General features: G+C 60.8%; 53 protein-coding genes (1 of these 53 running past the window's edge). 50 read left to right on the top strand and 3 right to left on the bottom strand.

The annotated features are described in order from the left end of the window. The 29 genes from WCY17_RS08330 to WCY17_RS08190 all read left to right on the top strand — a co-directional run. A protein-coding gene (locus tag WCY17_RS08330; protein WP_372701718.1) for a glycosyltransferase crosses the window boundary here: on the top strand, positions 1-548 show its 3' end. 718 nt of this gene lie to the left of the window's left edge; 548 of the gene's 1266 nt are visible here — the last part of the coding sequence; the start codon falls outside the window, past its left edge; its stop codon occupies positions 546-548. Beyond that, positions 530-1645 (top strand): hypothetical protein, encoded by a 1116-nt coding sequence (locus tag WCY17_RS08325; RefSeq protein WP_372701717.1) that lies wholly within the window; start codon positions 530-532, stop codon positions 1643-1645. Before WCY17_RS08330 ends, WCY17_RS08325 begins: the two co-directional genes overlap by 19 nt. Positions 1646-2245: 600 nt before the next feature. Further along, positions 2246-3256, top strand: a complete 1011-nt coding sequence (locus tag WCY17_RS08320; RefSeq protein WP_372701716.1) for a TRAP transporter substrate-binding protein — start codon at positions 2246-2248, stop codon at positions 3254-3256. Positions 3257-3301: 45 nt separating this feature from the next. Then, positions 3302-3829, top strand: coding sequence for a TRAP transporter small permease (locus WCY17_RS08315; protein WP_372701715.1), 528 nt, complete (start codon positions 3302-3304; stop codon positions 3827-3829). Between the two features lie 16 nt (positions 3830-3845). Continuing rightward, complete coding sequence (locus tag WCY17_RS08310) at positions 3846-5126, top strand: TRAP transporter large permease (protein ID WP_372701714.1); 1281 nt, start codon at positions 3846-3848, stop codon at positions 5124-5126. Between the two features lie 40 nt (positions 5127-5166). Continuing rightward, a complete protein-coding gene (locus WCY17_RS08305) occupies positions 5167-6132 on the top strand; it encodes an amidohydrolase family protein (protein ID WP_372701713.1) in 966 nt (321 codons plus the stop codon). Between the two features lie 307 nt (positions 6133-6439). Then, positions 6440-7126, top strand: a complete 687-nt coding sequence (locus WCY17_RS08300) for a haloacid dehalogenase type II (RefSeq protein ID WP_372701712.1) — start codon at positions 6440-6442, stop codon at positions 7124-7126. Positions 7127-7139: 13 nt separating this feature from the next. Next, positions 7140-8390, top strand: a complete 1251-nt coding sequence (locus WCY17_RS08295) for an ABC transporter substrate-binding protein (RefSeq protein WP_372701711.1) — start codon at positions 7140-7142, stop codon at positions 8388-8390. 721 nt (positions 8391-9111) lie between these two features. Beyond that, positions 9112-10095: a hypothetical protein gene (locus WCY17_RS08290; RefSeq protein ID WP_372701710.1), complete on the top strand. Its 984-nt coding sequence runs from the start codon at positions 9112-9114 to the stop codon at positions 10093-10095. A gap of 120 nt (positions 10096-10215) precedes the next feature. Further along, positions 10216-11355: a glycosyltransferase family 4 protein gene (locus WCY17_RS08285; protein WP_372701709.1), complete on the top strand. Its 1140-nt coding sequence runs from the start codon at positions 10216-10218 to the stop codon at positions 11353-11355. A gap of 230 nt (positions 11356-11585) precedes the next feature. Next, the gene (locus WCY17_RS08280; protein WP_372701708.1) at positions 11586-12668 is read left to right on the top strand and encodes a hypothetical protein; all 1083 of its coding nucleotides are present in this window, start codon (positions 11586-11588) and stop codon (positions 12666-12668) included. 84 nt (positions 12669-12752) lie between these two features. Then, positions 12753-13823, top strand: a complete 1071-nt coding sequence (locus tag WCY17_RS08275; protein ID WP_372701707.1) for a glycosyltransferase family 4 protein — start codon at positions 12753-12755, stop codon at positions 13821-13823. Then, positions 13820-14890 (top strand): polysaccharide biosynthesis protein, encoded by a 1071-nt coding sequence (locus WCY17_RS08270; RefSeq protein WP_372701706.1) that lies wholly within the window; start codon positions 13820-13822, stop codon positions 14888-14890. Before WCY17_RS08275 ends, WCY17_RS08270 begins: the two co-directional genes overlap by 4 nt. A 2-nt stretch (positions 14891-14892) precedes the next feature. Then, positions 14893-16020, top strand: a complete 1128-nt coding sequence (locus WCY17_RS08265; RefSeq protein ID WP_372701705.1) for an NAD-dependent epimerase/dehydratase family protein — start codon at positions 14893-14895, stop codon at positions 16018-16020. Between the two features lie 8 nt (positions 16021-16028). After that, the gene (wecB, locus tag WCY17_RS08260) at positions 16029-17165 is read left to right on the top strand and encodes a non-hydrolyzing UDP-N-acetylglucosamine 2-epimerase (protein ID WP_372701704.1); all 1137 of its coding nucleotides are present in this window, start codon (positions 16029-16031) and stop codon (positions 17163-17165) included. A gap of 3 nt (positions 17166-17168) precedes the next feature. Continuing rightward, entirely contained in the window at positions 17169-18395 is a 1227-nt protein-coding gene (locus WCY17_RS08255; protein ID WP_372701703.1) for a glycosyltransferase family 4 protein, read from the top strand. A gap of 23 nt (positions 18396-18418) precedes the next feature. Beyond that, positions 18419-19057 (top strand): sugar transferase, encoded by a 639-nt coding sequence (locus WCY17_RS08250; protein ID WP_372701702.1) that lies wholly within the window; start codon positions 18419-18421, stop codon positions 19055-19057. Then, complete coding sequence (locus WCY17_RS08245) at positions 19029-19562, top strand: GNAT family N-acetyltransferase (protein ID WP_372701701.1); 534 nt, start codon at positions 19029-19031, stop codon at positions 19560-19562. The genes WCY17_RS08250 and WCY17_RS08245 overlap by 29 nt, the downstream gene beginning before the upstream one ends. Continuing rightward, on the top strand, positions 19562-20569 hold the full coding sequence (locus WCY17_RS08240) for an ATP-grasp domain-containing protein (RefSeq protein ID WP_372701700.1): 1008 nt from the start codon (positions 19562-19564) through the stop codon (positions 20567-20569). Before WCY17_RS08245 ends, WCY17_RS08240 begins: the two co-directional genes overlap by 1 nt. 91 nt (positions 20570-20660) lie before the next feature. After that, positions 20661-21848 carry a DegT/DnrJ/EryC1/StrS family aminotransferase gene (locus tag WCY17_RS08235; RefSeq protein ID WP_372701699.1) on the top strand — a complete coding sequence of 396 codons (1188 nt, stop codon included), beginning with the start codon at positions 20661-20663 and terminating at the stop codon, positions 21846-21848. Continuing rightward, complete coding sequence (locus WCY17_RS08230) at positions 21838-23793, top strand: SDR family NAD(P)-dependent oxidoreductase (RefSeq protein ID WP_372701698.1); 1956 nt, start codon at positions 21838-21840, stop codon at positions 23791-23793. Before WCY17_RS08235 ends, WCY17_RS08230 begins: the two co-directional genes overlap by 11 nt. 53 nt (positions 23794-23846) lie before the next feature. Continuing rightward, entirely contained in the window at positions 23847-24137 is a 291-nt protein-coding gene (locus WCY17_RS08225; RefSeq protein ID WP_372701697.1) for a hypothetical protein, read from the top strand. A gap of 33 nt (positions 24138-24170) precedes the next feature. Continuing rightward, a complete protein-coding gene (locus WCY17_RS08220; protein ID WP_372701696.1) occupies positions 24171-26369 on the top strand; it encodes a YjbH domain-containing protein in 2199 nt (732 codons plus the stop codon). After that, entirely contained in the window at positions 26366-27187 is an 822-nt protein-coding gene (locus tag WCY17_RS08215) for a hypothetical protein (protein WP_372701695.1), read from the top strand. The genes WCY17_RS08220 and WCY17_RS08215 overlap by 4 nt, the downstream gene beginning before the upstream one ends. Next, the gene (locus WCY17_RS08210) at positions 27187-27702 is read left to right on the top strand and encodes a low molecular weight protein-tyrosine-phosphatase (protein WP_372701694.1); all 516 of its coding nucleotides are present in this window, start codon (positions 27187-27189) and stop codon (positions 27700-27702) included. Before WCY17_RS08215 ends, WCY17_RS08210 begins: the two co-directional genes overlap by 1 nt. Before the next feature lie 41 nt (positions 27703-27743). Next, complete coding sequence (locus tag WCY17_RS08205) at positions 27744-29075, top strand: polysaccharide biosynthesis/export family protein (protein ID WP_372701693.1); 1332 nt, start codon at positions 27744-27746, stop codon at positions 29073-29075. A 30-nt stretch (positions 29076-29105) separates the two neighbouring features. Next, the gene (locus tag WCY17_RS08200) at positions 29106-31376 is read left to right on the top strand and encodes a polysaccharide biosynthesis tyrosine autokinase (protein WP_372701692.1); all 2271 of its coding nucleotides are present in this window, start codon (positions 29106-29108) and stop codon (positions 31374-31376) included. 5 nt (positions 31377-31381) lie between these two features. After that, on the top strand, positions 31382-32551 hold the full coding sequence (locus tag WCY17_RS08195; protein ID WP_372701691.1) for a nucleotide sugar dehydrogenase: 1170 nt from the start codon (positions 31382-31384) through the stop codon (positions 32549-32551). Between the two features lie 33 nt (positions 32552-32584). Continuing rightward, positions 32585-32725: a hypothetical protein gene (locus WCY17_RS08190; protein ID WP_372701690.1), complete on the top strand. Its 141-nt coding sequence runs from the start codon at positions 32585-32587 to the stop codon at positions 32723-32725. Here WCY17_RS08190 and WCY17_RS08185 read toward each other — a convergent pair. Both WCY17_RS08185 and WCY17_RS08180 read right to left on the bottom strand, forming a co-directional pair. Then, positions 32707-33714 carry an HEXXH motif-containing putative peptide modification protein gene (locus WCY17_RS08185; RefSeq protein ID WP_372701689.1) on the bottom strand — a complete coding sequence of 336 codons (1008 nt, stop codon included), beginning with the start codon at positions 33712-33714 and terminating at the stop codon, positions 32707-32709. The two genes, WCY17_RS08190 and WCY17_RS08185, sit on opposite strands and share 19 nt — an antisense overlap. 99 nt (positions 33715-33813) lie before the next feature. Then, entirely contained in the window at positions 33814-34023 is a 210-nt protein-coding gene (locus WCY17_RS08180; RefSeq protein ID WP_372701688.1) for a hypothetical protein, read from the bottom strand. 116 nt (positions 34024-34139) lie between these two features. Between WCY17_RS08180 and WCY17_RS08175 the strand changes: the two genes are divergently transcribed. The 21 genes from WCY17_RS08175 (at position 34140) to WCY17_RS08075 (ending at position 56925) form a co-directional block, all read left to right on the top strand. Continuing rightward, a complete protein-coding gene (locus WCY17_RS08175; RefSeq protein ID WP_372701687.1) occupies positions 34140-35096 on the top strand; it encodes a hypothetical protein in 957 nt (318 codons plus the stop codon). Next, entirely contained in the window at positions 35084-36040 is a 957-nt protein-coding gene (locus tag WCY17_RS08170; protein WP_372701686.1) for a glycosyltransferase family 2 protein, read from the top strand. The genes WCY17_RS08175 and WCY17_RS08170 overlap by 13 nt, the downstream gene beginning before the upstream one ends. 129 nt (positions 36041-36169) lie before the next feature. Then, positions 36170-38032, top strand: coding sequence for a glucosyltransferase domain-containing protein (locus WCY17_RS08165; RefSeq protein WP_372701685.1), 1863 nt, complete (start codon positions 36170-36172; stop codon positions 38030-38032). After that, the gene (locus WCY17_RS08160; protein ID WP_372701684.1) at positions 38029-39312 is read left to right on the top strand and encodes an oligosaccharide flippase family protein; all 1284 of its coding nucleotides are present in this window, start codon (positions 38029-38031) and stop codon (positions 39310-39312) included. The genes WCY17_RS08165 and WCY17_RS08160 overlap by 4 nt, the downstream gene beginning before the upstream one ends. A gap of 51 nt (positions 39313-39363) precedes the next feature. After that, positions 39364-40656 (top strand): glycosyltransferase, encoded by a 1293-nt coding sequence (locus WCY17_RS08155; protein WP_372701683.1) that lies wholly within the window; start codon positions 39364-39366, stop codon positions 40654-40656. Between the two features lie 10 nt (positions 40657-40666). Next, positions 40667-41656, top strand: a complete 990-nt coding sequence (locus tag WCY17_RS08150; RefSeq protein WP_372701682.1) for a hypothetical protein — start codon at positions 40667-40669, stop codon at positions 41654-41656. A 21-nt stretch (positions 41657-41677) separates the two neighbouring features. Beyond that, the gene (locus WCY17_RS08145; protein ID WP_372701681.1) at positions 41678-42748 is read left to right on the top strand and encodes an EpsG family protein; all 1071 of its coding nucleotides are present in this window, start codon (positions 41678-41680) and stop codon (positions 42746-42748) included. A 31-nt stretch (positions 42749-42779) separates the two neighbouring features. Then, positions 42780-43952 (top strand): GDP-mannose 4,6-dehydratase, encoded by a 1173-nt coding sequence (gmd, locus tag WCY17_RS08140; protein WP_372701680.1) that lies wholly within the window; start codon positions 42780-42782, stop codon positions 43950-43952. A 7-nt stretch (positions 43953-43959) separates the two neighbouring features. Beyond that, positions 43960-45036 carry a GDP-L-fucose synthase family protein gene (locus WCY17_RS08135; RefSeq protein WP_372701679.1) on the top strand — a complete coding sequence of 359 codons (1077 nt, stop codon included), beginning with the start codon at positions 43960-43962 and terminating at the stop codon, positions 45034-45036. Beyond that, the gene (locus tag WCY17_RS08130) at positions 45033-46520 is read left to right on the top strand and encodes a mannose-1-phosphate guanylyltransferase/mannose-6-phosphate isomerase (protein ID WP_372701678.1); all 1488 of its coding nucleotides are present in this window, start codon (positions 45033-45035) and stop codon (positions 46518-46520) included. Before WCY17_RS08135 ends, WCY17_RS08130 begins: the two co-directional genes overlap by 4 nt. Next, positions 46507-46749 (top strand): type II toxin-antitoxin system PrlF family antitoxin, encoded by a 243-nt coding sequence (locus WCY17_RS08125; RefSeq protein ID WP_372701677.1) that lies wholly within the window; start codon positions 46507-46509, stop codon positions 46747-46749. The genes WCY17_RS08130 and WCY17_RS08125 overlap by 14 nt, the downstream gene beginning before the upstream one ends. Before the next feature lie 36 nt (positions 46750-46785). Continuing rightward, entirely contained in the window at positions 46786-47547 is a 762-nt protein-coding gene (locus tag WCY17_RS08120) for a glycosyltransferase (RefSeq protein ID WP_372701676.1), read from the top strand. Between the two features lie 6 nt (positions 47548-47553). After that, positions 47554-48735, top strand: coding sequence for a glycosyltransferase family 9 protein (locus WCY17_RS08115; RefSeq protein WP_372701675.1), 1182 nt, complete (start codon positions 47554-47556; stop codon positions 48733-48735). 23 nt (positions 48736-48758) lie between these two features. Beyond that, positions 48759-49877, top strand: a complete 1119-nt coding sequence (locus WCY17_RS08110; RefSeq protein ID WP_372701674.1) for a DegT/DnrJ/EryC1/StrS family aminotransferase — start codon at positions 48759-48761, stop codon at positions 49875-49877. After that, the gene (locus WCY17_RS08105; protein WP_372701673.1) at positions 49877-50632 is read left to right on the top strand and encodes a WbqC family protein; all 756 of its coding nucleotides are present in this window, start codon (positions 49877-49879) and stop codon (positions 50630-50632) included. The genes WCY17_RS08110 and WCY17_RS08105 overlap by 1 nt, the downstream gene beginning before the upstream one ends. Further along, positions 50633-51640 carry a hypothetical protein gene (locus WCY17_RS08100; RefSeq protein WP_372701672.1) on the top strand — a complete coding sequence of 336 codons (1008 nt, stop codon included), beginning with the start codon at positions 50633-50635 and terminating at the stop codon, positions 51638-51640. Positions 51641-51696: 56 nt separating this feature from the next. After that, positions 51697-52419, top strand: a complete 723-nt coding sequence (locus WCY17_RS08095; RefSeq protein WP_372701671.1) for a class I SAM-dependent methyltransferase — start codon at positions 51697-51699, stop codon at positions 52417-52419. Between the two features lie 19 nt (positions 52420-52438). Next, positions 52439-53626, top strand: coding sequence for a glycosyltransferase family 2 protein (locus WCY17_RS08090; protein WP_372701670.1), 1188 nt, complete (start codon positions 52439-52441; stop codon positions 53624-53626). A gap of 128 nt (positions 53627-53754) precedes the next feature. Continuing rightward, entirely contained in the window at positions 53755-54561 is an 807-nt protein-coding gene (locus tag WCY17_RS08085; protein WP_372701669.1) for a glycosyltransferase family 2 protein, read from the top strand. Between the two features lie 13 nt (positions 54562-54574). Then, positions 54575-55861 (top strand): sugar transferase, encoded by a 1287-nt coding sequence (locus WCY17_RS08080; protein ID WP_372701668.1) that lies wholly within the window; start codon positions 54575-54577, stop codon positions 55859-55861. Positions 55862-55950: 89 nt separating this feature from the next. After that, on the top strand, positions 55951-56925 hold the full coding sequence (locus tag WCY17_RS08075) for a glycosyltransferase family 9 protein (protein ID WP_372701730.1): 975 nt from the start codon (positions 55951-55953) through the stop codon (positions 56923-56925). Positions 56926-57002: 77 nt separating this feature from the next. Here WCY17_RS08075 and WCY17_RS08070 read toward each other — a convergent pair whose 3' ends face one another. Further along, positions 57003-57347, bottom strand: coding sequence for a hypothetical protein (locus WCY17_RS08070; RefSeq protein WP_372701667.1), 345 nt, complete (start codon positions 57345-57347; stop codon positions 57003-57005). Between the last annotated feature and the right edge of the window lie 324 nt (positions 57348-57671).

Genomic DNA, 57671 nt, shown 5'->3' with positions numbered 1-57671 from the left:
TTTGTGTGGCAATAAAGAGATTAGATAAAATATTAGCTGCGGTTTCCTTGTTTTCGGACTGGCATCCAGAAATTCAAGTGAAATGGACACATATCGGCGATGGACCGTTGCTCTGTGAACTAAAAAATAAATGTGCCGCGGAGGTTTTTAGTCGTCCACGTTTGAATATAGAGTTGTTGGGGCTTAAGTCAAATTCTTACGTGAAGAATTTTTACTCCATGCAACCTGTTGATGTTTTCATAAACGCAAGTGAATCTGAAGGAATGCCGGTTTCCATAATGGAAGCAATGGCGGCTGGAGTGCCCGCTATCGCACCCAACATTGGTGGCATGGCGAATCTTATTACTCATGAAAACGGCAAATTGTTAACGACTACGCCGTCTATCAAGGAAATGACTTGTGCGTTGGAGGAGATGCTCTTGGGAGATAATCAAGAGGGATTGAGGCTTAAGGCGCGAGAGCATATTTCTTCTAATTTCAATGCTACCAGAAATTATTCGAACTTCGTGTCTAAGTTGAAGGAATTGCCATGTCGGCACGGAATATAATAAAGCAAATCTTCGGCAGGACATTTAGTTTTAATTCTTATGGAGAATATGGTCCGTATCTGGAGGAGTCGCTGCTTCTATATCCTTCGGGGTGTGCAAATGACGTTAGTGTGGTTGTTAATTTCGTTGAACAGAGCTTTCCTGATAATGTTGTCGCGAACAACCCAAAAATATATGAAAAAATAGTTGACGGGTTTCAGGCGAATTTCGGTCCGGCTACGGTTGCCTGGCGTAAAATTACAAATTCTCCGCTACAGGTGGATGTTCATGTAAGGGATTTAAATTATAGTGGGCCTGTTGGATTTGTACGCAAGCTAAGGTCAATGGAGTTTTCTCGAGGTGTTGAGTGGTTTGTGCAAGTTCTGCACGAACTCGTGTTGGTACCTACATCGTATTTTTTCCCTGAACTAGCGACTATGCACGCGGCATCGATTGGGTACGATGGCGGCTGTATTTTGTTAACTGGAACAGGAGGAGTTGGGAAGTCTTCTGCGATGATTGCCGTTGCAGGGATGGATGGATTTTCATTTATTTCTGATGATATTGCCATTGTGAGTGATTCAGGGCTTGTTTATGGGAATATGGCGTGGCCAAAAATCTACGGTTACAATTGCGTCGCGAATGATATGAAAAGCCGGGTTTTAAAGAATCGAGGGATTTTTGATGTTGCTCATTTTTGGCTAAAGAATAAAATTGATCCGTCGAGCGTAAGACGTAAAATCAAACCAAACGCTTTATTTCAAAACTGGCATGCGGGTGGTAATAGTTTGTCTAATATTTGTTTCCTATTCAGGACAAATGTTTCCGATTTTGAGCTTGATGTAGTGTCGCGTGAGACGGCGGTAGATATGGCATGTCATGTCATGCTAGCTGAGTATCAGGTTTTCCATAAATATATTAATTGGGAGGAATATAATTCTCAGGCTGCTGGTTTAGTGCCAGTTCTTAGGATGGCTGATATTCTTAAGAAATGGCGTGGAATATATAAAAATATATTTCCAGATCAAGTGTATGTTCTGCGTATTCCAATGAATGTTGCTCATGCGGCCTATAATAAACAGATTGTGAAATTAATTACTGGCTTCGCAAAAGAATGATGCTCACGTCGTTTGCTTTAATGTGATGGCTATTTCATACTTTGATGATGCTGCTATGGATACTCTGATCAAGTTCTCGTTTCGGTAAAATAGACCCTATTGCTCATTTGTCGCCGTCTTCGGATCGGTACCATACACCGGATCAGTTTCTCCGATGTGGAGTTTGCCAGCCAGCGCAAGCGTACGCGCTGCGAGGTATTTCTCGAAGAGATGGGCAAGGTCGTATCTCGGCGCAGGCTCATGAGGTTGCTCGAACCGGTGTACCCGGTGTCAGTTTGGCTATACCAAGGTACGCTACTGTGGATGGCGCGCCGAGCTCTGATGCGAATGGCAGGATAGGTGCGCCCGAAAATGCACCCAAAGGCTGCCCAGGCAGATGAAATCTAGGTGAAGCGGCTGAGTTTCGGACGTTTTGTTCCATATTGCGAAAATTACGGCAAATTCTGATCGGTCAATCGGCAGCAAGGCCTCGGAACCCTGATGAGGCTTGTGGCATCATGGCGAACGGCTTAATCTGCCATGAATTGACTTATTGCAAGCGCAAGATGGCGTTCCACATCACCACCACAACCAGCTAAAAACACCATACGGAGACATCTCATGTTCCCTTCCCGCATCCCCGCACGCTTTGGGCGTGTACTACCGGCCCTGGCGCTGGGCCTGGCCGTTTCACTGGGCGTTGGCGCCGCGGCCCACGCCGCGCCGCAGGTGATCAAGATCGGCTGGACGACGGCCGACAGCCCGTCGGATCCGTATGCGATCACGGCGCATTATTTTGCCGAAGAGCTGGAAAAGGCAGCACCGGGGCAGTTCAAGGTGCAGTTCTATGGCGGTCACCAGCTGGGTGACGAGATGCAAATGTTGCAGGGCCTGCAGCTGGGTACGCTGGACATGGGCGTGATCACCGGCACGGTGATCGGCAATATCCTGCCGTCGTACCAGCTCAATGACCTGCCGTTCCTGTATGCCTCGAACGAGCAGGCGCACCAGGTGCTGGACGGCAAGGCGGGCGAGATCATGGCCGAGGACCTCAAGGCCAAGAAGGTGACCAACCTGGGCTTTGCCGAGGCGGGCTTCCGGCACGTGATCAACAATACGCGGCCGATTGAAACACCGGATGACCTGAAGGGCATCCGCCTGCGCGTGCAGCCCAGCGACATGTTCATCGACAGCTTTCGCGCGCTGGGGGCCAATCCGGTGCCGCTGCCCTGGGGCGATGCCTTCACTGCGGTGCAGCAGGGCACCATCGATGGCCTGGAGATCCCGCTGGCGGTGATCTACGCCAACAAGTTCCCCGAGGTCACCAAGCATCTGTCGCTTACGCGGCACAGCTACAACGCGCTGGCGCTGCTCATGTCCGACCGCAGCCTGGGCAAGCTGGATGCGGCCACGCAGGACCTGGTGCGCGCGGCGGCGCGGGCGGCGATCGAGCGCCAGCGGGCCACCATGGCGGTCAGTGATGCCGAGATCCTGGACAAGATCCGGGCGGCCGGCATGCAGGTGAACGAGGTACCAGACCTGGGCATCTTCCGCGACAAGGAAGGCGCGGTGTACGACAAGTATCGCGACGCCATCGGCGCGCCGGTGCTGGATGCCGCACTGGGCCAGTAAACGCCGGACCATGCCGCATCGGGTCATGCCGCGCCGGGCCATGTCATGCTGGATCCGTCCACGCCCGCCGAGTTCCGAAGGTCGGCGCGCATGATGGCCACCCTCACGCGCAGGCTGGTGCAGGCAGTCGCGGCGCTCACCGTGCTGGGGGGCGCGGTCATCGTGGCCAGCCTGATCACCGGGGTGTTCTTTCGCTATGTGGTGCAGAGCGCTCTGTCGTGGACGGACGAGGTGGCGATGTTCTGCTTTTCCTGGACGGTGCTGCTGGCGGCCGCGCTGCTGGTGCACGAGTCGGGCCACGTGCGCGTCGAGCTGATCGAGGCCTGCCTGCCGCCGCCCGCCTTGCGTCTGCTGCGCGCGCTGATCCAGGTCCTGATCCTGGTCACGGGCGCGTACATGGTCTGGACAGGCTGGGATTTCATGCAGATGACGGTGGGGCAGACGGCGCCGGCCACGCGCTATCCCATCTGGGTGCGCAACCTGGCGCTGCCGGTGGCCGGGGCGCTGATCGTGGTCTTCAGCCTGCTCAACCTGCGCAGCACCCTGTGGCCGCAGCGGCCATCCACGCCATGAGCGATCGGGCCCCATCGTGAGTTTTCTGGCGCTCTTTCTCGGGCTGGGGCTGGTGATCCTGCTGGTCCTGGGTGTGCCCATCGCCTTCACGCTGTCCATCCTCACGCTGGGCGGGCTGTACATCACCGATACCAACCCGATCATTTTTGCCCAGCAGCTGATGGCCGGCACGGACGTGAACAGCCTGCTGGCCATCCCAGGGTTCATCCTGGCGGGCGACCTGATGGGGGCGGGCGGCCTGTCGCGCCGCCTGGTGCGCTTTGCCTCGGCGCTCTTTGGCCACCTGACCGGCGGGCTGAGCATCGCCACGGTGCTGGCGGGCACGTTCTTTGGCGCCATCTCGGGCTCGGCCCCGGCCACTACGGCGGCGGTGGGCTCGATCATGATCGACGAGCTCGAAAAAGAAGGCTACCGGCGCGACTACGCCGCCGCGCTGTCCACCGCCGTGGGGCCCCTGGGCCAGATGATCCCGCCGTCCATCCCCATGGTCATCTGGGGCGTGCTGGCCGAGCAATCCATCGCCAAACTGTTTCTGGCCGGCGTGGTGCCCGGGCTGATCGCCTCGGCCGGCTTCATCCTGGTCAGTATCCATCATGCCCGGCGCAACGGCATCAAGCCCCACCGGCGCGCCACCGGGCGCGAGCTGCTGCGCGCCACGCGCGACGGCTTCTGGGCCCTGATGGCGCCGGTCATCATCCTGGGCGGCATCTATGGCGGCGTGTTCACCCCCACCGAAGCCTCGATGGTGGGGGTGGTGTACGGCTTGGTGGCCGGGGTCTTCATCTACCGCGAGCTGAACTGGCCTACCCTGTACGAGGCCGTGCTGCGCAGCCTGAAGATGAGCGGCATGATCGTCTTCATCATCGCCACCGCCTACGGCTACGCCTACCTGATCGCCGATGAGCAGATCCCGCAGCAGATCGTCGACAGCCTGCTTGCGCTCACGCACAATCCCATCGTGATCCTGCTGCTCATCAACGTCTTTCTGCTGATCCTGGGCGCCGTGATGGACAACGTGTCGGCCATGGTGATCCTGAGCGGCGTGCTGACCGGCATCGGCCAGATGATCGGCATGGACCCCATCCAGCTGGGCGCCATGGTGGTGATCAACTTCGCCGTGGGCATGGTCACCCCGCCCGTGGGCTATTCCATCTTCGTCGCCTCGGCCATCAGCCACCTGAAGATCGAGGACATCGCCCGGCGGCTCGGGCCCTTCATGCTGGTGTTCGTTGCCGTCATCCTGCTGGTCACGTACGTGCCCGCCGTCACCACCTGGTTGCCCGGCCTCATGGGCTGAGCCGCCAGTTCATCCACCCCGCCACCAAAGAGCGCCGCCCATGTCCACCCCCGACCCAGCCGACGAGCCCGATATCCCCGACCCCGACGACCCTGAATTCGACATCGAATTGCCGGATATCCCCGGCCCGATGGACGAACCCAGCCGCCCCCGACTCCGGCTGCCCGCCGGCAGCTGCGATGCCCACGCGCACATCTTCGGGCCGGCCGGCCGCTTTCCCTACAGCCGCACGCGCGACTACACTCCGCACGATGTCTCGCGCGTGCGCTACGCGAGCCTGCTGCACCACCTGGGCTTCCAGCGCGCCGTGCTGGTGCAGCCCAGCGTGTACGGCACCGACAACCGCTGCATGCTCACCGCCCTGGCGGCCGCGAATGAAGACCCCCTGGGCATCACGTGGCGCGGCATCGCCGTGGCCGATCACTCGGTCACCGATGAAGAACTGCTTACCTGGCACACCCTGGGCGTGCGCGGCCTGCGCCTGAACCTGCTGTTTCGCGGCGCCGACGTGGACTTCGAACAGATCAGCGACCTGGCCGACCGCATCTCGCACCTGGGCTGGCACCTGCAGATCCTGATGGACATCAGCAGTGTCGAACACTTTGCCGACACGCTGGCCGAACTGCCGGTGGACGTGGTGTTCGATCACATGGGGCACTTCGGCGCCTGGCTGGGCGTCGAGCACCCGTCATTTCGTGAACTGCTCGCCCTGATGCAGGAAGGCCGCTGCTGGGTCAAGCTCAGCGGCCCCAAACGCATCTCGGCCTACCCGATGCCGCCCTTCGTGGATGTGGTACCGATCGCGTACCACCTGCTGGCCGTGGCCCCCAACCGCGTGGTGTTCGGCACCGACTGGCCGCATGTCAGGGTGGGCCAGTTCGTACCAGATGACGGAATGCTGGTGGATGAACTGCGCCGCTGGGTGGATGATGACGATGAACTGTGGCACCAGGTGCTGGTGGACAATCCTGCGGAATTGTATGGGTTTGGGGGCAGCACTTCCTGATCTGTAAAGGAGGTGCTTGTGTGCGCCTTCGCATCCGCCCACCCGTGCATATGGCTTGGGGGTCGCAGTTGAAAATGCTGAAAATATACGAAAAAGAAGCACTTCGTATTCAATTCAGAAAAACGCATGGCGCATGTCGGCAGCTCATTTTCCAGTGGCTGGTATAAGATGTTACGGCGTATGGATTTCGGCCCGCTGATGGATAATGAATATATCTGGATGAAACAAAATACATTCGAATATATCAAACCGTTTGGGTGTCGTACCATGCCTCACATCGTTAAATTCGCTGCAGAAGGAAAGCGCCATGTCATTAGATGTTTCAAGAATCAAGACCATTACCATAGACTCGTACAGCACATTGCTGGATGTCGATAGCGCAGCCGGGCCGCTGCGAGAAAAGATCGACAATGCCGACGAGGTTGCAAAGCTGTGGCGGTACGAGTCGCTCGTCTATGGCATGTTGTGCAATTTCTACGGTACGTATGAAAGCTTCTACGAGCTGAATCGCCACGCCCTGAGATATTCGCTCAAGGTGCATCAGATCGACCTGCCAGAAGAGGAAATCAATGACATTCTTTCGATCTACCACGATCTGAAGGTATTCGATGATGTCAGAGATGGCGTGAAGGCGCTGCGGGACCTTGGATACCCGGTGTACGTCCTGTCGAACGGCGACCCGGCCATGCTGAAGTCACTGGTGAAAATTGCCCGCATCGACGACATCATCAACGATTACATCAGCGTAGAAGAAATACATCAATACAAGCCAGCCAAGGAACTCTACCTGCATGGCGCAAAGCGCGCCGCCACGGCACCCGAGAACATCGTGCACATCAGTGCCGGCTGGTTCGATTTCGCCGGGGCGCAACAGGCCGGCATGCAGGGCATCTGGATGAACCGGAAAGATGAAATACCGAGAATCTTCGGACCAAAGCCGGATCTGGTCGTCAGAGGGTTTGCGGAAGTCGTCGAACTTCTGAAAAAAGCCTGAATTCTCAGGCGTCATGCAAGATTCATGGAGTGAGATGATGAACAAATTGATTACAGCGGGCATGCTGAGCAGCCTGCTTCTGGCCACTGGCTTGGCACATGCTGCCAATGAATCAGAAAACGGCGCGCAGGCCGTTGCACCCGAAGTCATCACCATCGGGGTGATGGCTGAAATGTCCGGCATCTACAAGGATTTTGAAGGCCCGGGCACCGTTGTTGCGGCGCAAATGGCCATTGATGACTTTGGCGGCAAGGTTCTGGATGTACCGATCAAGCTGATTTCTGCCGATTATCAGAACAAGCCCGAAGTTGCATTATCCATCGCCCGGAGATGGATAGACCTGGACAAGGTCGACATGATGACCTCGCTCAGTAACTCGGCGGTCGGCATCGGCGTGCAGAAGCTCGCATCTGATAAGGACACGATTACCATCAATGTGGGCTCGGGTACCACCAAGCTTGCCGAGATCGACTGCACCAAATACGGTATTCAGTATGCCTACAATACCTACGCCATCGCCTCCGGCCTGGCATCCGGGGTCATGAAGACAGGTGGCGATACGTGGTTTTTCATTACGGCAGATTATGCGTACGGAAAATCGATGGAGCAGGACGCCCGCAACATCATCGAAAAATCCGGTGGCCATGTCGTGGGAAGCGTCAAGGTGCCATTGGGTACGACCGATTTTTCGTCCTATCTCCTGCAGGCCCAAGCGTCCGGTGCAAAGGTCGTGGCCCTGGCCAATGGCGGCCAGGATTTCGTGAATTCGCTGAAACAGGCGAAAGAATTCCAGATCGACAAGGGTCAGCAACTGGTTGGGACAGTGGTCTTCATTACAGATGCGAAATCCCTCGGCAAAGAAATCGCATCCGGCCTGACCTTTACAAGCCCATGGTACTGGAACATCACAGACGAGGCCGAGCAGTGGTCACGCAGGTTCTACGACAAACATGGGGCCATGCCGACATTCATCCAGGGTGGTGTATATTCCGCCGTCAGTTCGTATCTGAAGGCCGTTGAGCAGGCGGGTACGAATGAACCCGAAGCCGTGCGGAAAGTCCTGGGTGAAATGGAAATCAATGACATGTACATGAAGGGCGGAAAGATCATGCCCAACGGTCTCAATTTCCATGAAATGTATCTTGTGCGGGTCAAGGACAATCCCAGTGAAGAATGGGATTTGTTCGAAACCGTGACAGCCGTGCCTGCAGGCGAAGCCTTCAAGGCGTATCAGGATAGTGAGTGCCCGTTGGTCGCTGGCTGATCACCAGGGTTTTGTACGTGCCTGTGGCTTGACGGATCTTGTACTTGTTTATTTCCGTCCGTCAAGCCGTTTCGGTATATTGTGCGCTGTACTGTCCTTCGAACGGATCGGCCGCTCGATCGCACCGAAATGTCTTGTCGGCCAATCTTATATTATTGACTTTGGCGAAATCGGTAACTATGCCATGTTTTTTATGCAGGTCGCGAAAAATAATGATCATCGTCCCCGGCGGAGATGCCGCTGCGAGTGAGCGAGGGCATGGAAAAATGGCGTACCGGAGTGCTGCTACACGGTGCTCTCTATATGGCCGAGTTTCGCAAATTTGAGCCATGGCTGCATGAAGTGTATGGGCAGCCTAACCCGTGGTGTAAAGCCTGTGACACCTGCCTCGTTTCTGGTAACGCAGCGCCATCAGATCAGTAAGTATTCCTCAATGGACCGTTCACTACAACACTGTCATAAGTTTTGCGTGGCGATTGATTTTTCGCTTGACATGTAATTCGACGTCGAAAATCACATTACCTCATCATATACTTCCTGACTAAGTCGTCTTGAATAGTCTATATTCAGTTTCAGTCCGCCGGATTTATTCCGATAAACCCTTGTTTGGAACTTGGTTTAAATAGACATTGGAGAATTTTCCAAAAATTGTTCATTAATGAAAAAATTTTCGATATGCCATTTATATAAATTAGACTGCTATGGTTCGGCTAGAGTCCTTATGCAGAAAACTTTCTATCCTGACTCTATTTTTATACATAGGAGCATAAAGGATGATTTTCGTGCTAATAAAAAATTAAATGTAAGAAATTTATGGTTGATACTTGCAGATAGCAATGTAAAAACAATAGTATTTCATGCGCAGACATCACTGCCTTATTTGGTCTTTTGTGTCTTGATAAAACGGCTGTATGGTTTAGATCGTATATTAATATATGATGTGCATGATTTGATCGAATGGCGTGGATTCATTAGTTTAAAGATTGCCATCAGGTATGTAATATACAAAAACTTGGAAAGATTTATATTTAAACTAAAAAAGGTCAAGAAGTTTACAGTATCAGATGGCCTGGCGGTGGTTTTACAGCGGAATTACGGTGATAAACCGGTTGTAATAAAAAATATTGCGATACAAGATTATTTAGAAAACAAAAATTCAAGATACTCGGATACGGTGATATATTTTGGTACCCCGGGGCACGCACCCGCTCACTTATTTGACATTATGCTAAGCCATGGCATTAATATACATCTTTACGGTAGGGGGATTACCAATGAATGGCTGCGTAAGTACATCGCGTGTTTGAAAGATAAAAATCTGCGAGGAGATATCAAGGTAATGGGTGAATATGATCCAAAAGACATGTCGTTTCTATATCGTTACAAAGTCTTGGTTTTTTGTCCCATACACCAATCACTAAACTATAAGTATTCCCTCCCTACTAAGGTATTCCAAGCCATCAGTCATGGGCTAAGTGTTGTAACGACCAGTTATTTCGAAGACATTATCATGCAATTCAAGAGGGTGAATAATTGTGTATATGTGGCGACTAACGGCGATGTGGTGAGTGCTATAAAGATGGCTTTAGATGGTTGGAGCGTAGGAAGTAATAATCCTAAATGGAAAATAGTTGAGAAAATATTTAATGAAACAAGGGATCGATACCTAGAAAATGTCAGCCCCCTCGAAGCGAGTCGTAATTAGTATAGCTGGCATTTAATTAGGTTATTGAATATCCGTGTCTGTGATCTGCGCTTGCTTTATAATTTCGCCTGCCCAGTAGGGTTATATGTATACACAAGAATAATTTGCGGAAAATTGGCAGTGTACGAGATCTGGTTCTGGCAACGAATTATCAGCCCGCATATGGCTGGTTTGGCTGCGTCACTTGCACGTAACGGACGTAAGGTAATCTATATTGTCGAACAATCAATGAGTAAGGATCGTCGTGAGTTAGGTTGGCAGGTTCCGAAATTTGATGGCATTGACTTGCGATATGTAACTACCGCTGTCGAGGTAAAAAAAGAAGTCGAAAGTGCTCCTCTCGACTCTATCCATATCTGCCAGGGACTACGTGCCAATGGGCTAATAGGCCAAGCGCAGCGCTTGCTTGATAGCCGTGGACTTCAGCAGTGGGCGATTATGGAGACGATTGATGAGACAGGCTTGCGTGGATGCGTGAAGCGAGGAGTCTATCGGGCTTTATTATATTACTGGCGTAGCCGGCTATCTGGAATCTTGGCCATAGGCGTACGAATGCCAAGATGGTTTGAAGAACGTGGGTTTCCGTACGATAAGATATTCCCTTTCGCATATTTTCTACCAGAGCCTATTGCTCTAGAGATACCGTCACGAACAAATCATCGCTACAGAATATTATTTGTCGGTCAATTGATTGAGCGAAAAAGATTGGATCTCCTTATTTGCGCTCTGGGTGAGCTGCTTCGGCGTGGCTTTGTAAATTTCTCACTTCAGGTAGTAGGTAGTGGTGTTTTGGCACAGAGCTTACAAGCGCATGCGGCAAAGGTGCTTGGGGAACGACTAGAGTGGACTGGACAGTTACCCATGTCAGATATACAAAAACTGATGGCCAGGGCGGATGTGCTTGTGTTGCCAAGCAGGCACGACGGGTGGGGTGCTGTGGTCTCGGAAGCGATGATGGTCGGTACCCCGGCGATTGTGTCCAGATCCTGCGGCTGCGCTGGCGTTGTTGAGGCAAGTGGGTTTGGTAGTGTATTCAAAACCGGAAAAGCCTTAGAACTTGCGGGACTGCTAGAGCAACATGTGACTCAGGGATGTATTCAGCAGCATGATCGTCACGTTTTGCGGTCTTGGTCTGTATGTCTTGGTGCTGACGTCGGAGCAGACTATCTCGAGAGTATTCTAATGTACCGGAATGGAGGTGCTGCACGACCCGAGCCACCTTGGTGCAACAACCAAGCTGCATTCAATCGGCGCAATTAGACTGCCCGTGCCACCGGGCAGCAAATCATATCTCTTAATTTGGAAAGTTATGACAATTGGCACATCAGGAAATGTTAATAAAATTTAATATTCAAAACATGATTGCTTATTTCGTGATAATAGTGATATTGTTGTTGTCGCTCTTTCTTGTTAACGGTGCGAATATTTTGTTCGCTACGTTGATATATATATACCTGATATACAGATCAAATTCGTACTCATCAATCAATATGATGTTTCTGGTTGGTTTTTCTGTATATATGTATTTTCCAGTGTTGGTGAATAATTATTTATTTGGAACAAGCTTTACCTTATATTATCTTAGTTCTCTAGTTTCACTCTATTTTCTAAATAATACATCAGACCTCACATATATATCATACAATTATCATTCCAGAAAAGCCAATAAACTAAATTTGAAAGTCTATTTGCTTATAGCTGTGTCGTTGGTCGTCGCGGGTTTGTATACTACATGGGCAGCGTATTTTCTTCCTGCTTCGGTAATGTATTTTGCGATATGTATGATACCTGGAAGACTGCTGCACAACGTCATGCTGGCAGTCATACAGTTTCTTGTGTTTGCTGCATATTATACGCTTGCCTGGGGTGGTTTTGGAAGAACAGTAATATTTGGTGCAATGATTACGTGCTTTCTGTATTTTTTATATGTCAATAACATAAAGGTACAGAAGGTGTATTTCACTCTCGTCCCAATTCTCGGGGCGACGCTAATATCGGGGAACAGGAAGGAGTTGTCATGGGCTATCGATATATCTAGTGTGGCGCAAGATTCTGCAGTAGGACCATATAGACTGGCAAGTACGTTCATGGAGCACGCAGATCAGTTTGGAATCGATGTCAGCGGATTTCTGGATCAGGTGGTGTTCACATTATTGTCATTTGTTCCGCGAGTATGGTGGCCAACTAAACCCTTTGGCTTTGGTTTCGAGTATGTTGTTCGAAATATGGATGATTATTTGACCTTAGCTGGTCATTCAATAGCTGCAACTCTAGTAGGCGAGCATCTTTATTATTTAGGTTCGTTTGGTGTAGTGACAGCACTCATAATGGTGCATTTAGTTGCGAAATTATGCAAATGGGTATCCAATTGGCAATTTTTTGACGGCTATGGCATAGTCCTGCTGGCAGCCAACATGATGGTTCTGGTGTGGGGGGGCATGACATCATTTTCTACCAGAATGCTGATGCCGGTCATAAGTGTATCGCCTATAGTTCTTGTGTACTGGTTCTTCATGATCTATCGCTCTCAGACTAGAATTGTAGGATCTGGGCGCATTACCGGACGTTATTGAATTGTGCGTAATGACGTTCTTCTCCTCGCCGGTTTCTACCTCCCCGGCTATAAAGGCGGTGGCCCCGTAAGAACCATAAAAAACTTGGTCGATTGTCTCAAAACTGAATTCTGTTTTTCTATACTCACTGCCGATCGCGACCTCGGCGAATCAAGTTCATATGCAGGCATAAGCGCGAATCAGTGGATAGATCAGGATGGCGTATTTTTGTGTTACATATCATCAGACTTGTCCTGGCCGCTACGTTTGTGGTGCCTGTTGCGCAAGTATGATGGTGATGCACTGCACCTCAACAGTTTTTTCTCAATTCGCTTCAGTATCGTTCCGCTTTTGATATGGCGTGTCCTGAAACCTCGAAAGCCCATCATCCTCGGTCCGCGTGGGGAGTTTTCCATCGGAGCCCTGGGGCTGAAGTCCTTCAAGAAACGAGTGTTCCTGAAATGCGTCAAGCTCTCGGGCATCTATCGCTCCGTTGTTTGGCATGCCTCTTCCGAATTTGAGGTCGCTGACATACGCAGAACGATCGGTGAAGACGTCAATATACATATTGCAATCGATATCGCCAAACCACCTGATGCAATCGTTCTGGTAAAACGCAATGCTGCGCGGCCTTTGCAGTTGTGTTTCCTCTCACGAATATCGTCCATAAAAAATCTGCTGGGTGCGCTCCAGATGCTGCAGCAGGTGCAATCTCCGGTAACCTTCGTGGCCTACGGCCCCATTGAGGATGCAACATATTGGGTCCAATGTCAGGCAGCCGCCAGTCAACTGCCGAGCCACATACAGTTTGAATACCGGGGGCCACTCCATCCGGCTCAGGTGCCGCAGGCACTCGCTCAGCATGACCTGTTCTTTTTGCCCACCCTGGGCGAGAATTTCGGGCATGTGATCGCCGAGGCGCTGGGTTGCGGGCTGCCGGTGTTGATCAGCGATGCGACACCGTGGCGAAATCTCAGTGCGCAGCGTCTGGGTGCTGATCTCCCGCTGGACGCGCCCGAGCGTTTCGTTGACTTCATCGAGTCCTGCAGTCAGATGCCTGCGGCAGACTATGATGCCTGGCGGCAGGAGATTCGTGCCTGGGCATTGAAGAACATTGGCAATGAAGAGGCGGTGGAGCAAAGCCGTCAGCTGTATCGGAGTGTACTGGCATCATGACGGTTGATTTCACCTCCAGAACATTGCTCATTACCGGCGGTACAGGCTCTTTTGGCCAGGCTGTCCTCAAACGGTTCCTGCACACCGACATCGGTGAGATCCGCATCTTCAGTCGCGATGAAAAGAAACAGGACGATTTGCGCAAGCACTATGACAGCGCGAAGCTGAAGTGCTATATCGGTGACGTGCGTGATCAGCGCAGCGTCGAGCAGGCCATGCGCGGGGTCGATTATGTATTTCACGCGGCGGCCCTCAAGCAGGTGCCATCTTGCGAGTTTCACCCCATGCAGGCAGTGCGTACCAATGTGTTGGGCACCGAAAACGTGCTCGAAGCGGCGGTCGCGGCCGGTGTCCGGCGTGTGGTCTGCCTGAGCACCGATAAGGCGGTGTACCCGATCAATGCCATGGGGATCTCCAAGGCCATGATGGAGAAGGTGATGGTCGCCACCAGTCGCAATCTGGAGGGCACGGGTACGGTGATCTGCGGCACGCGCTACGGCAATGTCATGGCCTCGCGCGGTTCGGTCATCCCCCTGTTCGTGCAGCAGATACTGGCCGGTGTGCCGATCACGGTCACCGATCCGGGCATGACGCGGTTCATGATGACGCTGGCCGATGCCGTGGACTTGGTGCTCTATGCGTTTGAGCACGGCCACAATGGGGATATCTTCGTGCAGAAGGCACCGGCGGCCACCATAGCGACATTGGTGCAGGCCTTGTTGGGCATCCTGCAGCGGCCGGATCATCCCGTACAGGTGATCGGCACGCGCCATGGCGAAAAACTGTACGAAACCCTGCTGGGCCGCGAGGAATTGGCCTGCGCGCAAGACCTGGGGCACTACTACTGCATACCACCTGACGGGCGGGATCTAAACTACGCGAAATTCGTGGAACAGGGCAGGCCGGCACTCACCCAGGTCGCGCGCGGTGAAGACTACAATTCGCACAACACACAGCGGCTCGATGTCCCTGGCATGCAGCACTTGCTGCTGAAACTGCGCGGTATCCAGAAGCTCATGCAGCCGGGGCGGGTGCCCGCGCTGCATGTGGACTTTGACGAAGATTGACGATGCGGATCCTGATCACTGGCGCGGATGGCTTCATAGGCCGCAATCTTCGGCAGCACCTGTCGACGCGCGCGGACATCGAACTCGTGTGCCACACGCGGGCGCAGGGTTACCAGGCGCTGCCGGCCCTGCTGGCTGGCGTGGATGTCGTTTTCCATCTGGCGGGGGTGAACCGGCCGCAGGATCCCGCCGAATTCACGGCGGGCAACGTCGGGTTGACCCGCCAGCTGCTGGCCGCAGCTGAGGCCGAAATGCGGCGCACAGGGCGTTCGATTGAGGTCGTGTATACCTCATCCACTCAGGCCCAGCGCGATAACCCCTATGGGGCCAGCAAGCGTGCGGCCGAGGCCCTGATGCACGAGTACGCGACACGCACACAGGCGCCAGTCCATGTCTTTCGGCTGCCCAACGTGTTTGGCAAGTGGTCTCGGCCCGATTACAACTCGGCCGTGGCCACCTTCTGTTACCGGGTGGCGCGCGGCCAGGCGATCGAGGTGCATGACCCGGATGCAGCGCTTTCGCTGGTCTATGTGGATGATGTCATCGCCGCTTTCCTGGCCCTGATCGATGGTGCGACCTTGCCCACGGACGCGGATGGGTTTGCCCAGGTGCAGCCCGTCTACCCCACCACGGTGGGCGCAGTGGCGGCGGCCATTCGGTCATTTGCCGCCAGCCGCCAGAGCCTGATCACCGAGCGCGTGGGCAGTGGCCTGCTGCGCGCCCTGTACGCCACCTACGTCAGCTTCCTGCCGCCCGCGTCCTTTGCCTACGATCTCGTGCAGCATGCGGACCCGCGCGGCACGTTCGTGGAAATGCTCAAGACGCCCGACTGCGGCCAGTTCTCATTTTTCACGGCCCACCCTGGGGTCACTCGCGGTGGGCATTACCACCATTCCAAGACGGAAAAATTCCTGGTGATCCGGGGCCAGGCGCGTTTCCGCTTTCGCCATATCCTGACAGGCGAGGCCCATGAACTCGTCACCAGCGGCGCGCGGCCGCAGGTCGTCGAGACCGTGCCGGGCTGGACGCATGACATCACCAACGTGGGCTCTGATGAACTGGTGGTGATGCTGTGGGCCAACGAGATCTTCGACCCCACTCGCCCGGACACCTACGCGTGTCCTCTTTGAAGCACCGCATGAAGAAACTCAAAGTCATGACCGTGGTCGGCACCCGGCCCGAAATCATCCGCCTCTCGCGCGTATTGGCGGCGCTCGATCGCCATTGCGAACACGTGCTGGTGCATACCGGGCAGAATTACGACTATGAATTGAACCAGGTGTTCTTCGAGGATCTGAACGTGCGCCGGCCGGATCACTTTCTGGACAGCGCCGCAGACAGCACCGGGGCTGCGCACACCATAGGCCGGCTCATCATCGCGGTGGATCGCGTCCTGGCGCAGGCGCAGCCCGACGCCGTGCTGGTTCTGGGCGACACCAACAGCTGCCTGTCGGTCATCCCGGCCAAGCGGCGCAAGATCCCCGTGTTTCATATGGAGGCCGGCAATCGCTGCTTCGACCAGCGTGTGCCTGAGGAAATCAACCGCCGCATCGTGGATCACACGGCCGACATCAACCTGACCTACAGCAGCATCGCACGCGAGTATCTGCTGCGCGAAGGGCTGCCGCCCGATCAGGTGATCAAGACCGGTAGCCCCATGTACGAAGTGCTCCACCATTACCGCGCGCGCATCGAGGCCTCGGATGTGCTGACCCGCCTGGCCTTGCGCGCGGAGAATTACTTTGTGGTCAGCGCCCACCGGGAAGAGAACGTGGATGCGGAACAGGCCTTTGCGCGCCTGGTGGCTGTGATCAACGCGCTCGCCGAAGACCATGACCTGCCGGTGATCGTCTCCACCCACCCGCGCACGCGTCAGCGCGTGCAGGCTACGGGTGCTGCCTTCCATGAGCGCGTGCAATTGCTCAAGCCACTGGGCTTTCTTGATTACGTGAAGCTGCAGTGTCACGCGCGCGCCGTGCTGTCGGACAGCGGCACCATTAGCGAAGAGTCGTCCATCCTGAATTTCCCAGCCTTGAACCTGCGTGAGGCCCACGAGCGTCCCGAAGGCATGGAAGAGGCCGCCGTCATGATGGTCGGCCTGAACGTGGACCGGGTACGTCAAGGGCTGGCCGTTCTGCGCGACCAGCCGCGTGGCGCCAACCGGAGTCTGCGCCTGGTGGCCGACTACAGCATGCCCAATGTCTCCGACAAGGTACTGCGCATCATCCACAGCTATACCGACTATGTGAATCGTGTCGTATGGAAGAAATACTGAACCATGGCGATCCGCGTATTGATGTTGACACAATGGTTCGACCCCGAATCGTCCTTCAAGGGTCTGGTGTTTGCGCGTGAATTGCAGCGCCAGGGCTTCGAGGTGGAAGTACTCACCGGCTTTCCCAACTATCCCGGGGGCAAGCTGTACCCGGGGTACCGCGTGCGTTGGTATCAGAAGGAAATCATGGGCGGTATTCGCGTCAACCGTGTGCCGCTGTATCCCAGCCATGATCGTTCGGCGTGGCGCCGAATCTTCAATTACGCCAGCTTCGCGGCCTCTTCGCTCATCTACGGCTTGTTTTTCCTGCGCCGACCCGACGTGATTTACGCCTATCACCCGCCGCTGACTGTAGGCGTGACCGCTGCCCTGCTGCGCGTTCTGCGACGCATACCGGTCATCTACGACGTACAGGACATGTGGCCGGATACCCTGCGAGTTTCGGGCATGCTGAACAGCGAGCATGCCTTGCGCCTGGTCGGGGCTGTATGCCGCTGGGTCTATCGCCGAGTCGACCATATTGCGGTGCTGTCGCCAGGATTCGAGCGCTTGCTGGTGGATCGCGGCGTACCCAGGGAAAATATCAGCGTCATCCCCAACTGGGCCGCCGAATTGGCGCTGGACACCCCCCAGGGTGCACCGCCCGAGCGATTCCCCGATGCACGCCATTTTCGTATTCTGTTCGCCGGCAACATGGGCAAGGCCCAGGCGCTGGATACCGTTCTGGATGCCGCCATGCTGCAGAAGAGCCATGGTTCAAACGTCGTCTGGGTCCTGATGGGCGCTGGCATCGACGTAGATCGCCTGAAGCGCAAGGCGGAGGCCCAAGGGCTGGATAATGTCATCTTCCTGCCCAGGGTGCCCATATCCGAAGTCGGGGCCGCCCTGCAGGCCGCCGACGCCTTGCTGGTGCATCTGCGCAAGGACCCACTCTTCCAGATCACCATCCCTTCGAAGACCCAGGCCTACATGACGATAGGCAAGCCCATCCTGATGGCGGTTGAAGGCGACGCTGCCGACATGGTCCGGGAATCGGGTAGTGGCCTGGTGATCGAGTCTGAGAATCCGCAGGCCCTATGTGACGCCGCCGAACGACTGGCTGGTATGTCGATGCAGGCGCGTGAAGCCATGGGCGCCAGGGCCAGGGCGTACTATCAGGATAAGCTCTCCCTCGAGAAGGGTGTAGCGCAGTTCGCCGACATCATCCATCGCCTTGCGGGGCGGGCCTGAAAGGCTTTCATGGCCCTATGATCATGAAAAGGCTTCTGGATGTTGTCGGGGCAGCTGTGGGCCTGCTCGTTCTCAGCCCTTTGCTGCTGGTTGTTGCTGTACTTATTCGCTGGCAATTGGGCAGTCCAGTATTCTTTCGCCAGATGCGCCCTGGCCTGCATGGCAAGCCCTTCGAACTTATCAAATTCCGTACGATGCGTGATGCGGTCGATGAGGCAGGGAACCTTCTGCCCGACGCCGAGCGCATCACACGTCTGGGCCGGTTCTTGCGCTCCAGCAGCATCGATGAATTGCCTGAACTGTGGAACGTACTGAAAGGTGAAATGAGCCTGGTGGGGCCGCGACCGCTGTTGTTGGAGTACATGGATTATTATTCTGAAGAAGAGCAACTTCGTCATACCGTGAGACCGGGTATCACTGGCTTGGCCCAGATACAGGGCCGTAATGCAATCACTTGGAATGACAAACTGTCGTTTGATGTGGAGTATGTCAGGACAATGAGCTTTCGTGGGGATTTGTTGATTATCCTCAAGACAATATTGAAGGTTATAAAAAAAGAAAATATATTGGATGCGGCGCCGCAAGGGTCTTTTTCAGATTATAGACGATCAATCGGTAGCAACAATGAGTCAAATGAAACGATCCCTCATAAGAATCAATGAGAAGCACGCATTCAGGCGTTGGCAGGCTTTGACATCGATCGATGTATTTTCCGGAATTTTTATTGATGTGCCCGTAGACTATTATAAGACGCAGGAGTGGTGCAAATCAATAGGTTCAGTTAAAAATAGGGTGGATTTTGCATTTGAGCAGGATGGTTTGGCGATCGGTTTCGGCGGCCTGGTGAATATTGAATCAAGACATGGTGTAGCGGAAATGTATATATTCATTCATCCGGATAGCATGGGCCATGGATACGGTTCATATTTCCTGAATGCCATGTTGGCCTTCGGTAAATATGAATTGAATTTACGAAAAGTCTCTTTGTTTGTTACATCGGCCGATCACCAAATTATCGAGTTTTATAAAAAAAATAAATTTCTTATAGAGGGTATATTAAAAGATCATATATGGTTTCGTGGGAGATATACCGATCGCTACATAATGTCAATGTTCTTGGTTGAGCTGTCCGTTGATAGCGCGGAATTTTATGGCTCAATGATTTGATGAATATTCTGCTTACATGCATAGGGCGTCGCCATTACCTTGCACAGTACTTTCGCGGTGCTCTTGGTTTGCAGGGAAAGCTGGTGGGTACTGACATGGACCCGACAGCACCAGGGCTGCGAGCTTGCGATATAGAATATCAGGTACCTGGTGTAGGCGACGAATCGTATCCAGACGCGTTGAAGAAAATAATGATTGATGAAAATATCAGTATGGTGTTTTCATTGAATGATCTGGAAATTGGTTTGTTGGCTGAGCTGGCAGATAAGTTTGAGAGAGAGACCGGGGCAGTTTTATATGTCCCGTCAGTAGGCACGCGGGATGTGTGTGCGGACAAATGGCAGACATTCTTGTTTGCCAGAAGTCTCGGCATCCCCACGCCTCACACATTCTTGTCGGTAGATGCTGCTCAGCAGGCAATCAAGCAAGATGCTGCCAAGTCGCGGTGGGTGGTCAAGCCGCGCTGGGGGAGTGCGTCAATTGGGCTATATATAGTGGATTCTGCAGAAGACTTACCGGTAGTCCATGAAACCTGCGCGCGTGTCGTGCGGGGCAGTGCGCTATCCGTTTTTGGAAAAGAGAATGCCGTGATCATCCAGGAATGGATTGAGGGGCAAGAGTATGGGGTGGACATGCTGTTTGACCGCTACAGAAATCTGGCTGGGTTTGCGGCAAAGCGAAAACTGTCCATGCGTGCAGGGGAGACCGATAAGGCGCTTACAGTTTCGCCGAAGCCCTTCCATGACATTGTGTCGAAGCTGGCTGGTTCTCTCTCTCATCGTGGAAATGTGGATTGTGATTTTTTGGAGCGTGACGGGCAGCTTTATTTGTTGGAGCTGAATCCACGCTTTGGAGGAGGTTATCCGTTTACGCATATGGCAGGTGCCAACCATGTGCAAATGCTGATTGATGACTACCAGGGAAAGGCGTTGCCGCCTTATGGCTATCGTGAAGGAATGACGTTTGCAAAATGCGATACCTTGGTTCAAGTCCCGACGCCCGTATGAGAACATACGCAATCGAATTTTACGTGCGTTATAACTTGTACTGGGATAGGCCTTAATGTAACTTTCTGGCCCAATAAACGCGCCCTCTAGAATGCTCAACACTCCCTTCCCCCCCTGGCCGGCCTTCACGCCCGAAGAAGCCGATGCCGTGCGCGATGTCATTCTTTCCAACCGAGTCAATTACTGGACCGGGCACCACTGCCATGATTTCGAGGCCGAGTTCGCGGCATGGTCAGGCACGCGCCACGCGATTGCCCTGGCCAATGGCACGCTGGCGCTCGATCTGGCCCTCAAGGGTCTGGGCATAGGCTCGGGCGATGAGGTGGTGGTCACGCCGCGCACGTTTCTGGCTTCGGTGTCCTGCGTGGTGAACGCAGGCGCGGTGCCGGTGTTTGCCGAGGTGGACGCCGATTCGCAGAACATCACGGCACAGACCATCCGCGCGGTGCTCACGCCGCGCACGCGGGCCATCGTCTGTGTGCATCTGGCGGGCTGGCCCTGCGATATGGATCCCATCATGGCCTTGGCGCAGGAACACGGCCTCCTGGTGGTGGAAGACTGCGCGCAGGCGCATGGGGCGCGCTACCGGGGGCGCCCGGTGGGCTCGCTGGGGCATGTGGGGGCCTGGTCGTTCTGCCAGGACAAGATCATGACCACGGGGGGCGAGGGCGGCATGGTCACCACCAGTGATACAGCGGTCTGGAAGCGCATGTGGGCTTATAAGGATCACGGCAAATCGTGGGATGCGGTGCATGCGCGCACGCACCCGCCGGGGTTTCGCTGGCTGCATGAGTCCTTTGGCACGAATGGGCGCATGCTCGAGATGCAGGCGGCCATCGGCCGCATCCAGCTGCAGCGCATGCCGCGGTGGGCGGCGCAGCGCCGGGCGCATGCGCAGGCGATCTGGCAGGCGGCGCGCGCGCTGCCGGGGCTGCGGGTGCCGGCGCTGCCCGCAGGCATCGAACACGCGGCCTACAAGTGCTATGTGTTCGTGCGCCCCGAGCGCCTGGCGCCGGGTTGGTCGCGCGATCGCATTCTGCAGGCCATTCTCGATGCCGGGGTGCCGGCCTACACCGGTTCGTGCTCCGAGGTCTATCTGGAAAAGGCCTTCGACGGTACGGGCTGGCGCCCGGCGCGGCGCCTGCCGGTGGCGCGCGCGCTGGGCGAGACCAGCCTGATGTTTCTGGTGCACCCGACGCTGCAGGATGAACACATCCACCAGACGTGCCAGGTGCTGGCGCAGGTGATGCACGCAGCCACGGATCCACATGCCGCATAATCAGTCACATCCGCTGCGCACGCTGCTGATTTTTCTCTACGATCTGCTGGCGGTGGTGCTGGCCTGGTGTGGGGCCATGCTGCTGCGCTTCAATTTCGACTGGCCGGCGCAGCTGAATGTTGAAATCGTGCTGGGCCTGATGGTGCTGGTGCCCGTGCAGCTGGTCACCTGCCAGGCGGTGGGGCTGTATCGCGGCATGTGGGCGTTTGCCAGCCTGCCGGATCTGCGCCGGCTGTTGCGCGCGGTGCTGGTGTCCTTCATTGCCATGCTGCTGTACGCGCTGCTGGTGCGCCGCGGGCAGGCGATCCCACGCTCCATCGTGGTGCTTTATCCCATGTTGCTGCTGGGCATCATGGCCGGTGGGCGCATTGCCTGGCGCATGTGGCGCGAGGCGCGCCAGCAGCGCCGGCGTTCGGGCGACAGGCGCGCGCGCCGCCCGGTGGTGGTGGTCGGTGCGGGGCGCGCAGGGGCCTTGCTCCTGCATCAGCTGGCGGGCAGCCCGACCTGGGCGGTGGTGGCGCTGGTGGATGACGATCGCAACAAGTGGGGGCTGGAGCTCTCCGGGGTGCGAGTGGCGGGCGGGCGTGCGCACCTGCCCGCGCTGCTGCGCCAGCACGGTGCGCGTGATGTGATCCTTGCCGTCCCGTCATCATCCACCGAAGATGTGCGCAAGGTCAGCGAGATCGCGCTCGAGGCGGGGGCGCGGCTCACGACCGTGCCCTCGCTGGCCGAATTACTGACCGGGCGGGTGGCCATCAACGCCATGCGCCCGGTGCGCATTCAGGACTTGCTCGGGCGCGACGCGGTGCAGCTCGATGTGGCGCCGATCCAGGCCATGCTTGCAGGCCGGAGGGTGCTGGTGACGGGGGCGGGCGGCTCGATCGGCGGCGAGCTGTGCCGGCAGCTGGCGCGCTTCGGTGCGCGCTCGCTGGTGCTGGCGGATGCAGGCGAATTTGCCCTGTATGGCATACAGCAATGGTTTGCCGAACTCTATCCCGAGGTGTCCGTTACGCCGCTGACGCTGGATGTCAAGGATGCAGCGGCCATGCAGGCGGCGTTTGCGCGCTGGCGCCCGCATCTGGTGTTTCACGCGGCGGCCTATAAGCACGTACCGCTGATGGAGGTACACAACAGCTGGGCGGCGCTGCGCAACAATGCCTGGGGTACGCTGGTGGCGGCGCGCTGCGCGCGCGACTGTGGGGCCGAGCGCTTCGTGCTCATTTCCACCGACAAGGCGGTCAACCCCACCAACGTGATGGGCGCCAGCAAGCGCCTGGCCGAGATGCTCTGCGAGGAACTCGCCGCCCGGAGTCCGGGGCCGGGTGCGCCGCGCACGCTGATGCAGATCGTGCGCTTTGGCAACGTGCTGGGCAGCACGGGCAGCGTGATCCCCAAGTTCGAGCAGCAGATCCGCCAGGGTGGGCCGGTCACGGTTACGCATCCAGAGATCACGCGCTTTTTCATGTCCATCCCCGAGGCGGCGCAGCTGGTGCTGCAGGCTGCGGCCATGGGGCGGGGTGGCGAGCTGTTCGTGCTTGACATGGGCGAGCCGGTGAAGATCGTCGACCTGGCGCGGCGCATGATCGAACTGGCGGGTTTCACGCCGGATGAAATCGCCATCACCTATACTGGCTTGCGTCCGGGCGAGAAACTCTACGAAGAGGTGCTGGCTGATGGCGAGAAGGTTTGCCGTACGCCACACCCCAAGCTGCACATCGCGCGCCCCGATCCGGTGCCCGCGGGCCTGCTGGCCGAGGCCGAGGCCTGGCTTGCGCACTGGGGGCCGCGCAGCGATGCCGAAGTGCGGGCCCAGCTGCAGCGCTGGGTGGCGGGTTATCAGCCGGCGGCCGCGCCGGGGCCGGACGCCGATACGCCCCTGCCAGCCGTGCAATTGCCTGAGGAAGCCCGAAGTTCTGGGGTATTTCCCGGGCCACACTCGATCTGAGTCGGTGTACACTCGCCGATGAACTGTAACTAATCTGTTACCAAGGGGTGTTCATGAAATTCTCACAATTGGCGCTCGCGCTGGCGGCCATGGCTTTTGCCACGGCGTCGGTGGCGCAGCAGGCATCCATTGCCCAGAACGATCAGGGCGATCAGAAGCGCAGCGGGGCGGTGCTCGAACAATCGGCTTCGGCCGGCGGCGCTGACGAGGGCGTGGGCTCGGGCAGCGTATCGGGTATATCCACCACGCACATCGTGGTGGGCGCCGTGGTGCTCGGGGGCATCATCGCGGCGGCTGCCAGCGGTGGCGGCGGCGGCGGTTCGTCCACCACCACGCATCACTGATCGGCCACACGGGTCCACGTCTACAAGGGTGTCATGTCCGCAGGCAGGCTGATCTTCCGCCGCTCGAGAACGGGGGCCTGCCTGTGGGGGCTGGCCGCCCTGTGCCTGGCGCTGGGGCTGGTGCTGCACGAGCCGGCCCGGGCCGATGCGCCCACCACCATGGGGCTCACGGGGCTGCTCAACATGCCTTCGGGGCGCATGGCGCCCGATGGCACGTTGTTTCTGGGCTACAGCCACAACAAGCCCTACGATACGGGCTACGCGGTGCTGCAGGCCATGCCTTGGCTGCAGCTCAGCGGCCGCTATACGTCCATCCGCGGCACGCAGGCGCTGTCGGCCGACTACGGCACGCTCAAGGACAAATCCGCCGGCATCAAGCTGCGCCTCATGCCCGAAGGCGGCCTGGGGCAGGCCTGGATGCCCGAAATCGCCATTGGCTACGAAGACGTGCACGGCACGCAGCTCTTCAAGAGCCAGTTCGTGGCGGCCACCAAGCGCCTGAACTTTCCCGGGGTGGGCCAGGTGGATGCCACGCTGGGCTATGGCCGCCAGCGCATCGACGGTCTGTTCGGTGGCGCGCGCTTCAAGCTCGACGCCTTGCCTTCGTGGGCGCTGGTGGCCGAGTACGACGCCACGCGCTACCAGCGCGACCCCAGCGCCGCCATCACGGGGCTGGATGGGCGGCGCACGGGGCAGTGGGGCGTGGGGCTCGAATACACGCTGGGGCCGCTCACCCTGCAGGCCAGCCGCCAGGGCGACCGCAACGCCTTCAACGCCTATTTCACCTTCCCGCTCGATGCGCGCTACTGGACGGCGAAAACGGCCGAATCCGGGCCGTTTGCCGGCGGCGCCTGGGCCAGTGCGGCGGCGCGCCCCAGCGCGCGCATGTGGGCTGAAGACCGCAGCTATCGCCAGAACCTGCTCTCGGCGCTGCACGCCGAGGGCCTGCGCGAGGTGCGCCTGGCCTGGCGCGACGGGGTGCTGGCCATCTCGGCCTCCAGCAGCCGCTATCAGTCGCCCTCGCGCGGGGTGGGCCGGGTGGTGCGCCTGGCGCTGGCCTACGCGCCCTGGGAAACGCGCGAGCTACAGGTCACCTGGACGGACCGCGGGGTGGCCGGGCTTACCTGGTCCTTCTTCGACATCCCGGTGCTCGAGCGCTATCTGGCCGGCACCGCCAGCCGCTCGGCGTTGCAGAATGCGGTCACCGTCAGCTACGCCGATCCGCGCGGCATCAGCGCCGCGGCGCGCGCCAATGACCTCGATGCCACGCTCGATGCCCTGGCGCTCGAACGCGGCGGCGGGCTGCAGCAGAATTTCAGCCTGGGGCGCTGGGCGGTCGAAACCCCGGGTCGCACCAGTTTCGAGATCGGGCCCTCGTTTCGGGCCATCGTCAATGACCCCAGCGGCGCCTTCAAGTACGACGCCGGCATCTACGCCCAGGCCAATCTCAATCTCACGCACGGTTTCTGGTTCACGGGCGGAGTGCGCCAGTCGATCTGGGAAAACGTGAGCGATATCCGGCAAGAGTCCAACTCGACGCTGCACCACGTGCGCTCGGATCTGGCCAAGTACCGCCAGGCCTCGCGCTTCAAGGTCGAGCAGCTGCTCATCAACAAGCTCTGGCAGCCGGCCCCGCGCGTGTACCTGCGGGCGTCCACGGGGCTGTACGAAGAAATGTTCGGCGGCGTGGGCGGCCAGGCGCTGTACCTGACCCCCGGCGGGCGCTGGGCGTTCGACCTGTCGGTCGACTGGGTGCGCCAGCGCAACTACAAGGGCACGGGCTTCATGTCGTACAGCACCGTCACCGCCCTGGCGGCGGCGCACTACCGCCTGCCGTGGTTCGACGGGGTCACGGCCACCGTGCGCGCCGGGCGCTTCCTGGCGGGCGACGTGGGCGCGCGCTTCGAGATCCAGCGGCGCTTCAAGTCGGGCATTCAGGTGGGGCTGTGGTATACGCGCACCAATGGCGACGACATCACCTCGCCGGGCAGCCCGGGGCACCCGTACTATGACAAGGGTGTGTTCATGCGCATCCCGCTGGGCACCATGGCTTCGGCCGATACCAGCGCCAACGCCTTCTTCTCGCTCTCGCCCTGGAACCGCGACGTGGGCCAGATGGTGCAGTCGCCCATGGATCTGTACGATTTCGTGCACAACGGCTGGCTCTACGACGCCACCGATGGTGACGGCCTGCGCGGCTTTGCCGACCTGCCGCAAGAGGACACGCCATGAGGTGGGCCGCGCTGCGCACCGCGGGCCTGGCCCTGTGCCTGGCGCTGGCCGGCGCCACCAGCGCGGCCGATGCCGCGCAGGGTCAGCGCGCCCCGGGCGTGGCGGCGGCTTCTGGCTCAACGGCTTCTGCGGCGGCGGTGGGTTCAACGGCTGCGCCGCAGCAGGCCGCAAGCGGCGCCACCTGCCGGGTGCTGGACCCCGAACTGCAGGGCGGCACCTACGAGGGCGGTTGCCAGAACGGCCTGGCGCAGGGCCAGGGCGTGGCGCGCGGGGCCTCGGGCGCGTGGTACCGGGGCGGCTTCGAGGCCGGGCGCAAGTCCGGCCACGGGACCAAGCTGTTTGCCAATGGCGATGGCTACACCGGCGGCTGGCAGGCCGACCAGCGCGCAGGCGAGGGGCGCTACGAATACGGCCCGCACTCGCCCTGGCGCGGCGACGTCTACCAGGGCGGCTGGGCGAATGACCGCCGCGAGGGCGCCGGCACGTATATCTTCTTTCCGTCGGGCGACCGTTTCAGCACCCGGTGGCAGGCCGGCCAGCCGCTGGGCGAGGGCACGACCACGGCCACGCGGCGCAAGCGTGCCGCGCAGGATCTGGCCCCGGTGCTGGGCCAGGTGGGCCTGCGCGTGTGTTCGACCAGCACCGAGGGCGCCGGCCCGGGGCATCGGGCCCAGGGCGTGGTGCGCGCGGTGGTCGATGACCGCATCCAGGTCGAACTCGATGGCGACAGCCCGGTGCTGCGCCGCTCGGCCGACCCGCAGCTCAATCCACGCTGGGAAGTGATGACCGACTGGCGCCCCTGTGGGGGGGCCGGCTGATGACCCCGCTGATTCTCGTCCTGTGCACCGGCAACATCTGCCGCAGCCCCATGGCCGAGGCGCTGATGCGCCAGGCGCTGGCCGCGCGCGGCGTGCAGGCCGAGGTGGTCTCGCGCGGGCTGGCCGCGCCCGAGGGCCGCGCCCCGCACCCGCACGCGCGCGCCACGGCCCTGGCCCACGGCCTGCCGCTGTCCGATGACAAGCGCTCGGCCCAGGTGAACCCGGTCGAACTGCGCCAGGCGGTGGTGGTGCTGGTGATGGAAGCACGCCAGCGCCAGCGCGTGCAGCAGCTGCACCCCGAAGCCGGGGGCAAGTGCTTCGTGCTGCGCCACTGGGAAGACGGCGCCGATATCCCCGACCCGCTGCACGAGCCTGCCGAAGTGTTTGCGCAGCAATGGCCGCTCATGCAGGCCTCGTGTGCCCTGTGGGTCGAGCGCCTGCTGCAGGCCGGCCTGCTGCCCGCGCCGGAGCATCCGGCGCCCGCCGGGGGGGCCGCTGGCCGCCCCGCCCCCTGAACCTTGTCCGAATTCCGTCCACTGCCATGAAACTGCCCGCCATGCCGACCTCAGATCCCACCTTCGAGCGCGCGCCTGCGCCGCGCATCGCCGCCGCGCGCCTGTCGCCGGCGCAGTCCGTGCCCCCGTGCGCTGCGCAACATGCCGTGGCGCAGCACCCCGCGCAACGCGCCGAGCACCATCCTGCACAGCGCACCGGGCAGCACCCCGCGCCGCGCGCTGAACGGCATTTTGCCGCGCGGCAGGCCGTGCGCCGCGGCGCCGGCTGGCTGCGCCTGGCGGCCTGGCTGCTGCCGGTGGCCGTGCTCAGCGGCTGCACCGGCATGTATGTGGGCGCGCAGGGCGAGCGGTCGACCAGCAGCGGCACGCTGGATGAAGACATCCTCGCCCAGGTGGACGTGCACACCATCACCCCGCAGGTGGTGCACACGCAGACGCAAGAGTTCGACGCCGCGCGCGAGCTTGCCCGGGCGCGCACGGACGCGCAGCTGCGCGGCACGCCAGCCACGCCGTACCAGTACTACGTGGCCCCGCGCGATGTGCTCAACGTGACGGTCTGGAACCACCCCGAGCTGAACAACCCGGCCGGGCAGCTGAGCCTCGAACTGTCCGGGCGGGTGGTGGATGAGCGCGGGTACTTCTACTACCCCTACATCGGCCGCGTGAAGGCGGCCGGGCGCACGGTGGACGCGATCCGTGGCGACATGGCCAACCGCCTGGCCGAGTACCTGACCGAGCCGCAGGTGGATGTGTCGGTGCTCAAGTACCAGGGCCGGCGCGCGTACGCGGTGGGCCAGTTCAAGAGCCCGGGGCCGCTGCCCATCACCAATATCCCGTTGCACGTGACCGATCTGGTGACCCAGGCCGGCGGCCTGACGGATCAGGCCGACCTGCGCCTGGCGCGCCTGACGCACAAGTCCGGCGTGATCGAGCCGCTGGATCTCGAAGCCCTGTACCGGGGCGGCGACCTGACGCAGAACGTGCTGCTGCAGGATGGCGACGTGATCGACGTGCCCGAGACGCGCTACAACAAGGTCTTTGTGCTGGGCGAGGTTGATAAGCCGCAGTCGGTGCTGCTGCCCTATGGCGACTACAGCCTGTCCGAAGCCATCAGCGACGCCGGCGGCCTGAATCCGTCCACGTCCAACGGCAGCCAGGTGTACGTGATGCGCGCCGGCGACAATGGCCGCCCGCAGGTCTGGCACCTGAACGCGAGCAACCCGGCGGCGCTGGTGCTGGCCGATGGCTTCCGGCTGCACGCGCGTGACGTGGTCTTCGTGGATGCCGCCGGGGTGACCCGCTGGGCGCGCGTGATCAACCAGATGTTGCCGTCGCTGGGTGGCGTCAGAACTGTCCAGGGCATCGCTCAGTGACGGCCGCTGTGCTGAAACCGTTGTATCCACATGACTGAAAAAACAACTGAAGAGGCCCAGCTGGCCCGCCGTCCGATCGAGGACGACGACGAAATCAACCTGGGCGAGCTCTTCAACGTGCTGGTGCAGCGGCGCTGGCTGGTGGCGGGCATTTTTGGGGTGTTGCTGGTGGCCGGTATGGTCTACGCCCTGCTGGCCACGCCCATTTACCAGGCCGATGCCCTGATCCAGGTGGAAAGCCGCAAGAGTGCGGGTCTGGGCGGGCTGACGGTGCTGTCCGACACGCTGGGCTTCGAGCAGAGCCCGGTGAGCACCGAGCTCGAGATCCTGCGTTCGCGCGAAGTGCTGATGACGGCGATCAAGAAGACGCAGGCGAACATGCAGGTGCAGGTCGAGGGCTATTTTCCGTTCATCGGCCGCTGGCTGGCGCGCCGCAACGAGGCCAGGTACCCCGGCGAACTGGCCCCGGCCGTGTGGGGCATGACCAGCTATGCCTGGGGCGGCGAACTGCTGCGCTTTGCCCTGCTCGACGTGCCGCCGACGCAGTGGGGCGCCACCTTCTATCTGGTGGCCACGGGTGACGGCCAGTTCGACGTGCTGGATGACGACGACAATGTGCTGGGCCACGGGCGCGTGGGCGAACGCACGGACTTCTACGTGGGCGGCGAGCAGGCGGTGCTGGCGGTGGCCGAACTGCGCGGGCGCATCGGCACCCGCTTCCTGTTCACCGAGCGCTCGCCGCTGCGCCAGTACAAGAGTCTGTCGGCGGGCCTGGACATCCAGGAGGTCGGCAAGGGCAGCAGCATCATCCGCCTGCAGTACGAGAGCGCCGATGACGCGTTTGCGGTGTCCATCGTCAATGCCGTGGCCCAGGCCTACCTCGAACAGAACGTCGAGCGGCGCACGGCCGAGGCGCGCAGCAGCCTGAAGTTCCTCGAGACCCAGCTGCCCGATCTGAAACGCCAGATGGATGCCGCCGAAGATGCGCTGTCCAGCTACCGCACCAGCAGCAACACGATTGCGGTGGACAAGGAAGCCGAGATCCTGCTGAACCGCTCGGTGCAAATGGAAAACCGCCGCCTCGAACTGCGCCTGAAGCGCGACGAACTCCTGCAGCGCTTCACCGCGGCGCACCCCGACGTGAAGAATCTGGACAAGCAGATGGTGGCCATCGAAGAGGCCAGCCGCAAGATCGACGCCGAGATCGACCGGCTGCCCAAGGCGCAGCGCGAGCTGCTGCCCTTCGAGCGCGATGCGCGCGTGAACACCACGCTGTACATGTCGCTGCTGAACAACGCCCAGGAACTGCGCGTGGCCGAGGCCGGCACCATAGGCAACGTGCGCATCATCGACTACGCGCTGCCCAGCGAGCAGCCGGTCAAGCCCAAGAAAGCGCTGGCGGTGGCCATTTCGGCCGCGCTGGGCCTGTTCCTGGGCATTCTGGCGGCCTTCCTGGCGTATTTCCTGCGCCCGGCCGCGCAGCGCCCCGAGCAGCTCGAAGGGCCCACGGGTCTGAGCACCTATGTCACCATCCCCGAATCCGATGCTCAGCTGCGGCTGGACCACGCCCAGCGCCGCGGCCTGGGCGTGCGTGGGGCCGATGCGCGCTCGAGCCACGGCACCCAGCTGCTGGCCCTGCAGGCCCCGCACGACCCGGCCGTGGAAAGCCTGCGTTCGCTGCGCACAGGCCTGAGCTTTGCGCTCATGGGCGCGCCGGGCCGGGTGATCGCCATCACGGGCGCCACCTCGGGCGTGGGCAAGAGCTTCATCGCGGCCAATTTTGCCACCCTGCTGGCGAGCACCGGCAAGAAGGTGGTGCTGGTAGACTGCGACCTGCGCCGCCCGCGCCTGCACACCTACTTCAGCTACGCGCGCAAGGCGCCCGGCCTGTCGGGCGTGCTGGCGGGCGACCACGCGCTGGCCCAGGTGCTGCTGCATGAATCCGAGGCCGGCCTGTCGGTGCTGCCCTCGGGCCTGATGCCGCCCAACCCCGGCGAGCTGCTGCTGTCGCCGCGCTTTGGCGAGCTGATCAAGGCGCTCGAGGCGCAGTTCGACCTGGTGGTGCTGGACACCCCGCCCGTGCTGCCGGTGGCCGATACGCTGGCCATCCTGCAGCACGCCACGGCGGCCTTCATCGTGGCCCGCGCCGAGCAGTCCACCCCCGGCGAACTGGTGGATGCCATGGGCAAGCTGCGCCATTCGGGCGTGGCCGGCCCGGTGAGGGGCATACTGTTCAATGCGGTCAAGCGCAACCGCATCGGCTACGGCGCGGGGTACAAGTATTATTACTCGTATCGTTGATTGTCATGAACATCACCGTGGTGGGCACGGGCTACGTCGGGCTGTCCAACGGGCTGCTGCTGGCGCAGCATGATCGGGTGGTGGCCCTGGACGTGGATGCGGCCCGGGTGGCCGCGCTCAACCAGGGCCGCATCCCGGTCGATGACCCCGACATGGCCGCGCTGCTGCGCAGCGGCCGGGTAGATTTTCAGGCCACCACGGATCCGGCGGTGGCGTATGCGCAGGCCGACTACGTGGTCATCGCCACGCCCACCGATCATGACCCCGCAAGCGGGCGCTTCGATACCGGATCGATCGAGGCGGTGGCGCGCGACGTGCTGCGCTACCGGCCCGAGGCGTGCATCATTCTCAAGTCCACGGTGCCGGTGGGCTACACCGAGGGCCTGAAGGCGCAACTGGGCACCGACGCGCTGGTCTTCTCGCCCGAATTCCTGCGCGAGGGGCAGGCCCTGCACGACAATCTGTACCCGACGCGCATCGTCATGGGCGAGGATTCCGCCCGCAGCCGCCGCTTCGTCGCCCGCATGCAGGCCGGCGCGCGCCGGGCGGACATCCCCGTGCTGTACGTGACCAACACCGAGGCGGAAGCCATCAAGCTGTTCGCCAACACGTACCTGGCCATGCGCGTGGCCTATTTCAACGAGCTGGACACCTACGCGGCCACCCTGGGGCTGGACACGCGCGCGCTGCTGGCGGGCGTGGGCACGGATCCGCGCATCGGCCAGCATTACAACAACCCTTCGTTTGGCTACGGGGGCTATTGCCTGCCCAAGGACACGCGTCAGTTGCTGGCCCATTATCGCGGGGTGCCGCAGAACCTGATGCAGGCCATCGTGCAGGCCAATGCCACGCGCAAGGATTTCATCGCCGCCGACGTGCTGCGGCGCGCACCGGGCGTGGTGGGCGTCTACCGGCTGGTGATGAAGCAGGGGTCGGACAATTTTCGTGATTCGAGCGCGCTGGACGTGATGCAGCGCATCCAGGCGCAGGATGTCCCCGTGATCGTGTACGAGCCGGTGCTGTCCGGGGCGTCGGCCTTCAGGGGCGCCACCGTGGTGGCCGATCTGGCCGCCTTCAAGCGGCAGGCCGACGTGATCCTGGCCAACCGCTGGTCCGCCGACCTGGCCGACGTGGCCGAAAAAGTCTATACGCGGGATTTGTTCGGGGCCCACTGAGACGCCGGGGCCTGCGGTGGCGTGCCCGGACCCTTGACGCGCTCCGCCACGGCGGTGGCCGATGGCCTGGCCCGGTGCCATGCGCAGATGGCCGCCAGCCCGCAGCGACCCTGCCGCATGCTGTGCCGTATCGTGCCGCTGTGGGCTGCCGTGCCTTATTGCGCCGCCATGTAGGCCTGGGCCTGCGCCATGACCGCTTCGCCCGTGGCGGTGAGCCGGGCGTGCTGCATGACTACCCTGTGACCGCTCCAGAAGTGCTCGGCATCGAGTGCCCGCGCTTCGGTAGCCTGTGCCCGCTGTTCGGCCGTCAGGCCGGGGTGCTCGACCAGGCGCGACATGGCCCAGTGCATGCGCGCCGAAACGTAGGTGGCGTGGTAGATGCCATCCATGGGCCGCGGGTCGACCCGCAGGGGCGACTGGTAGAGCTCGTCATCGAGGTTCAGCACCAGGGTTTCGTCTTGCGAGAAGCCGAACAGCAGGCAATGCGTGGCTTCGTGCGCCAGGACTTCGACCAGGGCCACGTCGGTCTCGTGCGAGTCGATGTTCAGGAACAGGCCGCCCCACAGCATGTACGACGAGCCGCCGTCGAACTGGTAGCTGGCTTCGGGGTCGCCCGTGACCATGCACAGTTCGCGCACCAGGCCACTGAATTCGGCCGCCAGGGCGGGCACCGCCGCCTGCATGAGGCCCAGGGCCTGCCCGAAGCGCTGCCGGAAGTCGGCCGCCGCCTGTGCCGTGGGCGAGCGCATGGCAAACGAGGTCTGCGGATCGGTGTCCATCAGGCGCAGGTAGAGCGCGGCATCGCCTGCTGGCAGGTCGCCCAGCGCCACGAGCCGCGGGCCGGGGCAAGAGCCGGAGTCGGGATCAGGGCCGGCGGGCTGTGCCTGCTGCAGTGCATCGGCGGCCTGGCTGGCTTCTTCGAGATCGTCATCCATCAGTGCCAGGGCCAGTTCGTAGTAGCGGCCAAAGCACGCCGGGCCAAACTGCGCACCCGCCCGCAGCTGGCTTATGAGCGGCGTGAGGGCATCAGGCCCCAGGACAGGCCCCGCCCTGGACTGGATGTGCGCCAGGCTGTCGGCCAGCAGGGTATGGGCGTAGCGATCCATCTGCTGCGCACGGGCGCCGTCGGGCATGAAGCCGAATTCGATGCGGTGTGCACTCATCGCGTGAAAAAGGCAGTGTTGTGACTGCCTTTGGATTATGATGGTGGCCGGCGCTGCGCAGTATGCGGACACGGCGCGGCCGGGCCGGTTGCGGGGCTGCTAGACTTTCTTGCCACCGATCTTGGCGCCCAGAAACTGCGTACGGGCCCCTTCACGGGCGCCGGCTGCAGTGTCGCTGACTGACTTGGCGCCGATCTTGGCGCCGATCTTGGTGCCCAGCCGGGCTTCACTGCCCTGGGTGTCTGGCTGGTTTTCGGGCAGGATCCTGAAGCCCATGAGGGCCGACTGATCAAGTTGAATTCGTCCCATCGCTGTCTTCCTCACTCATATGAAAGGTCTATGGATCGTAGCATGGAAACCGGCGTGTCTTGCGAAGTTTTTCTGCCGGGCGGGGGCAGCCCGGTTCTTTCGGGCAGGGCTTGGTCATGATCTGCTTCGTGATCACCTGGCCGCGCGAGACCCTGGTGCAACTGCATCAGATCCCGGGCATGCCGCGCCACGCCATCTGGTCCTATGACCGGCTGCTGAAAGCCCGGCGCCTGCCCCGGGCCACCTGGATTTTCACGGACTTCGACCGCCTCGGTGCCTGGGATCTTGAACTGGCCGCCCGGGTCTGCCGGGTGCTGCAGCAGGCCGGGATGCAGGTGTTGAATGACCCGGCCCAGGCCATGCACCGCTTTGCCCTGCTGCGCAGCCTGCACGCCCGCGGCCTGAACCGCTTCCAGGTCTGGCGCCCGCACGAGCAGGCCGCGGTGGACCGCTGGCCGGTCTTTCTGCGCACCGAGACGGCGCATCGCGGCCCGCTGACCGACCTGATCCACGACGCGGCCGGGCTGCGCGCGGCGCTGGCGCAGGCCCGGGCGCAAGGCCACCCCGAGCGCGATCTGATGGTGGTCGAGTACTGCGCGCAGCCGCTGCGCCCCGGCCTGTTTCGCAAATATGCCGCCTATCGCGTGGGCGAGCGCCTGGTGCGCGCGCTGTCGGTGCATGACACGCAGTGGGTGGCGCAGCAGGGCCAGTCGGGCTGTGCCGACGTGGCCGATTACCAGGACGAGCTCGAGCACATCGACAGCCCACCGGGCGAGCCGGTGCTGCGCGCGGCATTCGAGGTCAGCCGGCTGCAGTACGGGCGCATCGATTATGCCCTGGTGGACGGCCAGGTGCAGGTCTACGAGATCAACTCCAACCCCTTCATCGCCATCTTGCGCGAGCACGCCGTGGCGGCCCGCGTGCAGGCGGCGCGCGCGGTCGACGACGGGCTGGCGCAGGCGTTTCAGGCCATCGATGCGCCACCCGGGCCCGCCGTGCCGGTGCGCGATGCGCTGCTGGTGCAGCAGCGCCGCCACGACCGCTTCATGTGGCGTTCGCGATGGATGATCTAGGCACCGGCGGCCCGCGGTATTCGGTCATCATCCCCCACCATGATGATGCGCAGCGCCTCGAACGGCTGCTGCGCAGCATTCCGCCGGCGCGCGCCGATATCGAGATCATCGTCATCGACGATTGCAGCCCGGACCGGGCACCACTCGAGGCCCTCAGGCCGCGCTGGCCGGCGGTGCGCTGGCTGTCCACGGCGCGCAACCTGGGCGCGGGCGCGGCGCGCAATGTGGGCCTGGCGCACGCGCAGGGCGCCTGGCTGGTGTTCGCCGATTCGGATGACTGCTTCCTGCCGGATGCCTTCGCGGCCTTCGATGCGCACGCCGCCGCGGGGCTGGATCTGGTGTATTTTCTCGCCGAGGCGCGCCAGGAGGTCGATGGCACGCCATCGATCCGGGCCGACTGGCTCAACCGCTTCCTCCGCGCCTGGCTCGCGGCGCCATCCGAAGACACCCTGAAGCGCCTGGCGGCGAACCACGTCGTGCCCTGGGCCAAGGTGTATGCGCACGCCTTCATTCGCCGCCTGGATCTGCGCTTCGAAGAGATCATGTTCAGCAACGACGTGGCCTTCAACGTGCTCGCCGCCATGCAGGCGCAACAGGTGCAGGTGGTGCCGCAGGCGGTCTACGTCTGCACCCGGCGGCCCAACAGCCTGACGGCCAACCGCCAACCGCAGGCCTTTCTGTCGCGTCTGCAGACCCAGGCCCGGCTGGCGGGCCGTTTCAAGGCCCTAGGCCTCGAACGGGGGTATCTGCCGGGCCGCTCGGGTTTTATGATGACAGCCTTGTTCGAGTATGGTCCGGCCACGGCCTGGGCCGCGTGGCGGATCATGCACGGCTCCGACATGCGCCCGCTGCAGTTGCACAAGCTGTTCAATCTTGCGCTGTGGTACCGGTATCTGCGTCGCCATGGCCGCGACATGCGCGAACGAAGGCGGCTGTTGCCGTGAGTGAACCGGCCGAAGAAGCAGTCGAAGAAACAGTCGAAGAAGCACGTGCACAGTGGAACGAAAAATGCAGCAAATGCATAGTGGAACGGATGCATAGTGAAACGGATACGTAGCAGCGCAGTGAAACGGATGCATGGCAGATTTGCCTGGCCCGCCGGGTGGGGGCCAGCCGGCCTGCGCCAGCGCCTGGCGGGCAGCCTGATCCTGGATGCGGATGACAGGCCTTTCCTGGCCAGTGCCGGCATCGTCTTTGCCGTGATGGTGCTGGCGTACCTGTCGCTGCTGCGCATCGATGGTTATTACTTTGCCGATGACAATTTCAAGAAAATCAGCGGTTTTCCGGCGTTCCTGCACCTGAATCGCTATCTGGCCGAGTACCTGCTGCGCGGGCTGGGGTTTTCGGAACACGCCTTCGATTATTCACCGCTGCTGCAACTGGCGTGTCTGGCCTGCATGGCGCTGGCCGCCGTGACGCTGGTGAAGATCGTGGCCGGACGGCTCACGCTGTTTCCGGTCATCATGTCGGCCGTGCTGGCGGTCTACCCGCTGTTCTACGAGAACATGGCCTATACCTACGATTCGGCCTTCATGGGTCTGTCGGTGCTGGCCTCACTGCTGCCGTTTCTGTTTGTGGCCGATACACTGGTATTTGCGCTGGTGTCGGTGATCGGCCTGCTGGTCATGATGACGACTTACCAGCTCTCCAGCGGCGTTTACCTGGTCGGCCTGGCGGCGCTGGCCTGGCGTATGGCGGGTGCGGGTACTCATGCCGGGCGTGCAGTCCTGAAGATCGCGGGCGTGGCACTGGGTTCGTGGGTGCTGGCCATGGTGCTGTACCGGGTGCTTCTGCATCGCGAGTACCATGGCTACATATCTACCGACATGCTGGCATGGCCAGACCTGTTGCCGGGGGTACTGGGCAATCTCCGTGCCTACCTGGACATGTTCATCGAGTTCATCGGTTATAACTGGGTGCTGTATTTCACGGGGTTGCTGCTGATGCTGCTGTTGCTCAGGCATGCCTGGCCCGTGCCGCGCCTGCTGGTCACTGCACTGCTGCTGGCGGCCATGCTGGCGCTGGCGCCGGGGCTGCCCCTGCTGCTGCAGGATCTGGTGTTTGCGCCGCGTTACATGATGGGTTTCAATGTCGTGCTGGCGGTCGTTGTGATCGGGCTTGCCCACCGGGCCTCATGGGCGCTGAAATCCGTGCTGGGGGTGTTTCTGGTCGGCCTGGTGGGCCTGACGGCGGTGTACGGCAATGCCATGGGCGATCAGTGGGTGTACGACCGCTTCAGGATCCACATGGCCGTTGCCGAAACAGGCAAGCACATCGGCTATCCGTATCGGCTGGCGGTTGAAGGGTCGCCCGGGCGTGCGGCCACGTTCGATGCGCAGAGTGTGCAATACCCGCTGATTCGGATGCTGTCACGCTCCAGTTTCGAGCGTTTTGGCCACAAGGCCCTGTTCGAGCGCTTCATGCTGCTGCAAGAGGGCGATGTATCGGCGTGTCAAGGCACCGAGCACACTCTGGTCGATGACCGTTTCACGCGCCTGGACCGCCAAGGTGACTGCTATCGCCTGCGCTTCAAGGATCCCCAGCAGGAAGGGGATGTCCGGGTGGTGGATGAACTCCTGTGGCAATTGGATCATGCGCCCCGTCTGGCGATACCGCTTGCTCGCAACGGCCCCTTCCAGGTGTTCCAGCGCGGCTCGCGGCTGGTGTATTTGCTGCGACCATGCGATGCTGTCGCGATGCAAGCTCCAGTATTTCTGCATGTGTACCTCGCTGATCCGCCGGGCCTGCCCAACCGCAGGCTGTTTCGCGTGTTCCAGAACCTGGATTTTGAAATGCAGGGCGAGGGGCTGCATACCCGGGGCGATGCCTGTCTGCATGTGGCAAATCTGCCAGGGCGGCGGCTTCGCCGGCTGGTCACGGGGCAATTCAACGAGAATGGCCGCCTGTGGGTCGAACAGCATGAGTTTTCCGAATGATCCCGGCCGGTTCATCCCTGTACACATTGATTCGTACCCGCGCCCTGCGCAGCCTGCTGTGGCTGGCCAGTGAAAAAGTCGTCCAGCTGGCCTTTTCGGCGCTGGCGGTCGGTCTGGTGGCGCGCACACTGGGCACAGACGCTTTTGGTATTTTTCAGTACGTGCTGTCGGCCATGATGGTATTTTCGTCGATCGGCCTGATTGCCAGCACCGAGGTTTCCGCGCCGCGCCTGGCTACTTGCGAGCAGCCGCAAGAGCGCCGACGCCTGCTGGGTTCGCTGTTCGTGCTGCGGCTGATGGCCGGTACGCTGGCTTTCCTGCTGATGGGAACCTGGTCGCTGTATATGGAGCCCTTGCAGCGCCAGCCGCTGATGCTGATCATGGGCCTGGCGCTCATCGTGATCGAGCCGTTCAATGTCCTGCGGCTGATCCGTGAAGTGGCCCAGTCCACGCGTATCATCACGGTCACCCGCCTGCTGGTCTCCAGCCTGAAGGTGATCGCGGTGGCGGTGCTGTACACCATGCACGCCCCCATCCTGGCCTTCATCATCGTCTACGCAGCGGATCATCTGCTCACGGCACTGTGCTACTTGTTCGGTATCCGCGAAGACGGCTGGCCGTGCTCCTGGAGGCCGACTCGCGAGGTCATGGGCTGGTTCTTTCACAAGGGTCTGCTGATCTGGCTGGGCCTGGTGGCCCTGATACTGATTCTGCGCATGGACCGGTTGATCCTGCACGCGCGCCTGGATGCCGGGCTCTACGGGCAGTACGCTGCGGCCATGAATCTGCTCGACAGTGCGTGGTATTTCGGCCCGGTATCGGTGGTGGCGCTGGCGCCATCACTGCTCTATCGCGCGGGTCGTCAGACCCTTTGGTCATCGCTGCGCCTGCTGCTGATCCTGACGGCGCTTGCCCTGCTGATCATGGTCGGCGCGGGGCTGCTGGCGCCGTTCATCGTGTCGCTCATCTTTGGCGCCGGCTTTGAGCAGACCGCCGGCATGTTCCAGCTGGCGCTGGTGGTGCTGGTGCCGGGGTTCGCGGCCCTGGGGCTCGATGCAATACTGATACACGCGGGCAATCATCGCGTCGTGCCCCTGAAGTGGGGGGTGGGGCTGGCGGCGGGGGCCATGCTGCTGGTGCCCGATTTTGGCCTGGGCTGGCACCAGGGGCCCCTGGCGCTGGGGGTGGCGCACACGGTCAGCCTGCTGGCCGGCCTGTGGTTTCTGTGGCGCATGCACCTGGGCCGTCCAGCGGCGGCGGCCGGTGGCCCGGTGCCATGACGGGCGCGGCCGTACCAGTGTCATGATGCGCGTAACAATGGGTGGATGGCCATGCACGTGACGGTGATTTCCCTCAATGGCCTGCAGGAGCTCTCGGGCGGCGGGCTGTATCTGCGGTCTCTGGTGTCCGGCCTGCTGCAGACCGAAGGGGTGGCGCAGGTACAGGTGATCAGCAAGAAGATCCACGGCGCTGGCCGTGTGTTCGGGCATGAGCGGGTCACCGAGGTGGAACTGGAAAAGAACACCACGGTGGACATTCTGGCGCGAGCGCGCCTGCAGCCTACGTTCCTGGGCCATCATGCGCGGCGGATTGTGCGCGCCTGTGCCGCTTCCGACCTGGTCGTGCTGCACAATTCGCGCGGTGGCCTGATCCTGGCGCAGTTGCGCAAGGCCTGGCCGGGCAGGAAGTTCATCGTCTGCAGCGATAATGTCGAGTACGACCTGCAGCGTCAGAAAGCTGGGGCGCAATCCCTGCCCCGGTCGCTGGTTGCACGCCTCGAAGCATTCCAGATCCGGCGTGCCGAGGCCTGCTGCCTGGCGGCCGACCACATGACCTTTATTACCGCGCAGGACCGTGCCCTGTTCGCGCAACTGTATGGTGGGCCAGCGCACGCCGAAATTCTGCCGATCACCGTGCCTGATCCATATGCAGATGGCCGGGGGGCGCCACCACCAGGCAAGGGGATGCCGTGGGCGGTCAATGGCGCACCGTCTGAGGGTAGCAGGGAGCCGCCACACGATAAAGCGGTCCTGCAGCAGGGCAGTGCAGTGTCGCAGGCAGGCGGCGGGCCGGTCCTGTTCACCGGCCATTTCGGCTTTGCGCCGAATCAGCACGCCTTGCAGGTGCTGTTGCAGGTGGCCAGCACCCTGAATCAGGGTAGGGTGGAAAGGGATATGATTCGGTTTGTGGTGGCCGGGGCCGGGCTGGATCGGCTACCGCCGCCCGGGGCGCCGGGGGTGGTGTATCACGCGGCGCCCGATATCGGGCAGATGGATGCCTTGTTCAGGTCGGCAGCCCTGTATGTTGCGCCTGTGGTCTGGGGCAGCGGCATGAAGACCAAGGTGGCCGAGGCCTTGTCCTACGGCCTGCCCGTTGTGGCCTTGCCGCACGCCTGCGTGGGCTACGAGCCGGTGTTGGCGCATCCGGCTGCGCGGTCGGTGCTTGCGGTGGCGCAGGATGCGCCGGGTCTGGCCAACTTGCTGGCCACACGGCTCGATACGCTGTGCGCCCAGGATCGCCAGCGGGCGCGCCAGGTGTTTCTTGATCATTATTCAATGGCTGCGCAGTCGGCCCGGTTTTTGCATATTTTCAGAACTATTTTGCTATTGGGTCAGAACGGGTAGGGGGAGGAAATTGGATACATGTCACAATGGCCAGGGTACTGCCCTGGTGGGTTTTGAACAGATGCTGGGGGCCGTGTGGCGGGGCAAGTGGTTCCTGCTGGTGTGCATGATGCTTGGGCTGGCCTGTGCCGGGGTGTTCCTGGGCCTGGCCGTGGCGCGTTATCGAGCCCAGGCGGTGGTGGTGCCGGCCTCCGCGGTCGACCTGAGTGCCTATAACCTGGCCCTGCAGCGGCTCGACAGGATAGTTCACGAACCTGACACGGCCCAGCCGCCGCACAATTGGCTGGAATTCATCGTATCGGCCTTTGCCGAAGGGCGCGGCAATGACACCAACGTGATGTCCGAGGTGCTCAACTGGAAAGAACTCACCCCCGCAGCGTCATTCGAGATTTTCCTGCGCCACCTGCATTCACAGGAAGTCCGCGACCAGCTCTTCGAGTCCATCGTCCGCCCGACAGGCGGCACGCCTTTGTCCGAGTCAGAGAAGGCGCGTGTCCGGCAGGGTCTCTACAGCAATCTGAGCTTCGCGGATCATGTCCGTAGGGGGGTTCCCAGGGTCGATGTGACCCTGTCCTACCCCGATCCAGTGCTGGCCGCGAGCTGGGTGAATCAGCTGGTCGAGATAGCGCTCGAGCGCAGCCACGCCGAGATGCTGGCGGTGCTGCAGGGTCTGCGCCACAACGAGGTCGAGCTGAATGCGCAGCAGATCGCCCTGTTGCGCAAGGCAGCCGAATATCGGGATGCTGCGGGTGCGCAGGGTGATCCATCGCGCCTGGCTGTATTGCAGGCCCGCGCCGATCTTCTCGAGGCCATGGACCCGCAACCCGCAGGCGATCTGGCCCGTGTGTCGTTCAGGGCCAGTGTGCCCGCCGCGCCCTATTTCCCCCGGCGCAATGTCACGCTTGCAGTGGGGGCCATCGCCGGGCTGGTGCTCGGCTTTCTGTGCATTCTGGGGTGGGTGTCGTGCGGCAGCCTGCGCAGGATGCGCAAGCAGGTCTGACGAACATTCAGATCGCGCGCAATGGTCTATTATTTTCTGCTCTTCGGCTATCTGCTCTACATCTATCATCTCGAGTTGTCGGTGCGCCTGCAGCTGTCACTGAGCTTTCTGGCGTTCTTTGCCTTTTCGGCCCTGCGTTTCAACGCCGGTTTCGATTATCCGGTGTACTACGAGCTCATCAGCACGGGCGCCATCGACCGGTTCGAACCCCTGTCGCGCGTGTTGATGGGCATTGCCAGCCTCACCGACCCGATGGTGTTCTTTGCCCTATCGAGCGCGCTGGTGGTGCTGTTCTACTACCTGGCATTCGATCGCTACTGCAGCACCTACCGGCTGAGCCTGATCGGGGTCTTTTCGTTCCTGTGCCTGCCCATGGCCTTTCTGGACAGCCTGGGCGTGGTGCGCCAGTTCATCGCGATTGCCATCTTCTTTTACGTGGCCAGCGATATCCGGCGCAATCTGTACGTATCCCTGGGGCTGATGCTGCTGGCCATCCTGTTTCATGCCGCGATCGCGATCCTGATCCCCGTGGTTCTGCTGCGCCGCTACCTGGCGCGCCTGCTGAACCTGCCCGTCTATGTACTGGCCTGGCTGGCCGCGCTGGCCCTGGGGTCGGTCGTGATCACCCGGGTGTCGCTGTGGACGGGCTGGTATTCGTATTATCTGACCCAGCACGTATCGGATAGCGGCTACAAGATCTATGCCCTGATGTGCGCCATCCTCATCTATTTTCTGCTGAACCGGCGGCTGATTTCAGCCGAACGCAATCATGTGTACCTGTTCAACTGCTTTTTCCTGGGGCTCTTGCTGTATTCTGCCGCCGTGCCGTTCGGCATCCATATCTCCCGGATCAGCTGGGCGCTGCTGGCGGTGCATCCGCTGCTGTTCAGCGTGATCCTGACAGAAAAACCCACTGCGATCCGCGTGCTGTTCATCGGCGCCTGCGTGGCAATCATGGCCATTTTCCTGGTGCTGGCGTACCGCAATCCGGATCGGGATCCACTGACGCAGTACGAGCCGTTCTTTATCCATGACCGGGTCGACCGTGACCAGATCATGGAACGTGCCATTCCCGAAAATGCCGTCATCTAGGGTCGCCATATGGCACTGAAACTGTTTTTCCATGACAATGTGGCCTACCATGGGCACCGGCATGACGATTCTTCACACCACTGAGCAAAAAACAGCGCTCATCACCGGCATCACCGGCCAGGATGGCTCGTATCTGGCCGAGTTCCTGCTCGCCAAAGGCTATAAGGTGCACGGCATCAAGCGCCGGGCATCGTCGTTCAATACGCAGCGCATCGATCACCTGTACCAGGATCCGCACGAAGCCCGGCGCAACCTGTTTCTGCATTATGGCGACCTGACCGATTCGTCCAACCTGATCCGCATCCTGTCCGAGGTGCGCCCCGACGAGGTCTACAACCTGGCGGCGCAATCGCACGTGGCGGTGAGCTTCGAGTCGCCCGAATATACGGCCGATGTCGATGCGCTGGGCGCGCTGCGCCTGCTGGAAGGCATCCGTTTCCTGGGTCTGGAAAAGTCCACCCGCTACTATCAGGCGTCGTCATCCGAGCTGTACGGCCTGGTGCAGGAAACCCCACAGCGCGAGACCACGCCTTTTCACCCGCGCAGCCCGTATGCGGTGGCCAAGCTGTATGCCTACTGGATCACGGTCAATTACCGCGAAGCCTATGGTCTGTACGCCTGCAACGGCATTCTGTTCAATCATGAATCGCCGCGCCGCGGCGAGACCTTCGTGACGCGCAAGATCACCCGCGGGCTGGCCAATATCGCCCAGGGGCTGGAGCCCTGCCTGTACATGGGCAACCTGGATGCGTTGCGCGACTGGGGCCATGCCCTGGATTACGTGCGCATGCAGTGGCTGATGCTGCAGCAGGATCAGCCCGATGACTACGTGATTGCCACCGGGGTGCAGCATTCGGTGCGCGATTTCATCCACAAGGCGGCCGCCGAGATCGGGGTGCAGCTGCGCTTCGAGGGCCGCGGGGTGGATGAAAAAGGCATCGTCGAACGCGTCACGGGCGACCGGGCGCCGGCCATGCGCGTGGGCGATGTCATCGTGGCCGTGGATGCGCGTTATTTCCGGCCGGCCGAGGTCGAGACCTTGCTGGGCGATGCCAGCAAGGCGCGCGACCAATTGGGCTGGGCGCCCGAAATCACGCTCGATGCACTGGTGGCCGAGATGATGGCCCATGATCTGCAACAGGCACGGCGCGATGCCTTGCTCAGGCAGCACGGCTATGCCGTGGATGTCTCCCGGGAAGGCTGAGTTGGGTATGGGCGCGCATTCCGGGTTGGCCACGACAGGGCGTCACGCCGCTGGCGGGTACGCCCATGGGCCGGCTGGCGACGGCTCGGGCGCCGCAGCGCCCGGCAGCCATGTCCCGCGTATCTACGTGGCGGGGCACCAGGGCATGGTGGGTTCGGCGCTGGTGCGCCACCTGCAGGCCCGGGGGGGCGGGGCCACCCTGCTCACCGCCGCGCGCGCGCAGCTGGATCTGCGCGACCCGGCGGCGGTGCGTGCCTTTTTTGCGGCGCAGGCGGTGGATGAGGTGTATCTGGCGGCCGCCCGGGTGGGCGGCATCCACGCCAACCAGACCCGTCCGGCCGATTTTCTTTACGAAAACCTGATGATCCAGTGCAATGTGATTCAGGCGGCTCACGAGGCCGGGGTGCAGAAGCTGCTGTTTCTGGGCTCTTCGTGCATCTATCCCCGGCTGGCGGCGCAGCCCATGGCCGAATCGGCACTGCTCACCGGGTCGCTGGAGCCCACCAACGAACCCTATGCGGTGGCCAAGATCGCCGGCATCAAGCTGTGCGAGTCGTATCATCGCCAGCATGGGCGCGACTACCGCAGCGTGATGCCTACCAATCTGTATGGGCCGGGCGATAATTTCCATCCGCGCGACAGCCACGTGATCCCGGCGCTCATGCGCCGCCTGCACGAGGCGCGGATGCAAGGCCTGGCGCAGGTGGCCGTGTGGGGCAGCGGGCGGCCGCGGCGCGAGTTCCTGCACGTGGACGATATGGCGGCGGCCTGCGTGCACGTCATGGATCTGCCTGCGGATACGTATTGGGGTATGGTTCAGCCCATGCTTTCACACATCAATATCGGCACCGGCACGGATGTCAGCATCGCCGCGCTCGCCACGCTGCTGGCCGAAGTGGTCGGCTACAGGGGTAAAATCCACTTCGATCCGACCCAGCCTGACGGGACGCCGCGCAAATTGCTCGATGTCGGCCGCCTGCAGGCCCTCGGCTGGCGGCCGCAGATCCCCTTGCGCACGGGGCTGGCGCAGACGTATGCCTGGTTTCAGGCGCAGGGTGACGCTTATCGGGGGGCAGAGCAATGACGCAAGAGGGTCACAGCACTGAATTTGCGCCGGTGGGCCAGCCACCGCGCGTGCCCGCTCCTGCCGACAGGCGGGCCGAGGCCCTGCTGCCGGTCGTGCTGGCAGGCGGCTCGGGCACGCGCCTGTGGCCGCTGTCGCGCGAGTACAAGCCCAAGCAGTTCCTTGCGCTGGCCGGCGAGCAGACCTTGCTGCAGCAGGCCCTGCAGCGCCTGCAGGGCCTGGATTGCCTGGCACCCATCCTGGTATGCAATGAGAAGCACCGCTTTCTGGCGGCCGAGCAGATGCACGATGTGGGCCTGGCCGAAGGCCGCGTCCTGCTCGAACCTTGCCCGCGCAACACCGCGCCGGCCATCGCGCTGGCGGCCCTCATGGCCATGGGGCAGGGGGCCGACCCGCTCTTGCTGGTATTGGCTGCCGATCACCGCATCGGCGATGTGGCGCGCTGGCAGCAGGCGGTGCAGGCCGCCCGCACGCTGGCGCAGCAGGGCCGCCTGGCCACCTTCGGCATCGTGCCCGACCGGCCCGAGACGGGCTATGGCTACATCCGGCGCGGCACCCCCCTGGCCAGCGGCTGGCAGGTGCGCCAGTTCGTCGAAAAACCCGACGCGCAGACGGCGCAGGCCTATCTGGACAGCGGTGAATACTACTGGAACAGCGGCATGTTCCTGTTTCGCGCCAGCGATTACCTGCAGGCCCTGCAGGCCAGCCGGCCCGATATCCTGGCGGCCTGCCGCCAGGCCTGGGCGGGATGTGTACATGACCTGGATTTCGTGCGCATCGGCCATGACGATTTCGCGGCCTGCCCGGCCGAATCGGTGGACTGCGCCGTCATGGAGCATACGACCCAGGCGGCGATGGTGGCCCTCGATGCGGGTTGGGATGATCTGGGCGCCTGGTCGGCACTCGCCCAGGTGCAGCCCGATGATGCACAGGGCAATCGCCTGCGTGGCGATGTGCTCATGCACGCGGCGCACGACAACCTGGTGCGCGCCGACCATCGGCTGGTGGCGCTGGTGGGCGTGCAGGACCTGGTGGTGGTCGAAACCCGCGATGCGGTGCTGGTGGCGCGCAAGGATCAGGTGCAGGATGTCAAGGCCATCGTCGCCCAGTTGCAGGCCGCCGGGCGCAGCGAGCACTTGCGCCACCGTGAAGAATGGCGCCCTTGGGGCCATTTCGATGCCATAGGCAGCGGCCCGCGCTACCAGGTCAAGAAGATCACGGTGAAGCCCGGCGGCAAGCTGTCGCTGCAGAAGCACCACCACCGCGCCGAGCACTGGGTGGTGGTCAGCGGCACGGCGCAGGTCACCAAGGGCGATCAAACCTACCTGGTGAGCGAGAATCAGTCCACCTATATCCCCATCGGCCAGGTGCACAGCCTGGAAAACCCAGGCGTGATCCCGCTCGAACTGATCGAAGTGCAGTCGGGCGCCTACCTGGGCGAAGATGACATCGTACGCCTGGAGGACCGCTATGGGCGAGTTTGAGAACGTCGTGCCTGCGACCGCAGGCGCTGAATCTACGCAGCCCCGGGCTGCAAGCCATGAAGATGGAGATCTTGGCCTTGGCCCGTTTCTGGATGTTCTGGCCCACGACATCGCCAGCCATCCCGAGCGCTTGCAGGCATTGGATGCAGGACTCGTCCAACAGCTCCAGGCGCTGGTTGGTGGCATCGAGGTCGATCTCGATGCCGCCCTGTCGAAGGACGACGAATGAAGCATGGGCAAGCCCGCGCCTTGCGCAGCCTCGATCATGACCGGTTCTTTTGCTGACCCGCCCACGGCTCTGCCGCGCTTTTCGGTGATCACGGCGACCTGCAATGCCGCCGCGGTGCTGCCGGGGCTGGTTGCGTCGCTACAGGCGCAGACGGATGGCGATTTCGAATGGGTGGTGGCTGACGGCGCGTCTACTGATGGGACGCTGGAATGTCTTGAAGTCGCGGCGGCCACACTGAACCTGCGCCTGGATTCCCGGCCGGATTTCGGTATTTACGACGCCCTGAACCGCGCCATCCGGTTAGCGCGGGGCGACTATTATCTGGTGGTGGGCGCCGATGACGTGCTCGAACCTGATGCGATTGCCAGGTTTCGCCAGGCCTGCGCCCGTACGCAGGCTGATTTCGTGGCCGCCGTGGCGCGCGCGGGGTCAGACTTGATCCGCGTCAGAAGCCGACCCTGGGAGTGGCTCTACGCCGAGTTGGCCTATGTCGGCAACCATTCGGTCAGCCTGGCCATCCGCACCCGCCTGCACGCACGCTACGGGTATTATTCGAACCGCTTTCCGATTGCAGCCGACAGTGATTTCATCCTCAAGGCCGTGCACGGCGGCGCCGTGGTCGCCCGGGCGGATTTCATCGCCGGCGAATTCGGCCAGGCCGGTACCAGCGGCCGGGATGCGCTGGGCGTGATGTCCGAGAAATTCCGCATCCTGGTTGGCCTGGGCCACAACCGGATCGTGCAACTGCTGCTGTTCGCCGTACGGTTTGTGGTGCATTACGGGAAGATGCGAAGGTGAAGGTGTGTGCGGAATTTCCTGAAGAAAATCGTATTGAAATCAAGGCGGCTTCCTGCGTTGCTTTGCGACCTTCTTGTAGCAATGATTCCAGTGCATGGGCCCAGGAAGGGGATCGCCATTGTGCGGGTGGATGCCATCGGGGATTTCATTTTATGGCTTGATTCGGCCAAGGAATTCAGGGGCATATTTCCGAATGAACGGATCATATTGATCGCAAACCGGGTCTGGGCAGAGCTTGCGCGCCAGTTTCCCTATTGGGATGATGTCATCCCGGTTGATGGCAGGAAGCTGGCATTCGATTTTCTCTACAGATACAGGTTCCTGACTCTGATACGGAAAAAAGGGTTTCATACGGCTGTCCAGCCGACCTATTCCAGGGTCTGTCTGCACGGTGACAGCATTGTGCGGGCCACAGCTGCGCAAGCGCGTATTGGCTCAGTGGGTGACCTGAGCAACATGACCCGGCAGGAAAAGAAAAAAAGCGACCGATGGTACACCGAACTCGTTCCGGCATCCGACAAGCCGCTCATGGAACTTTACAGGAATGCAGAATTCATAAGCAATCTGGCGCGTCGGGACTTCGTCGCAAGGGTTGCCGAAATTCCTGAAGACCTGTCTGATTCAAGCTTTGTTCATGAGCATGCTTATGCCGTGTTGTTTCCTGGGGCATCCTGGTCGGGCAAGGAATGGCCACTGAAGAATTTCATTGCGACAGGCCTGGCGCTAAAAGATCGATTTGATCTGGATATAATTCTCTGTGGTGATTCGAATGACCAGATCAGGTGCCGGAAGATAGCGGCTGAAATCGGGGATCGTTGCACTGACTTGAGCGGAAAAACAACGCTTGTGCAACTGATTTCGATCTTGCGGCGCAGTGCCCTGCTGATCAGCAATGATACGTCTGCGGTGCATATTGCGGCTGCGGTGGGACTACCTGCCGTCTGCATATTGGGCGGCGGGCACTATGGCCGGTTTCTGCCCTATCCGGAAGAATTGACAGGGTCCAGACCCCTGTGTGCCGTTCATCATATGCCATGCTTCAATTGTAACTGGAACTGTATCTACCCATTGACAGAAGAGGGTGCGGTCAGGTGCGTGGCCAGGGTTAAGGTGGGGCAGGTGATGGCGCTGGTGGAGCAGGTGGCCATAGGCCTTCCCGCCTGTCACACTGGCAGCCCGCGTGGGTAATATCAATGCACAGGCACTCATAAATGCACAAGCACTCGCCAATCCATGTCACTCAGCCGTCGCTGCCGCCACTCGATGATCTGCTGCCTGCGCTGCAGCAGATATGGCACAGCAAAATCCTGACCAATGGCGGCCCGTTTCATGATCGGTTCGAATCGGCGCTGGCCGAGTACCTGGGTGTAGAGCATGTCTCGCTTTTCACCAATTGCACGATCGGTCTGATCGTGGCGCTGCAGGCACTGGAACTTCAGGGCGAGGTCATCACAACTCCTTTTTCGTTCGTGGCCACGGCACATTCCTTGCTCTGGAACCGTCTGAAGCCCGTGTTTGTGGATGTCGACGAACATACTCTGAATCTGGATCCCCGCCAGATTGAATCAGCCATCGGGCCCGAGACGGTGGCCATCATGCCGGTCCATTGCTATGGGCAACCTTGCGACGTGGTCGCGATCGGCGACATCGCACGCCGGCACGGGCTCAAGGTGATCTATGATGCGGCCCATGCCTTCGGGGTCAGGCTATCCAGCGGCAGCCTGTTCGACCATGGTGACATGTCGGTGCTGAGTTTTCACGCCACCAAGGTCTTCAACACCTTTGAAGGCGGGGCCGTCATATCGGCTGATGCGCATCTCAAGGCTCGGGTGGATCGCCTGAGAAACTTCGGCTTCGTGGATGAGGGCACCATCGATCTGCCGGGCCTGAATGGCAAGATGAGCGAGTTCAATGCCGCACTGGGTCTGCAGCAGCTCAAGGTGGTTGGTGATGCCATCGCGCGCAGGGCAGCCATTGCGGCCATGTATCGGGATGGGCTTTCAGGTGTGCTTGGCGTGCACTGCATGCCCGAAACAGCCGGGCATGTTCCCAACCATGCCTATTTTCCAATCCGGATCACGCAGGGTTTTCCCTTGCAGCGTGATCAGTTGCATGAATGGCTGCAATCGCATGGCATATACGCGCGCCGCTATTTCCATCCCTTGATCAGCAGTTTTCGGATGTACAACGGGCTTGAATCGGCGCATCCGGACAGGTTGCGGGTGGCCAGTCGGGCTGCAGAGCAGGTGATTTGCCTGCCGATCTACCCCGCGCTCACCAATGATGAGGCACGCCGGATCATATCGCTCATCGAGCAGGCAGGACACTGATGAAACGCCTCGGGGGCATGCAGCCTTACTTTTTCCCTTATATCGGATACTGGCAGTTGATCAATGCCGTGGACTGCTTCGTTCTCTTCGATGAGTCCCAGTACATCAGGCGTGGCTGGGTGAGTCGGAACAGAATATTAGGGCCGGATGGCAATTGGCATTACATTACCGTGCCGTTGCAGAAGCATCCCGTATCCACGGCCATCAAGGATGTCCCGCTGGCGCCAGACGGCGTCTGGCGCGGCCGCATACTGAATCAGCTTGCCCAGTATCGCAAGACAGCGCCCCATTACCGGGACACTCATGCGTTTGTCGAAGAAATGCTGCACAGTGGCAACGAAAATACGCTTGGGGCGCTCAACTGCAGGATCATCGCCGATGTCTGCGAATTGTTGTCGATCGAAACCGAACTCATCGTGTCGTCTGCGCATCCATTCGATTATTCAGAGGTCCGTGAAACCGGTGACTGGCCACTGTTTCAGGCGCTGCAACTCGGGGCAACAGATGTGATCAATCCAGTCGGCGGGTTTGGTTTGCTGGATGTGGAAAAATTTACGGCAAACGACATCGGTCTGTCGATGATCCAGGTGCCGCAGGTTCGTTATGGGCAACCAGCCGAAATGCTGCAGCCATCTTTGTCCATCATCGACGTGCTGATGTACAACGGGGTGGCGGGCACGCGCCACTTGCTGCAAGAGTGCGAAATCACCAGAATATCGCAGGCTGCAGCAGGCGCCAGTCAGGCAGGTGGTTGAATGGGCGGGGTATCGGATCCATCCTCACCGAGAGAAATCGGGGGCTATTTTGAACTGGCGCTGCCAGATCATGGCGACCCGTTTCCACGGCCGTACCGGAAATTCCAATCGGCCCGAGCGGCATTGCGGGCTCTGCTGGAATCGGGCAATTTCAGACAATGCTGGGTGCCGGCCTATATCTGCGATTCTGTTCTGGATGCCGTACGGGATGCTGGATGTACGCCTGAGTTCTATTTTCTGGATGATGCATTCAATCCAAAGATCACATGGCCTCTGTGTTCTCAGGTGGTGCTGATCTATGTGAACTATTTCGGCCTGTGTCATGAAGGTGTGGCGAGCATACGGCAGCGCATGCCAGCCGATCAGTTGATCGTGGATAACACCCAGGCCCTGTTTGCTGCGCCCGTGGATGTATTCGGATCCATTTACTCACCGCGCAAATTCGTGGGGGTGCCAGATGGCGGCCTTCTGGTGTCATCCAGTGATGATTTCACGATGCCGGATCATGAGGATACACTCTCGAGCCAGCGCATGGGTCATCTGCTGACGCGCATGACGGTTTCGGCAAGAGCCGGCTATGCACAGTTCCAGCAGGCGAACCAACTGCTCGAAGATACGGCGCCACTGCGCATGTCACGCCTGACAGCACGCCTTTTGCACAGCATCGACATGCAGGATGTGCAGTGTCGGAGGCGGTTGAATTTCATCCGGCTTGCCAAGGCGTTCAATGACTTGAATGCGATCCAGTGGGTGCTCGATGCCTGCAGTGTGCCACTTTGCTATCCACTGGTCGTGGACCGGGACGTTACCCATGCCAGGCGAGCCCTGGCTGACAAAGGCATTTATGTGCCGACGTTCTGGGATGAAGCACGCCCGAGAATTGGCGAAGATTGTATCGAACGCCAGTTGCTGGACCGATGTCTGGCCTTGCCGTGTGACCAGCGTTATGGCGCAGATGATATGGACCGGGTGATCCACGAGGTGCTCGACGTTTTGTTCAGATATTGAAATGTGCTTCTGTGGTATTGAATTTGATGGTATGAGCCATCGGCAATTTTCCGGCCATGGGTCGGGTTTTCTTCGAGGTGCTGTCAGTCGTGAATGAATATTGGAAAAATCATTACAATGCGAAGGTCGAGAAATTCCGGGGATCCCCGCTGAAGCAGGTCGAGAGAACCGTGAATGGCCAGGAAATGGATCAGGGTCAGATCGACCTCACCATCGGTGCCATTGCGCGCGCACTGCGTCTGACTGATTCTGACATGGTCGCCGATCTCTGCTGCGGAAATGGCTTGATCACGCGTGTGATGGCGCGGAAGGCAGGCCGTATCAGGGCTGTCGATATTTCTGATCAGATGGTGGATTACGCTCGCGAATTCAGTGCGGCGGACAATGTCGATTATCTGACAGCCGACGTATCCAGATTGCCAGCGAGCTTCTTCGAAGGGTGCAGCAAGGCGTATATCTGTGATTCGATCTCGTGTCTCGAGTCTGATGATCTCGTTCGCCTGCTCGAGGCCGTACATGGGGCGGCCAGCGTGCAGACCATGTACATCAGTGGCATTCCAGATCACGACCAGCTGGCTTCGTATTACGATACCGAAGAAAAAATGGCGTATTACAGAAAGCAGAAAGCGTCCGGTACGCCGCATATCGGTAACTGGTGGACTCGGGAACAATTCAGGGCACTGGTTGAGGCAACTGGGTTTCGGGCAACCATCCTGTCGCAAGGGCCTGAGCGCATGAGCGCCTATTTTCGGTTCGATTGCCTGGTCGAAAGGCCGTAGCCACCGCCGGAGAGAAAACTTGCCTCGTGTTTCTGTCATTCTGACGTCTTTCAACCATGAGCCCTTTCTTGGGCAGGCCATCAACAGCGTATTGCAGCAGTCATTCACGGATCATGAACTCGTGATTCTAGATGATGCATCGTCGGATGGCTCGTGGTCATTGATATCGAGCGTCGATGATGCTCGGGTCTCTGCACGGCGAAGCGAAAGGCCGGGCCAGATCGTGCATTTGATCAATCAGGCGATTGCAGATGCTTCCGGTGAGTTCATCGCCATCCATCATTCCGATGACATCTGGATGCCGGAAAAACTCGAGCGGCAAGTGGCCTACCTGGATGCCCATCCCGAGGTGGGCGCGACCTTCACCTGGGCGCAGGTCATCGACGAACACGGCAACAAGGTGAGGAATGAGTGGCTGAATCCGCCCGAACGGTCCAGATGGGAACTGCTCAGGCACGTCTTCGATGGCACGATCGCGCTCTGTCAGCCCACGCTCGTGGCCCGCAAGCGCTGCTATGAACAAGTGGGCGTGTATCGGTACGGTCTTGGGCAGACTGACGACGGTGAATTCTGGTCGCGTTTGCTGCTGCATTACCCGGTCCAGGTGCTGGAAGAACGGCTGATTCAGCTCAGGCGATTCACCAATCGGTCCAACGTGAGTGGTCAGCGCCCTGAAGTCTACGTGCGCATTGCCAATGAATTCAATTTTCTGCGCGAAAACTACCTGGCGCTATCCTCGTTCGATGACTTCGTGCGGGTATTCCCCGAATTCTCATCCTGGCGTCGCTCCGACGGCTGCAACATGAAGTTTCTGCTGGCCATAGCCTGCATCACGAATGCACAGCCCAATGCATGGCAGCTGGGCCTGCGCTGGCTGTACGAAATCCTGAACGATGAGGCCGCCAGAAACCAGGTGGCGCAGCTCTACGGATTTTCGGATCTGGATTACATCGAGCTGTCGGCGGCGCTGGACAGCTACATGCTCGGGGCCACGCGCCGGAATCTGTTTGCACTCGAAGAATTCAATCTCACGGATCAGGGTGTCCTGCCAGGCTATGAGACCTTGGCGACTCGGCTGGCACAGCGCAATGCTGCGTTGCAGAAAACCGTGGCGCGTCAGGCCTGGCCCGTGTGGCGCCTGCACAGGGCGTGCCATCAGCTGACCCGGCGGGTGGTGCGCAAGCTGCGGCGAACGCTGGGGTGGTGACTGGGCGCGCTGACGGGGCATCGGCGATCCCCATATACAAGGGCATCCGCCACAACAACGGCCCGGTATCATGATATGTTCACGGGATCATTCTGGATGTGCTCCCTGCAATTGTTCTCCCTGCAATCATGACTCTCGCGCCTTCTGCAGACTCACCCCTGGTGTCCGTGATCATGCCGGCCTGGAACGCGGCCGCCACCCTGGCCGAGGCGGTGGCGTCTGTGCGGGCGCAGTCCATGTCCGAGTGGGAACTCCTGCTCGTGGTGGACGCGGCCACAGATGACACACTGCAGATCGCGCAAGAGAACGCGCGGGCGGATGCGCGCGTGCGGGTCTGGTGCAATGAGGTGAATCTGGGGGTGGCGGCCACGCGCAACCGGGCGCTCGAACAGGCGCGCGGGCGGTATGTGGCGTTTCTCGATGCCGATGACCGCTGGCATCCCGACAAGCTGGCGCAGCAATGCCGCAGCATGCGCCAGACGGGGTGTCCCGTCAGCTACACGACATATCGGCGCTTTGGCGCCCAGGGGCCGCTCAATCTGGTGGTGCCGCCGCCCATTGCATCCTTCACGGGCTTGCTGCGCGGCAATGTGATCGGCATGTCCACCGGCATGCTGCAGGGCGAACTGGCGCGCAGCTTGCGTTTTCAGCCCATAGGCCACGAAGATTATCTGTTCTGGCTGCAGGCCATGCGCCGCGGTGGCGTGGCGCGCCGGGTGCCGGGGGCGCAGCCGCTGGCAGAGTACCGGGTGCATGCGGGCTCGCTGTCGGGCAATCTGTGGCGCAATGCGGGCTGGCAATGGGCCATCTATCGTCGCCACCTGGGGCTGCCGCTGCTGCGCTCGGCCGGGCTCATGGGGCATTATGCGTGGCGCGCGCTGGCCAAGCGGCGTGGGGCATCGGGTGCCGCCAGCGCGGTGCCGGATGCGGGGTGAGGCCTGCATGCCCATGGACACGTCCCTCGATCCGAAGGCCCGGCGCCATTCGCGCTGGTATGAAATCCTTCTGCTTTCGGCCCCGTTCCAGCTGTTGGTGGGGCTGGTGTGCTGTGTGCTGCTGCCATCGTTCTGGCTGTGGGAGGTGTCCGATTGGGACGACTTGACGCAGAACCGCGTCAACACGCTGTGGGCGGCCGGGGCGGCCTGGGTGCTGTCGTTCTGGCTGCTGCGGCGCCTGGCCCGGTTCGTGGGCGGGCAGGTCTGGGCACACATCGCGCCGATTGTCTCGGGGGTGTACGCCCTGTCGTTTGCCGCCCTGTTCTTCACGCGCAGCAGCTATTCGCGCTCGGCCCTGCTCACGGCCTGGGCCCTGGCCCTGCTGTGGTGTTATGGCAGCCATTATGTGGGTCGTCGCTACCGACGCATGAAGTTCGCCGTGCTGCCCATGGTGGATACCGGGCAGCTTCAGACCACCCAGAACCTCGAGTTCCGCTATCTGGCCAGCCCGGATCTGCAGGGCGTACGCTACGACGGTATCGTGGCCGATCTGGGCGGCGAGCACATGACGCCCGACTGGGAGCGCTTCCTGGCGCGCTGCATTCTGGCGCATATCCCGGTGTTCAATGTGCGCCAGGTGGTCGAGGCGCTCACCGGGCGGGTGCAGATCAGCCATCTGTCCGAGAGTGAGGTCGGTACCCTGCTGCCGTCGCCCCTGTACGTGCTCAGCAAGCGCCTGCTGGATGTGCTGGCGGTGCTGGTGACGCTGCCGCTCACGCTGCCTGTCATGGCGCTGGTGGCGCTGGCCATCCGCATCGACAGCCCGGGGCCGGCGCTGTTCATCCAGAACCGGGTGGGGCTGGGCAACCGGGATTTCCGCATTTTCAAGTTCCGCAGCATGGTGGTCGATGCCGAGGCCCGCGGTGCGCGCCTGGCGAACAACCACGACGACCGCATCACGCGGCTGGGGCGCTTCATCCGCAAGACCCGGCTCGATGAGCTGCCGCAGCTCTTCAACGTGTTGGGCGGCAGCATGAGCCTGATCGGGCCGCGCCCCGAGCAGCGGGTGTTCGTGGATCGCTTCGAGGAAGAAATTCCGTTCTATATCTACCGCCACGTGGTGCGTCCGGGCATCACGGGCTGGGCGCAGGTGATGCAGGGCTATGCGGATGACACCGAATCCACGCGCATCAAGATCCAGCACGATTTCTATTACATCAAGCATTTCTCGCTGTGGCTGGATCTGCTCATCGTGTTCAAGACGGTGCGCATCGTGCTCACGGGTTGGGGGGCACGATGAGCCGCGCGCCCTTATCGGGCAGATCTGGTTCGGCGCAGTTGGCTGGCTCGGCGTCTGGCGTAGCGTCTGGCCCGGCCGACGGTGTCGCGCTGGCCCGGCTGGCGCCGCGCAACCCGGCTGAGATTGCCGGGGTACGACAGATGGCCGAGGCCAGCCAGCGGGTGGCGGTGGTGCTGGCGCCGCGGCTGGGTGATTCTCTGCTGATGCTGACGATTGCCCAGAACCTGCGGGCGGCGGGGCGCGAGGTCTGCGTGTATGGCGATTATGCCCGCGCGCTGGCCGACTGGCTGCCGGGGCTGGCGGTGTGCCCGGCGCTGGCCGAGGCGCAGGCCACCGAAACCCTGCGGGGCTTCGACCTGTGCCTGCAGATGCACGTGGATTGGCCGTTCAGTCTCTGTGCGTATCATCCGCAGGCGCTGTATTACGATGGCCTGGTGCGGGTGACCGGGCGCGGGTTCACCAAGCTGGATCAGATCGTGCGCTTCTGCCATCATTATCTGGGCCTGACGCAGGCCACGGCAGATGACGGCATGCGTGCACCCGAGCCCCATTCATGGCGCCGCCATCCGCGCCGGGTGGTGATCCATCCCACCTCGACGGGGGCCCAGCGCTGCTGGGCGCCGCGCCACTTCCGCACGCTGGGCCTGCGCCTGCAGGATCAGGGTTTCGAGCCCTGTTATATCGTCTCGCCGGCCGAGCGGCCCGACTGGCTGTGGGTGCGCGAACTGGGCCTGGGGCTGCCCGAGCTGCCGTCGCTGTCGGCCGTGGCCGGGTTCATCCACCAGTCGGGCTGGTTCATCGGCAATGAGTCAGGCATAGGGCATCTGTCGTCCAGCGTGGGGGTGCCCACGCTGTCGCTCACCGGGCGCCCGACCCGTACGCGCTGCTGGCTGCCGGCGTGGTCGCCGGCCGCCTTCGTGTACCCGAAGTGGCTGATTGGCGGGCGGCTGCGCGATCGTTACTGGCGCACGGCCCTTACGCCCGGCGAAGTGCTGCGGGCTTTTGCACGGCTGCGCGCGCAGGTCGAAGAGGGGCTGCAGCCGCCGGGGTTCCTGGGCGGGTGATCGATGGCCTCAGCCATGACAACAGCAACCCGGCGTTTCTGCAGGCAGACGCCATATTCAGGAATGACACTGCAGGATCATGCGCCAGCGGGTACCATCGGAATAGCTTCAGACTTTGCTATCCGCTTGCCGCACTTGCCATCACGCGTACCGCCGAGATGGGCGCGGACAAGGGCAATATAGTATTTGACCCAGAACCCCCATGGCGCGCGCCGACGAAGAAAATGCTCGGCATATCGATGATCAGGGCCATCGGCCGCGAGCGCTTCGTTGAGATACGACTTGGTCATGCCGAGTAGCTTCGTTTGCGCTTCGTCCAGCGAATCAGCCTGCACAGTCAGGTTGAAGTCGAGGCAAATGAGGGACCACTGATTGTCACAACGCTCACCATAGACGCGCAGGATCCACGGAATAGTCTTCATTATGACACCTCACTCACAGTACATGGCAAGCGCCAGTGCCCACGCACGGTGCTCGTCATTTTGTGAATAATTGGAAGTCTACCAGCGTAGCACTGCCAAGATGCTGTCAGCTGGAGGATTTTGGCACCTTCCTTTGCACGGGTCGATTGGCGCTGACCTCAGCCAAGGTTGAACAGCGGGTACTTGCACTGACTGCGCTATCCCGGAAATTTCATTATTGTTGTAGAAACGGGTAGGCAATCTCGCGCCAAAGGCTTATGGTTACTGGTATTCGACACCACAACCAAAACGAGACTGCCTATGCCAAATCGTACCACTGAAACG

Origin of the sequence: Castellaniella sp. (assembly GCF_041677825.1) — a bacterium.
Lineage (GTDB): Bacteria > Pseudomonadota > Gammaproteobacteria > Burkholderiales > Burkholderiaceae_B > Castellaniella.
This window is presented reverse-complemented; position numbering and strand designations above follow the sequence as displayed.

Excerpts from the sequence above, each read along its gene's own strand:
- WCY17_RS08325 (WP_372701717.1), top strand. The coding sequence starts at position 530 with ATGTCGGCACGGAATATAATAAAGCAAATCTTCGGCAGGACATTTAGT.
- WCY17_RS08320 (WP_372701716.1), top strand. The coding sequence starts at position 2,246 with ATGTTCCCTTCCCGCATCCCCGCACGCTTTGGGCGTGTACTACCGGCC.
- WCY17_RS08315 (WP_372701715.1), top strand. The coding sequence starts at position 3,302 with ATGCTGGATCCGTCCACGCCCGCCGAGTTCCGAAGGTCGGCGCGCATG.
- WCY17_RS08305 (WP_372701713.1), top strand. The coding sequence starts at position 5,167 with ATGTCCACCCCCGACCCAGCCGACGAGCCCGATATCCCCGACCCCGAC.
- WCY17_RS08300 (WP_372701712.1), top strand. The coding sequence starts at position 6,440 with ATGTCATTAGATGTTTCAAGAATCAAGACCATTACCATAGACTCGTAC.
- WCY17_RS08295 (WP_372701711.1), top strand. The coding sequence starts at position 7,140 with ATGCAAGATTCATGGAGTGAGATGATGAACAAATTGATTACAGCGGGC.
- WCY17_RS08290 (WP_372701710.1), top strand. The coding sequence starts at position 9,112 with ATGCAGAAAACTTTCTATCCTGACTCTATTTTTATACATAGGAGCATA.
- WCY17_RS08280 (WP_372701708.1), top strand. The coding sequence starts at position 11,586 with ATGATGTTTCTGGTTGGTTTTTCTGTATATATGTATTTTCCAGTGTTG.
- WCY17_RS08270 (WP_372701706.1), top strand. The coding sequence starts at position 13,820 with ATGACGGTTGATTTCACCTCCAGAACATTGCTCATTACCGGCGGTACA.
- WCY17_RS08265 (WP_372701705.1), top strand. The coding sequence starts at position 14,893 with ATGCGGATCCTGATCACTGGCGCGGATGGCTTCATAGGCCGCAATCTT.
- wecB (WP_372701704.1), top strand. The coding sequence starts at position 16,029 with ATGAAGAAACTCAAAGTCATGACCGTGGTCGGCACCCGGCCCGAAATC.
- WCY17_RS08255 (WP_372701703.1), top strand. The coding sequence starts at position 17,169 with ATGGCGATCCGCGTATTGATGTTGACACAATGGTTCGACCCCGAATCG.
- WCY17_RS08250 (WP_372701702.1), top strand. The coding sequence starts at position 18,419 with ATGAAAAGGCTTCTGGATGTTGTCGGGGCAGCTGTGGGCCTGCTCGTT.
- WCY17_RS08245 (WP_372701701.1), top strand. The coding sequence starts at position 19,029 with ATGAAACGATCCCTCATAAGAATCAATGAGAAGCACGCATTCAGGCGT.
- WCY17_RS08240 (WP_372701700.1), top strand. The coding sequence starts at position 19,562 with ATGAATATTCTGCTTACATGCATAGGGCGTCGCCATTACCTTGCACAG.
- WCY17_RS08235 (WP_372701699.1), top strand. The coding sequence starts at position 20,661 with ATGCTCAACACTCCCTTCCCCCCCTGGCCGGCCTTCACGCCCGAAGAA.
- WCY17_RS08230 (WP_372701698.1), top strand. The coding sequence starts at position 21,838 with ATGCCGCATAATCAGTCACATCCGCTGCGCACGCTGCTGATTTTTCTC.
- WCY17_RS08225 (WP_372701697.1), top strand. The coding sequence starts at position 23,847 with ATGAAATTCTCACAATTGGCGCTCGCGCTGGCGGCCATGGCTTTTGCC.
- WCY17_RS08220 (WP_372701696.1), top strand. The coding sequence starts at position 24,171 with ATGTCCGCAGGCAGGCTGATCTTCCGCCGCTCGAGAACGGGGGCCTGC.
- WCY17_RS08215 (WP_372701695.1), top strand. The coding sequence starts at position 26,366 with ATGAGGTGGGCCGCGCTGCGCACCGCGGGCCTGGCCCTGTGCCTGGCG.
- WCY17_RS08210 (WP_372701694.1), top strand. The coding sequence starts at position 27,187 with ATGACCCCGCTGATTCTCGTCCTGTGCACCGGCAACATCTGCCGCAGC.
- WCY17_RS08205 (WP_372701693.1), top strand. The coding sequence starts at position 27,744 with ATGCCGACCTCAGATCCCACCTTCGAGCGCGCGCCTGCGCCGCGCATC.
- WCY17_RS08200 (WP_372701692.1), top strand. The coding sequence starts at position 29,106 with ATGACTGAAAAAACAACTGAAGAGGCCCAGCTGGCCCGCCGTCCGATC.
- WCY17_RS08195 (WP_372701691.1), top strand. The coding sequence starts at position 31,382 with ATGAACATCACCGTGGTGGGCACGGGCTACGTCGGGCTGTCCAACGGG.
- WCY17_RS08185 (WP_372701689.1), bottom strand. The coding sequence starts at position 33,714 with ATGAGTGCACACCGCATCGAATTCGGCTTCATGCCCGACGGCGCCCGT.
- WCY17_RS08180 (WP_372701688.1), bottom strand. The coding sequence starts at position 34,023 with ATGGGACGAATTCAACTTGATCAGTCGGCCCTCATGGGCTTCAGGATC.
- WCY17_RS08175 (WP_372701687.1), top strand. The coding sequence starts at position 34,140 with ATGATCTGCTTCGTGATCACCTGGCCGCGCGAGACCCTGGTGCAACTG.
- WCY17_RS08170 (WP_372701686.1), top strand. The coding sequence starts at position 35,084 with ATGGATGATCTAGGCACCGGCGGCCCGCGGTATTCGGTCATCATCCCC.
- WCY17_RS08165 (WP_372701685.1), top strand. The coding sequence starts at position 36,170 with ATGCATGGCAGATTTGCCTGGCCCGCCGGGTGGGGGCCAGCCGGCCTG.
- WCY17_RS08160 (WP_372701684.1), top strand. The coding sequence starts at position 38,029 with ATGATCCCGGCCGGTTCATCCCTGTACACATTGATTCGTACCCGCGCC.
- WCY17_RS08155 (WP_372701683.1), top strand. The coding sequence starts at position 39,364 with ATGCACGTGACGGTGATTTCCCTCAATGGCCTGCAGGAGCTCTCGGGC.
- WCY17_RS08145 (WP_372701681.1), top strand. The coding sequence starts at position 41,678 with ATGGTCTATTATTTTCTGCTCTTCGGCTATCTGCTCTACATCTATCAT.
- gmd (WP_372701680.1), top strand. The coding sequence starts at position 42,780 with ATGACAATGTGGCCTACCATGGGCACCGGCATGACGATTCTTCACACC.
- WCY17_RS08135 (WP_372701679.1), top strand. The coding sequence starts at position 43,960 with ATGGGCGCGCATTCCGGGTTGGCCACGACAGGGCGTCACGCCGCTGGC.
- WCY17_RS08130 (WP_372701678.1), top strand. The coding sequence starts at position 45,033 with ATGACGCAAGAGGGTCACAGCACTGAATTTGCGCCGGTGGGCCAGCCA.
- WCY17_RS08125 (WP_372701677.1), top strand. The coding sequence starts at position 46,507 with ATGGGCGAGTTTGAGAACGTCGTGCCTGCGACCGCAGGCGCTGAATCT.
- WCY17_RS08120 (WP_372701676.1), top strand. The coding sequence starts at position 46,786 with ATGACCGGTTCTTTTGCTGACCCGCCCACGGCTCTGCCGCGCTTTTCG.
- WCY17_RS08110 (WP_372701674.1), top strand. The coding sequence starts at position 48,759 with ATGCACAAGCACTCGCCAATCCATGTCACTCAGCCGTCGCTGCCGCCA.
- WCY17_RS08105 (WP_372701673.1), top strand. The coding sequence starts at position 49,877 with ATGAAACGCCTCGGGGGCATGCAGCCTTACTTTTTCCCTTATATCGGA.
- WCY17_RS08100 (WP_372701672.1), top strand. The coding sequence starts at position 50,633 with ATGGGCGGGGTATCGGATCCATCCTCACCGAGAGAAATCGGGGGCTAT.
- WCY17_RS08095 (WP_372701671.1), top strand. The coding sequence starts at position 51,697 with ATGGGTCGGGTTTTCTTCGAGGTGCTGTCAGTCGTGAATGAATATTGG.
- WCY17_RS08085 (WP_372701669.1), top strand. The coding sequence starts at position 53,755 with ATGACTCTCGCGCCTTCTGCAGACTCACCCCTGGTGTCCGTGATCATG.
- WCY17_RS08080 (WP_372701668.1), top strand. The coding sequence starts at position 54,575 with ATGGACACGTCCCTCGATCCGAAGGCCCGGCGCCATTCGCGCTGGTAT.
- WCY17_RS08070 (WP_372701667.1), bottom strand. The coding sequence starts at position 57,347 with ATGAAGACTATTCCGTGGATCCTGCGCGTCTATGGTGAGCGTTGTGAC.